Annotated in this window: 45 protein-coding genes, 1 tRNA gene and 1 other RNA gene; 31 read left to right on the top strand and 16 right to left on the bottom strand. The window is 52.2% G+C overall.

Translation table 11 applies throughout. The features are described 5' to 3' along the window. Positions 1-473: 473 nt before the first annotated feature. Both ABTW62_RS05625 and smpB read right to left on the bottom strand, forming a co-directional pair. Positions 474-1,442 carry a COX15/CtaA family protein gene (locus ABTW62_RS05625; protein WP_430903607.1) on the bottom strand — a complete coding sequence of 323 codons (969 nt, stop codon included), beginning with the start codon at positions 1,440-1,442 and terminating at the stop codon, positions 474-476. 124 nt (positions 1,443-1,566) lie between these two features. Continuing rightward, the gene (gene smpB, locus ABTW62_RS05620) at positions 1,567-2,016 is read right to left on the bottom strand and encodes an SsrA-binding protein SmpB (RefSeq protein WP_430903606.1); all 450 of its coding nucleotides are present in this window, start codon (positions 2,014-2,016) and stop codon (positions 1,567-1,569) included. 99 nt (positions 2,017-2,115) lie between these two features. Here smpB and ABTW62_RS05615 point away from each other — a divergent pair, with 99 nt between their 5' ends. Then, positions 2,116-2,556, top strand: coding sequence for a type II toxin-antitoxin system RatA family toxin (locus ABTW62_RS05615; RefSeq protein ID WP_430903605.1), 441 nt, complete (start codon positions 2,116-2,118; stop codon positions 2,554-2,556). Next, positions 2,540-2,854, top strand: coding sequence for an RnfH family protein (locus ABTW62_RS05610; RefSeq protein ID WP_430903604.1), 315 nt, complete (start codon positions 2,540-2,542; stop codon positions 2,852-2,854). The genes ABTW62_RS05615 and ABTW62_RS05610 overlap by 17 nt, the downstream gene beginning before the upstream one ends. Before the next feature lie 171 nt (positions 2,855-3,025). On the opposite strand, the gene lspA is transcribed toward ABTW62_RS05610, so the two are convergent. The 4 genes from lspA to ABTW62_RS05590 all read right to left on the bottom strand — a co-directional run bounded on the left by lspA (position 3,026) and on the right by ABTW62_RS05590 (position 7,901). Then, entirely contained in the window at positions 3,026-3,523 is a 498-nt protein-coding gene (gene lspA, locus ABTW62_RS05605) for a signal peptidase II (RefSeq protein WP_430903603.1), read from the bottom strand. A 39-nt stretch (positions 3,524-3,562) separates the two neighbouring features. Then, the gene (gene ileS / locus ABTW62_RS05600) at positions 3,563-6,385 is read right to left on the bottom strand and encodes an isoleucine--tRNA ligase (RefSeq protein ID WP_430903601.1); all 2,823 of its coding nucleotides are present in this window, start codon (positions 6,383-6,385) and stop codon (positions 3,563-3,565) included. Further along, complete coding sequence (locus ABTW62_RS05595) at positions 6,348-7,364, bottom strand: bifunctional riboflavin kinase/FAD synthetase (RefSeq protein ID WP_430903600.1); 1,017 nt, start codon at positions 7,362-7,364, stop codon at positions 6,348-6,350. Before ABTW62_RS05595 ends, ileS begins: the two co-directional genes overlap by 38 nt. A 105-nt stretch (positions 7,365-7,469) precedes the next feature. Continuing rightward, positions 7,470-7,901 (bottom strand): group III truncated hemoglobin, encoded by a 432-nt coding sequence (locus ABTW62_RS05590; RefSeq protein WP_430903599.1) that lies wholly within the window; start codon positions 7,899-7,901, stop codon positions 7,470-7,472. 231 nt (positions 7,902-8,132) lie between these two features. Here ABTW62_RS05590 and ABTW62_RS05585 point away from each other — a divergent pair, with 231 nt between their 5' ends. The 13 genes from ABTW62_RS05585 to rluB all read left to right on the top strand — a co-directional run bounded on the left by ABTW62_RS05585 (position 8,133) and on the right by rluB (position 21,473). Then, on the top strand, positions 8,133-10,319 hold the full coding sequence (locus ABTW62_RS05585; protein WP_430903609.1) for an ABC transporter substrate-binding protein: 2,187 nt from the start codon (positions 8,133-8,135) through the stop codon (positions 10,317-10,319). A 15-nt stretch (positions 10,320-10,334) separates the two neighbouring features. After that, complete coding sequence (locus ABTW62_RS05580) at positions 10,335-11,312, top strand: ABC transporter permease (RefSeq protein ID WP_430903598.1); 978 nt, start codon at positions 10,335-10,337, stop codon at positions 11,310-11,312. Between the two features lie 123 nt (positions 11,313-11,435). After that, positions 11,436-13,079 carry a sensor domain-containing diguanylate cyclase gene (locus ABTW62_RS05575; protein ID WP_430903597.1) on the top strand — a complete coding sequence of 548 codons (1,644 nt, stop codon included), beginning with the start codon at positions 11,436-11,438 and terminating at the stop codon, positions 13,077-13,079. A 170-nt stretch (positions 13,080-13,249) separates the two neighbouring features. Further along, positions 13,250-14,188 (top strand): DnaJ C-terminal domain-containing protein, encoded by a 939-nt coding sequence (locus ABTW62_RS05570; protein ID WP_430903596.1) that lies wholly within the window; start codon positions 13,250-13,252, stop codon positions 14,186-14,188. Positions 14,189-14,531: 343 nt separating this feature from the next. Then, positions 14,532-15,254 carry a DUF2914 domain-containing protein gene (locus ABTW62_RS05565; protein ID WP_430903595.1) on the top strand — a complete coding sequence of 241 codons (723 nt, stop codon included), beginning with the start codon at positions 14,532-14,534 and terminating at the stop codon, positions 15,252-15,254. A 137-nt stretch (positions 15,255-15,391) separates the two neighbouring features. Next, positions 15,392-15,931 carry an NUDIX hydrolase gene (locus tag ABTW62_RS05560; RefSeq protein WP_430903594.1) on the top strand — a complete coding sequence of 180 codons (540 nt, stop codon included), beginning with the start codon at positions 15,392-15,394 and terminating at the stop codon, positions 15,929-15,931. Positions 15,932-15,961: 30 nt separating this feature from the next. Next, a complete protein-coding gene (locus ABTW62_RS05555; protein WP_430903593.1) occupies positions 15,962-16,633 on the top strand; it encodes a hypothetical protein in 672 nt (223 codons plus the stop codon). 47 nt (positions 16,634-16,680) lie between these two features. After that, a complete protein-coding gene (locus tag ABTW62_RS05550) occupies positions 16,681-18,072 on the top strand; it encodes a hypothetical protein (RefSeq protein WP_430903592.1) in 1,392 nt (463 codons plus the stop codon). 117 nt (positions 18,073-18,189) lie between these two features. Next, positions 18,190-18,266, top strand: a tRNA-Met gene (locus ABTW62_RS05545). Positions 18,267-18,447: 181 nt separating this feature from the next. Then, positions 18,448-18,546, top strand: an RNA gene (ffs, locus tag ABTW62_RS05540) — signal recognition particle sRNA small type. 58 nt (positions 18,547-18,604) lie between these two features. Continuing rightward, on the top strand, positions 18,605-20,191 hold the full coding sequence (dnaX, locus tag ABTW62_RS05535) for a DNA polymerase III subunit gamma/tau (protein WP_430903591.1): 1,587 nt from the start codon (positions 18,605-18,607) through the stop codon (positions 20,189-20,191). Between the two features lie 16 nt (positions 20,192-20,207). Further along, positions 20,208-20,531 carry a YbaB/EbfC family nucleoid-associated protein gene (locus ABTW62_RS05530; protein ID WP_430903608.1) on the top strand — a complete coding sequence of 108 codons (324 nt, stop codon included), beginning with the start codon at positions 20,208-20,210 and terminating at the stop codon, positions 20,529-20,531. Positions 20,532-20,705: 174 nt separating this feature from the next. Continuing rightward, positions 20,706-21,473 carry a 23S rRNA pseudouridine(2605) synthase RluB gene (rluB, locus tag ABTW62_RS05525; RefSeq protein ID WP_430903590.1) on the top strand — a complete coding sequence of 256 codons (768 nt, stop codon included), beginning with the start codon at positions 20,706-20,708 and terminating at the stop codon, positions 21,471-21,473. Between the two features lie 81 nt (positions 21,474-21,554). Here the strand turns inward: rluB and prmB are convergent, their stop codons facing one another. Next, positions 21,555-22,481: a 50S ribosomal protein L3 N(5)-glutamine methyltransferase gene (prmB, locus tag ABTW62_RS05520; protein WP_430903588.1), complete on the bottom strand. Its 927-nt coding sequence runs from the start codon at positions 22,479-22,481 to the stop codon at positions 21,555-21,557. Between the two features lie 59 nt (positions 22,482-22,540). Here prmB and tadA point away from each other — a divergent pair, with 59 nt between their 5' ends. The 4 genes from tadA to ABTW62_RS05500 all read left to right on the top strand — a co-directional run bounded on the left by tadA (position 22,541) and on the right by ABTW62_RS05500 (position 28,798). Continuing rightward, positions 22,541-23,032: a tRNA adenosine(34) deaminase TadA gene (gene tadA / locus ABTW62_RS05515; protein ID WP_430903587.1), complete on the top strand. Its 492-nt coding sequence runs from the start codon at positions 22,541-22,543 to the stop codon at positions 23,030-23,032. Next, the gene (locus ABTW62_RS05510) at positions 23,029-23,508 is read left to right on the top strand and encodes a L,D-transpeptidase family protein (RefSeq protein ID WP_430903586.1); all 480 of its coding nucleotides are present in this window, start codon (positions 23,029-23,031) and stop codon (positions 23,506-23,508) included. The genes tadA and ABTW62_RS05510 overlap by 4 nt, the downstream gene beginning before the upstream one ends. Positions 23,509-23,638: 130 nt before the next feature. Continuing rightward, positions 23,639-25,249, top strand: coding sequence for an NAD-dependent malic enzyme (locus ABTW62_RS05505; protein ID WP_430903585.1), 1,611 nt, complete (start codon positions 23,639-23,641; stop codon positions 25,247-25,249). 372 nt (positions 25,250-25,621) lie between these two features. Then, positions 25,622-28,798, top strand: coding sequence for an EAL domain-containing protein (locus ABTW62_RS05500; RefSeq protein WP_430903584.1), 3,177 nt, complete (start codon positions 25,622-25,624; stop codon positions 28,796-28,798). 83 nt (positions 28,799-28,881) lie between these two features. Here the strand turns inward: ABTW62_RS05500 and serB are convergent, their stop codons facing one another. Then, positions 28,882-29,712: a phosphoserine phosphatase SerB gene (gene serB, locus ABTW62_RS05495; protein WP_430903583.1), complete on the bottom strand. Its 831-nt coding sequence runs from the start codon at positions 29,710-29,712 to the stop codon at positions 28,882-28,884. 97 nt (positions 29,713-29,809) lie between these two features. Further along, on the bottom strand, positions 29,810-31,285 hold the full coding sequence (locus ABTW62_RS05490) for a sensor domain-containing diguanylate cyclase (RefSeq protein ID WP_430903582.1): 1,476 nt from the start codon (positions 31,283-31,285) through the stop codon (positions 29,810-29,812). A gap of 267 nt (positions 31,286-31,552) precedes the next feature. Here ABTW62_RS05490 and ABTW62_RS05485 point away from each other — a divergent pair, with 267 nt between their 5' ends. The 5 genes from ABTW62_RS05485 (at position 31,553) to hemE (ending at position 38,188) form a co-directional block, all read left to right on the top strand. Then, entirely contained in the window at positions 31,553-33,046 is a 1,494-nt protein-coding gene (locus ABTW62_RS05485) for a leucyl aminopeptidase (protein ID WP_430903581.1), read from the top strand. Positions 33,047-33,064: 18 nt separating this feature from the next. Continuing rightward, positions 33,065-33,493 (top strand): DNA polymerase III subunit chi, encoded by a 429-nt coding sequence (locus tag ABTW62_RS05480; RefSeq protein WP_430903580.1) that lies wholly within the window; start codon positions 33,065-33,067, stop codon positions 33,491-33,493. Positions 33,494-33,685: 192 nt separating this feature from the next. After that, complete coding sequence (locus ABTW62_RS05475; RefSeq protein ID WP_430903579.1) at positions 33,686-34,084, top strand: hypothetical protein; 399 nt, start codon at positions 33,686-33,688, stop codon at positions 34,082-34,084. Positions 34,085-34,156: 72 nt separating this feature from the next. Next, a complete protein-coding gene (locus tag ABTW62_RS05470; RefSeq protein WP_430903578.1) occupies positions 34,157-36,913 on the top strand; it encodes a valine--tRNA ligase in 2,757 nt (918 codons plus the stop codon). A gap of 204 nt (positions 36,914-37,117) precedes the next feature. Continuing rightward, positions 37,118-38,188: a uroporphyrinogen decarboxylase gene (hemE, locus tag ABTW62_RS05465; protein ID WP_430903577.1), complete on the top strand. Its 1,071-nt coding sequence runs from the start codon at positions 37,118-37,120 to the stop codon at positions 38,186-38,188. Positions 38,189-38,294: 106 nt separating this feature from the next. Here hemE and sucD read toward each other — a convergent pair whose 3' ends face one another. From sucD to ABTW62_RS05450, 3 genes are all read right to left on the bottom strand, one after another. Beyond that, on the bottom strand, positions 38,295-39,182 hold the full coding sequence (gene sucD / locus ABTW62_RS05460; protein ID WP_430903576.1) for a succinate--CoA ligase subunit alpha: 888 nt from the start codon (positions 39,180-39,182) through the stop codon (positions 38,295-38,297). 28 nt (positions 39,183-39,210) lie between these two features. Next, positions 39,211-40,386 carry a malate--CoA ligase subunit beta gene (locus ABTW62_RS05455; RefSeq protein WP_430903575.1) on the bottom strand — a complete coding sequence of 392 codons (1,176 nt, stop codon included), beginning with the start codon at positions 40,384-40,386 and terminating at the stop codon, positions 39,211-39,213. Between the two features lie 62 nt (positions 40,387-40,448). Beyond that, positions 40,449-41,399 (bottom strand): HpcH/HpaI aldolase/citrate lyase family protein, encoded by a 951-nt coding sequence (locus ABTW62_RS05450; protein ID WP_430903574.1) that lies wholly within the window; start codon positions 41,397-41,399, stop codon positions 40,449-40,451. Between the two features lie 258 nt (positions 41,400-41,657). Between ABTW62_RS05450 and ABTW62_RS05445 the strand changes: the two genes are divergently transcribed. Then, entirely contained in the window at positions 41,658-41,882 is a 225-nt protein-coding gene (locus ABTW62_RS05445; protein ID WP_430903573.1) for a hypothetical protein, read from the top strand. A gap of 53 nt (positions 41,883-41,935) precedes the next feature. Here the strand turns inward: ABTW62_RS05445 and ABTW62_RS05440 are convergent, their stop codons facing one another. After that, entirely contained in the window at positions 41,936-44,779 is a 2,844-nt protein-coding gene (locus tag ABTW62_RS05440) for an aconitate hydratase (protein WP_430903572.1), read from the bottom strand. A 150-nt stretch (positions 44,780-44,929) separates the two neighbouring features. Here ABTW62_RS05440 and ABTW62_RS05435 point away from each other — a divergent pair, with 150 nt between their 5' ends. Further along, on the top strand, positions 44,930-45,835 hold the full coding sequence (locus tag ABTW62_RS05435; protein WP_430903571.1) for a D-hexose-6-phosphate mutarotase: 906 nt from the start codon (positions 44,930-44,932) through the stop codon (positions 45,833-45,835). Between the two features lie 101 nt (positions 45,836-45,936). On the opposite strand, the gene ABTW62_RS05430 is transcribed toward ABTW62_RS05435, so the two are convergent. The 3 genes from ABTW62_RS05430 to rpsO form a co-directional block, all read right to left on the bottom strand. After that, positions 45,937-46,278, bottom strand: coding sequence for a DUF2007 domain-containing protein (locus tag ABTW62_RS05430; protein WP_430903570.1), 342 nt, complete (start codon positions 46,276-46,278; stop codon positions 45,937-45,939). A 651-nt stretch (positions 46,279-46,929) separates the two neighbouring features. Then, the gene (gene pnp / locus ABTW62_RS05425) at positions 46,930-49,044 is read right to left on the bottom strand and encodes a polyribonucleotide nucleotidyltransferase (protein ID WP_430903569.1); all 2,115 of its coding nucleotides are present in this window, start codon (positions 49,042-49,044) and stop codon (positions 46,930-46,932) included. A 198-nt stretch (positions 49,045-49,242) separates the two neighbouring features. After that, positions 49,243-49,512 carry a 30S ribosomal protein S15 gene (gene rpsO, locus ABTW62_RS05420; RefSeq protein ID WP_430903568.1) on the bottom strand — a complete coding sequence of 90 codons (270 nt, stop codon included), beginning with the start codon at positions 49,510-49,512 and terminating at the stop codon, positions 49,243-49,245. A 601-nt stretch (positions 49,513-50,113) separates the two neighbouring features. On the opposite strand from rpsO, the gene ABTW62_RS05415 reads away from it, so the two are divergent. The 5 genes from ABTW62_RS05415 to ABTW62_RS05395 all read left to right on the top strand — a co-directional run bounded on the left by ABTW62_RS05415 (position 50,114) and on the right by ABTW62_RS05395 (position 54,583). Further along, complete coding sequence (locus ABTW62_RS05415; protein ID WP_430903567.1) at positions 50,114-51,274, top strand: cysteine desulfurase family protein; 1,161 nt, start codon at positions 50,114-50,116, stop codon at positions 51,272-51,274. A 45-nt stretch (positions 51,275-51,319) separates the two neighbouring features. Continuing rightward, positions 51,320-52,135, top strand: a complete 816-nt coding sequence (locus tag ABTW62_RS05410) for a sugar phosphate nucleotidyltransferase (RefSeq protein ID WP_430903566.1) — start codon at positions 51,320-51,322, stop codon at positions 52,133-52,135. A 24-nt stretch (positions 52,136-52,159) separates the two neighbouring features. Beyond that, positions 52,160-52,606: an HIT family protein gene (locus tag ABTW62_RS05405; RefSeq protein WP_430903565.1), complete on the top strand. Its 447-nt coding sequence runs from the start codon at positions 52,160-52,162 to the stop codon at positions 52,604-52,606. Between the two features lie 10 nt (positions 52,607-52,616). Further along, positions 52,617-53,669, top strand: coding sequence for a fatty acid desaturase family protein (locus ABTW62_RS05400; RefSeq protein ID WP_430903564.1), 1,053 nt, complete (start codon positions 52,617-52,619; stop codon positions 53,667-53,669). A gap of 173 nt (positions 53,670-53,842) precedes the next feature. Continuing rightward, positions 53,843-54,583, top strand: a complete 741-nt coding sequence (locus tag ABTW62_RS05395; protein WP_430903563.1) for a 2,3-bisphosphoglycerate-dependent phosphoglycerate mutase — start codon at positions 53,843-53,845, stop codon at positions 54,581-54,583. The last annotated feature ends 50 nt before the right edge of the window (positions 54,584-54,633 follow it).

The following is a 54,633-nucleotide window of genomic DNA, read 5'->3' as shown; positions in this document are numbered from 1 at the left end:
CAAAAACCAATAGGTATGGCTGCGATAAGTGGGTATCGTGAATTGTTGCGCAGGAAATATTTTTCCTGCACTGTTTTATTGCAAGCAGTCAATTGACGCAATTTGCTGTGTAGAGATAGGGACAGATCAATTCATTGGTGTGCAAACTAAGCTGATGAATCGTTTGATTCATTTCGACAAATTGATTTCAATCGAGATGTCGCTTATTTTATCAAGAGGGTCAGAAGCTGGGGTCCATATACTCGGCTTTTAATAATGGAGCATTGGTTCCCAGCTGTTTTATGGTAAACATATTTTATGCATCTGAACTATTTTCAGTTATGGTGTGGTGCATGAAATGTACCCTGCCGTTTTTTAGCAGCAACCATCGTGTGCCGGGTGCATTTATGATGCACCATATTACTAACGAGGGGCAATTTAGATTGCTGTCTGTTTCAGTGTACTATCTTATAAAAATATTGATGCATACATGATCATGACAATTTTCGATTAACCCAGAGTGCTGCAGTGAATAACAGCATTGCACCTGCCTGATGTGCTGCTGCGAATGTCAACGGTACCGACAATAATAAGGTTGTTATGCCTAATCCCACTTGAATCATTAAGGCGATCACCAGCAGATGTGACGCGAAGCGGGCTGTACCTGATAGTGAGACCTTTCTGGCTTTGAACCAGAAAATTGGAACTAAGAATATCAACAACCAAGCAATTAGACGATGGTCAAACTGAACCGTTGTAATATTATCGAAAAAATTCCTATACCAAGGCTCCAGTACGAACATGGCTGGTGGAATCAAATGGCCATCCATCAAGGGAAAGGTGTTATACGCCTTACCTGCGTGTATACCTGCGACCAGTCCACCGGACAGCACCATGACAAAGATCAGGCCTGTTAGCGTGAATGAAAAACGGCGCAGCCCGAGTATGGATGCTGCGACGGCTGTATCTGGTGTTTGTGCTTGCTTCGGTGCAAGCAATCCCGTGGCGACCCAGAACATGGCCGCATAGATAATGAAGGCCAATCCTAAATGTGCGGTCAACCGATATTGGCTGACATAAATATTATCAGCCAATCCGCTCATGACCATATACCACCCCATGAATCCCTGCAGGCCACCGAGTATGAAAATACCCAGAAGCTTCAGTCCCAGCTTGCGATCAACGCGTTTACGCGCAACAAAATAAACGAAAGGAATGAAATAAACCAGCCCGATCAAGCGGCCCAGCAAGCGATGGAAATATTCCCACCAGAAAATTCCTTTAAACTCGTCTAGGGTCATACCTTTGTTGACTTCCTCGTATTGTGGAATTTGACGATATTTGTCTAGTAAAATTTCCCAATCTTCTTGCGTAAAAGGGGGGATGGTGCCGATAATGGGTTGCCACTCCACTATGGACAGTCCTGAACCAGTCAGACGCGTCACACCGCCTACGATTACCATCGCGAAAACCAGAGCGCAACAGATCAATAGCCAAACAGCGATCGCTGTTTGGCTATTGGGCCGGGAAGTGGATTGTTCAGGTTTTATGGATTTGTATGAGCTTATTTGCATTGTTTTCTGTTAATCAAGTATGCTGATTACGTATCAAGCGTTGTTTGTCTCGTTCCCATTCCTTGCGCTTTTCGCTCTCACGTTTATCAAATTGTTTCTTGCCTTTGGCAAGCCCAATTTCCAGTTTGATTCTACCTGCTTTATAATGCATATCCAATGGAACCAGCGTGTACCCGGCCCGCTCAACTTTTCCAATGAGCTGGCTAATCTGTCCCGCGTGCAATAACAGTTTGCGTGTTCTTACGGGATCTGGATGGATATGCGTGGATGCCGCTGGCAATGAGCTGATATGACAACCGATAAGGAATAATTCGCCGTTGCGGATAATAATGTATGCTTCTTTCAATTGAATGCGCCCCGCGCGGATTGCTTTGACTTCCCATCCTTCCAGAACAATGCCCGCTTCGTATTTTTCCTCGATGAAATAATCGTGAAAAGCTTTTTTATTTTGCGCAATACTCATCGAAATAAAACAAGGATAATGGTATATGACTTTTGTGAAATTCTCGTTTAGTGTAACAGTTTTTAGTCTTGATTCGCCCGAAATAAGGTAATTTATCGTATGGCTGAAATAGAAAAATCGGTTTTGGTGGGTTACTCAGCAACGCAGATGTTTAATCTGGTAGATACCGTTGAAAACTACCCAGATTTTCTGCCATGGTGCTCAGGCGCCTCCATGGAATTACAAGATGATGAAACTGCGCATGCCACTGTCAATATAGATTATCACCACATCAAGCATAGTTTTACGACTAAAAATACCCGCTGTCCGCCCGAATTGATCGAAATGGAATTGCTCGAGGGTCCCTTCGAACATTTAGATGGGCATTGGCGCTTCATTCCATTATCAGAGAACGCCTGCAAGATAGAGTTCCGTCTGCATTATACTTTCTCGCATAAATTGCTGGAAAAATTGGTAGGACCCGTTTTTTATATGATTGCCAACAATTTTGTAGAAGCATTTGTCGAGCGAGCGGAAGCAATCTATGGCTCCTCAATCTGAGCAACCAACAGGCATTATGGTCGAAGTAACTTATGCCTTGCCCCACGATCAGTTTCTCAAGCGTTTTGAGGTGCCTATTGGGACTTCACTTGCGCAGGCAATTCAGCTGTCCGGTGTTCACCAGCTGTATCCGGAAATTGGTTGTGCCGGATTCAAAGCCGGAATCTTTGGCAAGATCATGAGCGCAGATACCGTGCTACAGCCGCATGATCGTATTGAAATATACCGGCCGCTTACAATTGATCCGAAAGAGAAACGTAGGTTGAGATCAAAGAATCGTGCCAGAATGGGTTGTTAAGGTGCGGTACTAGGAGGCTGTCCGAGAATAGCGACGTAGCGAGGGCGAGGCTGATTGAGTTGGATTTTTCGATCATTTGAGGCGAATAGTCGTTCTATTTAACGAAAAGGATCGTAAAATCCGGCCAGTCAGGCTCGTCCGCAGTAGATCAGCCTATTCTCGGACAGCCTCCTAGCTGTTGTTGCTTGATCCTGGTTGAGTTGAGGGGGGGCGATCGGTCTTAATACTGTCGAGGATTAATAAGCAAGCACCGACAACAATGGCAGAATCAGCGATGTTGAAGGCTGGCCAGTGATAGTCGCCGAGATAGAAATCCAGAAAATCGACAACATAGCCCAGCGTGACGCGATCCCAGAGATTCCCGAGTGCACCGCCTAGAATAAGGCTTAATGCAATGCAAAACAGTTTGTTATATGAATGTTTGTAGAGCAAATAAATGATCAATATCGAGGCAGCCAGAGCGATTGCACTGAGGAACCAGCGTTGCCAGCCGGAAGCATCGCTCAAGAAACTAAAGGCAGCACCTGGGTTATAGGCCAAGACCAGGTTAAAAAAATCTGTTACTGCAATGTGTTGTCCGTACGCTAAAGTGGATTCTACCCATCGTTTGGAAATCCAGTCCACTAACAGAACAATCGATGCAATGGCTAGGCTGAAGTGTAATTTCATAGCACCTTGGCGGCTAGTTAAGTATTGTTTATCAGCAAATCAAGCATAGCGCCGTGATTCACCAGATCCGGTAAGATTATTGATGCATCGACCGCATAATGTGGGATGATCGGGATGGGATCCTACGTCCTGCCGATAGTGCCAGCAACGTTCGCATTTTAAGTGTGGGCTCGCAGCCACCGTGATGCTTTCATCTGTGGCGCTGGCAACTTGCTGCAGATGAATCTCAGAAGTAATCAGCACAAAACGTAAATCGTCTCCGAGAGATGCGAGCAGCGCGTGATTTTCACCCGCCGCATGCATGGTGACAGTGGCCACCAATGACGATCCGATTTCTCCCCGCGCGCGCGCGTCTTCCAGCTGCTTTTGTACAAGGACCCGTAATTCACGTAGGCGATGCCAGCGATTTAAAAGTATTTGTGTATCGGCCAAGGTTGACCCTTGCTCCGGGAATGTGTGCCATGTATGCAAGAGTATGCTGTCTTGTTCCGAATTGTTGAGCTGCTGCCATACTTCTTCTGCGGTAAAACTTAGAATCGGCGCGAACAATCGCACCAGGCTGTGGGTGATATGATAGAGCGCAGTTTGTGCCGCCCGTCGCGGGATGCCCGTCGCGGCAGTCGTATAGAGCCGATCCTTGAGAATATCAAGGTAGAATCCTCCCAGATCTTCTGAGCAAAAATTATGCAATTTCGCGACTATCTGATGAAATTCAAAATTCTCATATAACCTAAGAAGATCCTGCTGGAATCTTTCTGTAAAAACCAGCATGTAGCGGTCGATTTCCATCCATTCCTCAATGGGTAGGGAATCGGTGGATGGATTGAAATCAGCTAAATTGGCCAGTAAAAAACGCAGGGTATTGCGAATGCGTCGATAAGTCTCGACAGTGCGCTTGAGAATTTCATCGGATATGAACAGTTCTCCGGAGTAATCGGTGGATGCGACCCAAAGACGCAGAATATCGGCTCCAAGCGTATCGACGATTTTTTGTGGCGCGATGACATTGCCCTTGGACTTGCTCATTTTATAGCCGTGGCCATCCACCACGAAACCATGCGTGAGCAGCGCTCGAAAAGGGGCATGGCCATCCATCGCGCAGCCAGTCAGCAAAGAAGACTGAAACCAGCCACGGTGCTGATCGGAGCCTTCGAGATAAAGATCGGCTGGATGCGCTAACTTGGAATCGTTTTTCAATACTGTTTCATGGGTCGTGCCTGAATCGAACCATACATCGAGCGTGTCAGTCAGCTTGCGATATTGCAGCGCTTCTTCGCCCAGCAGACTGGCCGCATCGAGTCTGAACCAGGCTTCTATGCCTTCCTGTTCAACAAGGTGGGCGACTTCTTCCAGCAGTTCATCGGTGCGCGGATGCAGGGCGTGCGTATCCTGATGAACAAAAAAAGTCATAGGGACGCCCCAATTGCGCTGACGCGAAACACACCAGTCGGGCCGATTCTTGATCATTGCTTCAAGCCGGGCTCTGCCCCATGCTGGGTAAAAACGAGTGGACTCGACTGCTTGCAGAGCGAGTTCGCGTAGCGAAATCTTGGTCTGTGTCGAACTGGTCTCGCTTTGACGCTGCATGCCCACGAACCATTGTGGTGTCGCGCGGAATATGATCGGAGTTTTATGACGCCAGCAATGTGGATAGCTATGCTCAATCTTCTCCACGTGGAGTAAATGGCTGCTTTGTTTGAGGGCATCAATAACAACATCGTTGGCTTTCCAGACAAATAATCCGCCTACCAGGGGCGTGTCGGCGGTAAATTTACCGTCACCACCAACGGGGCTGTCGCTGGGCAAATCGTATTGCTGTCCGATGAAATAATCGTCCAGTCCATGTGCGGGCGCAGTATGCACAAGACCTGTGCCGGCTTCCAGTGTGACATGCCGGCCACAGATTATTTTGACGGTGCGCCCCGCAAAGGGATGATGCAAGGCCATATTCTCCAGTGCTTGTCCTTTGCAAGTAGCAACGACTTCCCCTACGAGCTGGTAACGAGTGAGGCAGGTTTGTACCAAGTCTGAAGCTAGAATCAGCCAACCGCGTTGTGTTCTGACCAGGCTGTATTCGAATTCTGGATGTACGCAGACTGCCTGATTGGCAGGCAGTGTCCAGGGGGTGGTTGTCCAAATAACGGCATAGACTCTCGCATCGGGTGGTAACGGTGCAGCCAGAATGGCTGCGAGTGGGTGAGTGTCCTGCCTGTCACCGGCGATTTCGAAACCAGCGTCGATCGCGGGCGATGATTTATTCTCATACTCTACTTCGGCTTCGGCTAGAGCGGAGCCACAGTCAATACACCAGTTGACCGGCTTCTGGCCCTGGTAGAGATGACCGTTGCGATGGATCTTGCCGAGCGCACGAATAATCCCTGCTTCCGTTGCGGGGTTCATGGTGAGATAGGGATGTTCCCAATCAGCAAGTACGCCGAGTCGAATGAAATCGGCTTTCTGACGCTCGACTTGTGCGCGTGCGAATTCCCGGCAAAGCTGCCGTATCTGTTCAGCCGGCAAATGCTTGCCATGTTTTTTTTCTATCTGGTGCTCAATTGGCAATCCATGGCAATCCCAGCCGGGGATGTAAGGTGCATCGAAGCCGGCCAAGGTTTTGCTTTTGATGATGATATCCTTGAGGATCTTGTTGACAGCGTGCCCAATGTGGATGTCGCCGTTGGCATAAGGCGGGCCGTCATGCAGGATGAATTTGGGGCGGCCTTGACTGGCTGCACGGATTTTCTGATAGAGTTTTTTTTCCTGCCAGGCTTCGAGCATGACAGGCTCCCGTTTAGCCAGATTACCGCGCATTGGAAAAGGGGTATCAGGCAAGTTCAGGGTTTTTTTGTAGTCGGTAGTCATGTTGTGAATTTAGTCTAGCAGTTTCATGTGGTATCGTGCCCACGCGGGCAAAATAGGCTTTTGCATGAGCGACATCCAGTTCGATCTGTTTGGCAAGCGTTTCCAGATCGGGGTATCTTTCTTCATCTCTGAGTTTATGCAGAAAATCAATGTGCAAGTGTTGGCCATAAATATCCTGGTCAAAATCAAATAAATGCACTTCCAGTACTGGTTTGCCATGATCGAGGATAGTCGGGCGAATGCCCAGGCTGGCCACACCTTTGATGCGTTCTGCATGAAATGTATTCTTCTGCCTAGTGATTTCTACCACAAATATGCCACTCAAGGGAGGACGGTTGTGCTTCAACTGAATGTTGGCGGTCGGAAAACCAATTTTTTTTCCTAGTTTGTTGCCGTTCACGACGCGTCCGCTGATGCTATATGGGCGCCCCAGCAAACATTTGGCGAGATCCAGATTGCCACAGGCAAGCGCATCGCGGATTGCGGTGCTGGAAACTCTCAGCCCGTCAATCACAAAGCTTGGCATGACTTCAAGTTCGATGCCATCCGGTCGCGATGCGAATTGCCGTAGCAGGGCAAGATCGCCAGCACGTCTGGCACCGAACCGGAAGTCATCACCGATCAATAACCAGCGAACATTGAGTACCCGTTTTAGCGTATGCGTAATAAACATTTCCGCGCTGATGTTTGCGAATTGGCTGTCAAAACGGAAGATTTGCACTTGGTCCAATTCCAGCTCAGCCAGGTATTCGAGTTTCTCGCGCAGATTCGTCAAGCGCGTGGGCGCGCGATCAGGCGCAAAAAACTCGCGCGGGTGCGGTTCGAAAGTCATGACGCACGAAGCGATACCTAAGCGCTTGGCCGCTTGCTTCACACGGGTAAGCATTGCTTGGTGGCCTAAGTGCACACCATCAAAATTGCCGATTGTCAGAGCGACAGGCTGGCTTGCCTGTATCAAGGCTCGCCGGGTAATGCGCATGTTAATGGAAAGAGTGTAGATAGGGTCGTAACATATCCTGCGAGAACGAAGCGCTGGTTTTGCTATGGGACCGCCGTTCAATAACAGGCCAAAATCCGTCTTTTTTCAAGCGTTGTCGGCGTTGAGTGCAACGGGTTGCTGCTGGGGAAAGTGGCTCATTTGATAACCCATCCATAATCGTTCGGCGATGAATGCCGCAACCGCATCGGCATGCTGTTTGAGCATCGGATTACCTAGCTCGAGCGTCGTTTCCCGGAAGAGTTGCAGCCAGCGTTGGAACAGTGTGGCGTTGAGCTCGGGCAGTGCAATATGTTTGGGCATTGGTGCGCCACGAAAACGACTGGTACCTCGTAGTTGTGCCGACCAGAAATTAGTCATTTGTACGAAATGTGCGTCCCAATCGATGACATGCGCTTCGAAAATCGGTCCGAGAGAAGGGTCTTTTCTTGCTTTGGCATAAAAATCGTGAACCAGTTTGCTAACCTCCTCTTCGGTGTATAGATTGGGATTGGGTTCAGGAATATGTCGAGGTATCATAACTCTTGATCTGCTATATAAGTTAAAGTTTCCTAGGCGAGCTGCAAGTGATTCAGACTATGAAGCAGGCTGCTCAAGCGATTATTTTCTCACAGTTGTGGCGTGACTTCGAATCTTTGTATATTGTTGAGGTTATTTTGGGATTCAACCAGTTTGTGAAAGGGAAGATTTCGATTGCAGTCAGATTACGCGTATCGTTTTTCCATGCTCTTGCTATTCTCCTGCTTTTCCATGAGTGTTGGCAAGGGGTGCCGGTATGGCCTTTTTTTTCTGGTCATTCTGCTGACGGCCTGCGCCGATGTTTGGAACAACCCTTACCCCGAGGCAGATTCCGGTAAGAATATTCTTTACAATGCCTTTGCCGAACGTCCTAAACACTTGGATCCGGTGCAATCCTATAGTTCCAACGAAATCACATTTACGGCCCAGATTTACCAGCCACCACTGCAGTATCACTATCTAAAACGACCTTTCACGCTGATCCCGCAAACGGCGCTCAGCATGCCGTTTGTTCGTTATTACAATGCGAATGACGAACAACTGCCTGCCAATGCAGCCAGTGCGGAGATCCATTATTCAGTTTACGAAATTTCCATCAAGCCGGGCATTCTCTATCAGCCACACCCGGCTTTTGCCAGGGATATGCAAGAAAACCTGCTTTATCATGCGCTCACCGTGCAGGATACGCGCGCACTATACAAGCTGAGCGATTTCGAGCATCACGGAACCCGGGAGCTGGTTGCGGCAGATTATATTTACCAAATCAAACGGTTGGCACATCCCAGACTGCATTCACCCATTTTTGGCCTGATGGCCGATTACTTGGTTGGGCTGCGCGAGCTGGCGGATACCTTAAGAAGCATGGACAAGGAGATGCCGGCAGACGATTTTCTGGATTTGCGCGAATTTTCCCTGAGCGGCGTGGAGCTGGTGGATGATTACACCTATCGCATCCACATCAAAGGCAAGTATCCTCAATTCATGTATTGGCTTGCAATGCCTTTTTTTGCGCCTGTGCCGTGGGAGGCCGATCGTTTTTTCTCACAGCAGGGACTGGCCGAAAAGAACCTGACACTCGATTGGTATCCAGTCGGCACAGGGCCCTATATGCTGACACAAAATGATCCCAACCGGATCATGGTGCTGGAGCGTAATCCAAACTTTGCCGGTGAATTTTATCCTGATGAAGGTATGCCGGAGGACGAAGAGAGAGGATTGCTGCGCGATGCAGGGCGTCCGCTGCCGCTGATTGATAAAGTCGTGTTCAGTCGCGAAAGGGAGAGCATTCCGCGCTGGAATAAATTCTTACAGGGATACTATGATGCATCGGGTATCGGTTCGGACAGCTTCGATCAGGCGGTGCAGATAACGGGCCAGGGCGAGGCAATTGTCACTGATGACATGGCAGCTCAGGGAATACGCCTGGAAACGGCTGTGGCGCCGTCAACTTACTATATGGGTTTTAATATGCTCGATCCAGTTGTGGGTGGGCGTACCCAGCAAGAGCAGGCGTCTGCCCGCAAATTACGTCAAGCCATCTCGATCGCGGTTGACTATGAGGAATATATCTCGATATTTGCCAATGGTCGCGGGATTCCTGCCCAAGGACCCATCCCTCCAGGGATAGAGGGTTATCGTGAGGGCCGGGCAGGCATGAATCCGATCGTTTATGAGTGGCGCGAAGAAAGGCCGCAGCGCAAATCCATCAAATTGGCGCGGGCGTTGCTGGCCGAAGCGGGTTATCCCGGGGGGATCGATCGCAAAACGGGTAAACCATTGGTGTTGTATTTTGATGTGACGGCACGCAGCGCAGACGATAAATCCATTCTGGACTGGATGCGCAAACAATTCAGGAGACTCAATATTCAATTGGTCGTCCGCAGCACGGATTACAATCGATTTCAGGACAAAATACGCAAGGGAAATGCTCAAATTTTTGAGTGGGGCTGGAATGCCGATTATCCCGATCCGGAAAATTTCCTGTTTCTGCTCTACGGGCCACAACGTAAAGTGGGAAATAATGGCGAAAATGCAGCCAACTACGATAATGTTGAATACAACCAACTGTTCGAACAAATGAAGAACATGGAGCCGGGCCCGCAGCGTGTGCGCATTATCGAGCGCATGGTGACAATTTTGCGTGAGGATGCACCTTGGTTATGGGGGTTTCATCCGCTCGATTTTGCTCTGTATCATGCCTGGTATGAGAATGTGAAGCCCAACAGGTTGGGTTATAACAACATCAAATATTGGCGGATTGACCCGGTTTTGCGCGAGCAGAAGCGACGTGAATGGAACGAGCCAGTATTGTGGCCGATCGGTGCGGGTTTTGCGGTGCTTGGTGTTTTTCTGGCGCCAGCGTGGTTTGCCTATCGACGTCGCGAACTGAGGCAGAGTCTCCCCAGGCGAGTGGCCTAATTTAATCGAGTTGTTATGCTAAATTACATCATTCGCCGCATCCTTTATGCCGTTCCTATCTTGATTGGCGTCAATCTCATCACTTTTGCGCTTTTCTTCGTGGTGAACACACCTGACGATATGGCGCGCATGCACTTGGGCACAAAACATGTCACAGATGAGGCGATCCTGAAATGGAAGCAGGATCGCGGTTATGACAAGCCGCTGTTATACAACCCCGTTGCACAAGGCGGCCAGAAATTGACCGATACAATTTTCTTCGAAAAATCGCTTGCCATGTTCGCTTTCGATTTCGGGCGGGCAGACGACGGGCGTGATATCGCGCATGAAGTTAAAGCCAGGATGTGGCCCAGCCTGGCGATTGCGTTGCCGGTGTTCTTTCTCGGATTGTTGACCTATATTACTTTTGCGCTGGTGATGGTATTTTTCCGGGCAACTTATGTCGATTTCTGGGGAGTGGTGATATGTGTGGCGATGATGTCAATTTCCAGCCTGTTTTATATTATTGGCGGCCAATTCCTGATTAGTAAGTTGTGGCATCTGGTGCCGGTATCCGGTTATGGCAGCGGGCTGGATGCTGGCCGCTTTCTTGTTTTGCCAATCATCGTGGGTGTGATCAGCAGTGCTGGCGCCAATACACGCTGGTATCGCACAATTTTTCTGGAGGAAATGGATAAGGAATATGTGCGCACCGCCCGGGCAAAAGGTTTGCCGGAAAGTCTTGTCTTGTTCAGGCATGTGCTCAAGAATGCCATGATTCCCATACTGACCGGGGTGGTCGTGGTGATTCCATTGCTGTTTCTCGGTGGCCTGATCATAGAATCATTTTTTGGTATACCGGGGTTGGGCAGTTATACCATTGATGCGATTCATTCGCAGGATTTTGCTGTCGTGCGCGCAATGGTATTTCTGGGTTCGCTGCTTTATATTGTCGGTTTGGTGATGACTGATATTTCCTATACCCTGGTTGACCCAAGAGTGCGGCTGGAGTGATTTTTTTTCTTATCGCATTGCCGTCATATTTTGCAAGGAATCAATCTGATTTTCTGGAGCAGCATATAGCGTAAAAGTCGTTCATCGTTAAAACAGTTTTGTTCAACATGGAACAGTCCCGTATTGAAGAGTATTAAAAGCAAGATTGTTGTTTTTGCTGTGATTGCAACCCTGCTGCCTTCTGGGGGGCTGGGTTTGTTATCATTTTGGCAGAACGAAGCACTCATGAACGATAGTGTGACGCGTGAATTGCGTGCGCTGACGGACAACGTCAACCGGCATCTGGATGCATGGTTGAATGAAAATACGCTCGCTGTGCGAGCGTTATCGACTTCCAATCCCGTGATAGAGGGGTTGTCCACATTAAATCAGTTTGCTGACGGCGAGTCGGCCGGACAGGTCAAATCCAACTTGGCGGGCTATTTGCGTTCAGTACAAGGAAAACTTGAAACGATCCTGGAACTGGCGGTTTACGACAACAATCAGCAAATGGTAGCAAGCAGCGTCCCCACGCTGGAAGCTTATGACATTCCTGTGCGTTGGCCGCATAAATCCTTGACGGCTGGAGCCGTATCTGCTCCGCCTTATTGGAATGCGCGCTATGCCACTGCCACGCTAAGCATTATTTTTCCCGTGCTGTCTTATGATAATGTGCTGGTGGGTGCGTTTGCCGTTACGCTGGATTTGGGATCGCTCAGAAGTCAATTGCTGGACGCCAAGAAATTCTCGCGCGGCGAGATCTTTTTGCTGGACTATGAGGGGAAAGTGTTGCTGAGCAGCATTCCGGGGGCTGATCATGAGGCAGCGCTGGATTCTCAGCAGTTGGATGAATTGCAAATACGGGCCAAGGATTCCATGACTTATGATGGCCTTGCCTATTCCAGGTCGATCGGGTTGCTGTATATGTCCGAGAAAATTCCAGTGGCAGTATTGGTGGAGCGTGATTATGGCGATATACATGCCGCCTGGACGAAACTGCGTGATCGGTTTCTGGAATTTGTCGGCATTCTGATTGTGATCATAACGGCGGTAGCATTGTACATGGGGCATACTATCGTCACCCCGCTCAAGAGATTGATCGATGCGGTTAAGGGTATCGTGGAGGGAAATTTTGAAACCAGGCTGCAAGTCCGGCAGAAGGATGAAGTTGGCCAGTTGACCATCATGTTCAATCAAATGACGGATGCGTTACGCCGCAAGCATGCAGAAATTATGGTGGCCAATCAGGTCATGCAACAAAAAAACCAGCTCCTGCAGAAATTATCGGTTACGGACAGTCTGACCGGTTTGTATAACCGGAGCAAACTTGACGCCATTTTGACCGAGCAGCTGGCCAGATATCAACGTAACCAACGCATTTTTTGCTTGCTGATGATAGATGTTGACCATTTTAAGCGCATCAATGATGATCTTGGGCATATCATGGGCGATAAGATCCTGATTGCCGTGGCGACAGTGTTGCTGAAGTCGATTCGGACTATCGATCATGCTGCTCGTTACGGAGGCGATGAATTCGTGGTCGTTTTGACTGAAACCCATGCGGATGCGGCAGTAAAAACCGCAGAAAGAATCCGGTCGCAGGTTGGAAAAATTTGCCTTGCATTCAAGGAGCATCCGATCAAGATTACGCTCAGCATTGGCATTGCGCAATGCCAACCTGAAGATGTCACCCCGAGTGACCTGATTGCGCGTGTGGATGCGGCATTGTACGAAGCAAAGAAAGCGGGGCGTGACCGGATCGAATGTATTGGCGCAATCACGCAATGAACCAAACCGGTCCGGGATTTCTGGTTGAGTAGAGTGGGCCAGTTGTTCATCTCGTTTTATAACGCGCATGGGTGATGGCAAGTGGCAGTTGGCCGAGGAATCCGGGATAATTGTGTAACTGGGTGTTTGATAGGTTTCAGGTAAAGGGCTTAAGCTGGGTATAGCACGAAATGGAATTTAAGGATTATTACCAAATTATGGGTATCGCACGCGATGCCACGCAGGATGATATCAAGCGAGCCTATCGCAAATTGGCGCGCAAATATCATCCCGATGTCAGTAAGGAACCTGGCGCTGAAGCACGTTTCAAAGAAATAGGCGAGGCCTACGAGGTGCTCAAAGATCCGGAAAAACGAGCTGCCTATGACCAATTAGGCGCGCGCTGGAAAAGTGGCCAGGAATTTCAAGCGCCACCGGGATGGGATCAGGGCTTTGAATTTCATGGCGGTGATTTTAAGCAGGCAGATGCTTCCCAATTCAGTAGTTTCTTTGAAGCGTTATTCGGTCGCGGTGGACGTGCCCGGCAGCATGCCGGATCTGGCGTGCCTGGCGAGGATTCGCACGCTAAGATATTGATAGATCTCGAAGATACCTTTCGCGGCGTGGTGCGCAGCCTGACCTTGCAGCATACCCAGCTTGGGCTCGATGGGCGGCCGCAGACCAAGGAGCGCAAGCTGAATGTGCGCATCCCGAAAGGCATTCGTCAGGGTCAGCATATTCGCCTAGCGGGTCAAGGCAGTCCTGGGGTGGGAAAAGGGCAAGCTGGAGATCTCTATCTTGAAGTGATGTTCAAGCCCCATCCGCTATATAAAATCGACGGGAAGGATATTTTCCTGGATTTTCCCATTGCCCCGTGGGAGGCTGCATTGGGCGCAACAGTCAAGGCGCCGACGCCGGCAGGCGTGGTCGATCTTAAAATTCCGGCTGGCTCCCAGTCGGGGCAAAAGCTGCGACTCCGGCAACGTGGCATCCCGAGCACCCCGCCGGGAGATTTGTATATCGTGCTACAGATTGCATTGCCCCCGGCCGATAGCGAGCAAGCGCGCACAATTTACCGTGAAATGGAGCGAAAACTCGCATTCAATCCTCGTGCAAAATTGCGAGTCTAGTCGTTCATGGAGCGTTCCGTCTGGAAGGATGTGGTATCCAAACAATGGTGTTTGAGTGGCGCTGGAACTTTTGCAAGCAGTCGGCACACGCTGATCAGGATAATTGGTGAATGATATGTGGCAGCAACCAGGTGGGCTGAATGCCGGCGCGTGCCAGCCTCCGGTCTTTTCTCGATAGCAATCTCAGTATATAGTCAGTTCATCAGCAAGCATGACCCATAATACACGGCTTAAAATCCGAATTCGGCTTGATCAATCCATACCCGGGCGATCCGAGGCTGAACAGGGAGCAGATTCTCTTTCCCACCAATCAATCGCTACGGATTATGATTGGCGAAAAATAATGGTAGCGGCCCTGTCCTTGCTGACGGTCCTGTCGGCAATGGGTTGGCTAATTTCTACATGGCTGGCTGATGAGGATGGCAGCCGCCAGGGGGTGTCCAATGACAGCACGGCTTTGCCGCAGGCCCCGACGCCTTCAGTGAGCGAGTTTGCGGCATCCGCACCCTCTCCAGCAGCGGAGAAGTTGCCGGCGGAATCGTCTGGCACTATGCAGGAAGGCCATGCGCAAGGTCCTGAAAAGTCGGCTTCCAATCAGGTGGCAGCAGATACGCCAGCAAGCCGTTGGGCTGCTGTGGCGAATGCCGGCCAGATGCCCACGCCAGGAATCAAGCCGGCCGTTCCCGATAACGAGGTGGGCAGTGATGTGGCCGTTGTCAAACCGGAGGCGAATGATCATCCCGGCGTGCTGCGGGCACAGCTGACATCAGGCGTCCGGCAGCGTGAACCGGTTGACAGTATTGATCACGTGTCTTTGGCGGCGACCATAAGCCAGCCGATTTATTTCTACTTGCATTTGTCTGGACTTGAAAATGAGAGAGTGACGGTAGACTGGTTTTATCAGGAAAAACGTATAGCTAGGGTTATACTCGATACGGGTGCGAGTGATTGGCGGACGTATTCCAGTAAGATGCTTGATAAATCCAGAATAGGCGCGTGGCGGGTGGCGGCATTTGATCAATCAGGGAAGCTGTTGGCAGAGCGTAGATTTAAAGTGACGCGTTGACCAGGGTTTTAGGCTGGTGGATGGATCAAAGGTCGATCGAGGATCGCGGGGAACGGGCAATCCGGTCTTGTGCTGTTGTTCGGCTTTGCTGGTGTGATTGCAGCTAATGTATATCGGCATGTATTGTGGAAACGGAGATGAAATTTTGTAGCCAATGCGGCAGTGAGGTTGAATTGCGCATACCGGCAGGTGATACCTTGCCACGGTTTATTTGCCCTGTTTGTCATACGATACACTACCAGAATCCCAAGATGGTGGTGGGATGCATCCCGGAGTGGGAGGGCAGAATCTTATTATGCCGGCGCGCGATCGCTCCGCGGGAAGGCAAATGGACGTTGCCCGCAGGCTTCATGGAGAACAACGAGACGTTGGCGCAAGGTGCGGCAAGGGAGACGCTGGAGGAGGCCAATGCCCGGGTCGAGATTCGCGAGCTCTATGCCGTCTATAATTTGCCGCATATCAGCCAGGTCTATCTTTTATTTCAGGCAAAATTATTGGATCTCGATTTCTCGCCGGGGATCGAAAGCCTGGAAGTAAAGCTGTTCGAAGAACACGAAATTCCCTGGGATGAAATGGCCTTCCGAGTGATTCATGATCCATTGAAGCGCTATCTGGAAGAAAGACGTAAAGGGCAACCTGTCTTTCATGTCGGTATGATCAATCGTTCGTCCTCCTGAACGAGTCAATTTTTAGGGAGTGGTTTGCTGATGAAAATGCTTACCGGAAGCTTGTTCGCCCATTTGATGTTATGGCTGGCAATGATGCTATACCCGCTTCCCATGTCGGTTCTCGCCGCTGATGCCGGTCCGATGCAGTCTGACTCGGGGACGCCTGCGGCAGGCAAGGTGGTCTGGCCTGACGAGGATACTATCCTGTTGCGCTACACCCAGATCCTTGGGGGCGCAAGAAACGATCAGGCGAATCCCTCCCTGACGCTTTATCAGGATGGCGCCATACGGGTGTTTTATCCGGATTTCTTGAAGCAGGCGGGCGTTTATGCCGGTCGATTAGATCCGGACAGTCTGGACCAATTGTGGTCGATGCTGACTGACCAGGCGCTGCTGGCATTCGATGCGCGCAAGGTGCGTGACTTGATGGCGGCACATGATCAGGCCAGCGATTTGCACGCTTCGGTCATCTTCGGCATCTCGGATGCGCCGACCCTGCATATCGAGTTTTTTCCTGACCGGTATCATGCGGCTGGCAAGTCGCTGTCAGCTGCTTCGGCAATCCCAAAAACCATATCCTGGCATGCCCTGAAAAGAGATGCCAGGCAGTATACCGGGATAGCCGAGATTCAACAGCTTTACGCCGTCCAGCAACGGCTCGAGGCCATCATGTGCCAATCCGGCCTCACAAAGATTGATGCCGCTGATTGATCGACCATGTGTGCAGCCGATCAATATGTGCGATGTGGATTTCCGGTATGAACATTCTGGTGTGGCGATCATTGTTGGTCTGGCTGCCAAAAGCAGTGATAGGGATAACGGCATTGATGACAGTGACGCCAGTTTATCCAGGTGTGTTCATGCTGGCCGAGAGTCTGGCTGATAGAGTCGGTCCCAATGTGATCACGCATCCGACTGGCTATAGGGGTGCGGGCAGAGAGCTGTTCGTGACGGTGGGTATCGCATCGAGCACGTCGCCCAACGATGTGATAAAAATGTGGGTGCCTGTGTTGAACGCCATCAAGACCTGGAACGATCTAGTCCCCACGCTGGGAAACGTGCACAAAGCCGGTAGCAACGTGCCACCTGGCCAGTTTGATTTTGAATCGGTGCTGCTGCATGAACTCGGGCACTGCATAGGCCTGGATCATCCCAATCTGGCTTCCGAATCGGGCTTGCAGGGTGTGCAGCGGGACTACACCAAGACGACCCGGGGTGCGGATGGCGTGTATAACCTCGATCCCGGCATGGACGGGGTGATCGGCTCGCGCGAGGATCTGCGCGGCGATGATGTCAATCTCCACTGGTTCCGCAAGGATAACAACAATCCCTTCACGATAGCGCCCCGGGTGGACCGTACGACCTATAGCCGTGAATTGTTGGATCTACCACCGGGCCATTTGTTTGCAGCCAACGCCAACCTGGGCGTGGCCAGCCTGCTTGGTCTGGGAAATTCAGGAGCAGTCATGCAGCAGGGCATTTCCACGGGCGAGGCGCAGCGTACACTGAGTCCGGATGATGTCGCCACGCTGCGGCTCGCAATGAGCGGATTTGACGGTCAGGCAGGAACGGCCGATGACTATACCGTAGTGCTCGAGTTTGCTGGGTGGACCGATGATGCTGATATCGTAGTGCGCTTCGACAATGACGAAACGACATTTGCCGCATGTGAGATTCGGGCCGTAGAGTCAAGGCCCGGACATTTTGTGATCACTCAGGGCAATATCTTTTTTAGAGATGATGTCACCTGGTTTTTTAACCCGGAGCCGGCGGGCGACCCGCCAAGGCCGGAAATCTTCGCCAACCGCTTGTCCGGTTCTGCCACCGTCAGCCAGCGCGAGCATTTGTTGCTCGAAGTATCGTTGTTCCCCAACGCAAGCCTGAACAAGCCGGCCGATTGCTGGGTGCGTGCAGTCACGCCAATGGGTGTGTTCTGGCTCAACGAGCGTTTCGAGTTCGTCCGATCCGACCAGGCGGTACGGGTGTATGGCGGCCCATTGATCTTTATTGACCGACTGCCGATATTGAATGGTTCGGCCAGTGGACTCCCGCTGGGTGAGTATCATGTGACATTCGCGGTTGACAATAGTGAAGATGGTCTATTGGATGCCAGCTTTCAGGATAGCGTAGAGATCGTTATCGTGCCGTAAGCAAAAGATAGCCAGCAAACAAGCGACTTGCTGGGCCATGCCGCCCTGTTGTCCTGGACATGTGTGGACATGAAATTTGACTGCAGCCGGTTTTTTGTTTACAATTGCAAATCCTGTCGCGGGGTGGAGCAGTCTGGCAGCTCGTCGGGCTCATAACCCGAAGGTCGTAGGTTCAAATCCTACCCCCGCAACCATCAAATTCCCATCTATATTTGTCAAGGCGCAGTGAAGCAGGTCATATGCTGCACCCCGTAGGGTATCCATCAGCTAAGGTTGCGCTTATCTCTGGGTAATTGCTACCTGATCTGCAATGGTGGACGATTATGGATGAACATTGCTACATTCAAGTGGCAGCTTGAGGTAAAATGACACTATGGCGGGCCTCCCCGCATTGCAAGGTAGTGAACCTGGTCAGATCCGGAAGGAAGCAGCCACAGCTATTTTTTGCAAGTGCCGGGGGTTCGGCTCGCCACCCATCAATATGTAGGCCATCGTGGCCAAGTCGCGCTAATCTTTTTCTTGATAACAAATCTTGGTGGATTCACAAGTACTGGCCCGCAAGTGGCGTCCAAAGGGATTCTCCGAACTGGTCGGGCAGGAGCATGTGGTCAGGGCGCTCGCTAACTCGCTGGAGCAGAACCGCCTGCATCATGCGTATTTGTTTACCGGTACGCGCGGTGTCGGAAAAACCACGGTTGCCCGAATTCTGGCCAAAGCACTTAACTGCGAGCAAGGCGTGACCCCCACGCCTTGCGGGCAATGTGCTGTCTGCCTGGGCATCGACCAAGGAAATTTTGTCGATTTGGTCGAGCTGGATGCGGCATCCAATACACAGGTGGATGCGATGCGTGAACTGCTGGATAACGCGCAGTATGCGCCTGTCTCGGCACGCTACAAGGTTTACCTGATCGATGAAGTGCATATGCTCTCCAAATCAGCCTTCAATGCGATGCTGAAAACGCTGGAGGAGCCCCCCGGCCATGTTAAATTCATACTGGCCACGACCGATCCCCAGAAAATCCCGGTTACGGTTTTATCCCGTTGCCTGCAGTTCAATCTGAAGCAAATACCGCCTTTGTTGATCGAGAAGCGTTTGGCTGAAATTCTGGCTTCCGAAGCGGTGACGGCGGATGCGGCCGCACTCAAATTACTGGCGCATGCTGCCAAAGGGAGCCTGCGCGATGCATTGAGCCTGCTCGATCAGGCGGTCGCTTTTTGTAATGCCGTAGTGGACGAAGCTAATATCCGTGCCATGCTGGGGGGGCTGGATCAGGATTATTTATTCGCTTTATTGGAGGCGCTGGTAGAAAAGGATGGCGCTGCTATGCTCGCGATCGCGGATGAATTGGAAGCGGCCAGCGTATCATTCGATCAGGCCTTGCAGGAATTGGCGGCAGTACTGCATCGCTTGGCCCTGGTGCAGACTGTGCCGCAAGCTGTTGATGAGACGTGGCCGGAACGGAACCGACTCATGATGCTTGCCAGCCGCTTTACATCCGAGGATATTCAACTATTCTATCAAATCGCTTTGCATGGACGCAGTGATTTGAGTCTGGCACCCGATGAATATTGCGGATTCACGATGACCTTGCTGCGGATGCTGGCTTTCCTGCCAGGACTTCCACGCTTGGGCAGGCAGACAGTGAATACAGCAGATAACACGCCTAATACTGGAGAAGTGAGTAACAGAACATCGCCTGATCAGCCGGCGCCAGAGCATACAGTTGAACATAGTTCGCCCAATGATGCCTGGTTGGCGGTGGTTAACCAGCTGAAATTGAGTGGAATGACCCGCATGCTGGCGCAATATTGCGAGGCAAAATCGTTCTCGTCAGAGAAAATTGCATTCTGCATAGCGGAGATGCACAAACATTTGTTGGATAAATCTTATCAGGACAGACTTAAATCGCAGCTGGAAAACTATTTTGGCAAACCTGTCGAAGTGACTTTTTCTGTGGGAAGTATCACGGGCGTCACCTCGGCCGTCCTGCAGGATCGGGATAAGCTGGCAAAACAATCTCGCGCCGTGGATGCGATTGAAGCTGATCCTTTCGTACAGGCGTTGATCGAGCAGTTTGATGCAAAAATAAACGTTTCTTCTATTAAACCAATTGAATAATGGAGACAGTGAAGTGATGAAAGCCAATCTGGGTAATTTGATGAAGCAGGCGCAACAAATGCAGGAAAACATGAAAGCAATGCAGGAAAAGCTGGCCTCGATAGAAGTTGAAGGGCAGGCTGGAGCCGGCATGGTCAAAGTGGTCATGACCTGTCGTTATGATGTGAGACGGGTCAATATCGATGCGAGCCTGATGGGCGACGACAAGGAAATGTTGGAGGATTTGATTGCGGCTGCTGTGAACGATGCGGTGCGCCGGGTGGAAGCGACGACACAGGAAAATATGGCCAGTGTGACGAGCAGCCTGGGCCTGCCAACGGGCATGAAATTTCCTTTCTGACGCGATCCGGTTCATAAATTTTACATAGGCTGCATTTGGCGCCGGTAGGTTTCTGACCGGGCTGGGGCCCTTTTGGCGTTAACACCGAACGGGTGATCGTTAGCAATTCTGATATTCTTAATTATGCCGGTTAATCGATCACATAAACATCAGTCTCGGCGCAGGCGTGAGCCGGTGGCCACATCTTCCCAATCAAGTCCCACGGCACCGATGGTGGCCTGTCGGCTACAAAAACTGCTGGCCCAAAGCGGACTGGGATCGAGGCGCGAAATGGAGGCTATCATCGCTGCCGGCAGAGCCACTATTAATGGCGTCACCGCGCAGCTGGGTGACCGGGTCGGTCCTGATGATTTGGTACGGGTCGACGGCAAAATCATCCGCTTCAGAATGAGCGAGCGTTTGCCGCGCGTCATTATTTATCACAAGCCGGAGGGGGAAATTGTCAGTTGGCAGGATCCTCAGGGAAGACCCTCGGTCTTCGATAAGCTGCCTCGTATGAAGTCTTCGCGCTGGATTTCCATCGGGAGACTGGATTTTAATACCAGCGGCTTATTGATTTTTACGACCGATGGTGCGCTTGCCAATCGTCTGATGCATCCACGTTTCCAGATGGAGCGGGAATACGCGGTGCGCATCGTCGGGCAACTGAATGCAGAACAAGTCGCGCAGCTGACTACAGGGATCGAGCTGGAGGATGGCCTGGCGAAATTCGAGCGACTGTTTGATGAGGGGGGACTGGGCACCAATCATTGGTATCGTGTCACGCTCAAAGAAGGCAGAAACAGGGAGGTGCGCCGAATGTTCGAAGCGCTGGGCTTGACCGTCAGTCGTTTGATACGCGTCAGGTTTGGCCCCATCCAGCTATCTCCGCGACTCAAACGCGGCCAGTGGTTGGAGTTGACGGATGTCGAGATCAAGCATTTGCTTGAGTTGGTCCAATAGCTACTCGGCGATTCGCTCTGGTCTGGAAACCCCGCCTGGTGGTGGCGAATGGCAATTGATCCGCCTGCATGCGCAATGTCTTCAAGCAGGTAACTCTGCGCGCTTAACCATCAGGACAAACTGATCTCCTCCGCTGGTTTCCAGCCAAGTGCAGGGTAGCTGTGGGAACGCTTGCTCTAGCATCTCTCGGTTGTGGCCAATTTCCATAATCAGCAAGCCATTTTCGGTCAAGTGTCTGCTGGCCTCATCAAAAATTCTGCGAATGATGTCCAGTCCATCCTGGCCGCCAGCCAAGGCGATTTTAGGTTCATGGCGGTATTCCTCAGGGAGTGTGGCCATGGATGCCGCGTTGACATAAGGCGGGTTGCTGATTATGAGATCGTAGCGCTTTCCCGCCAATTCGGTGAATAGATCGGAGTGAATGAGATGGATCCTGTCGGACAAATCATAGTTGGTGACATTTTTTTGCGCAACGTCCAGGGCGTCCTTGGATAGATCGACGGCATCGATCCGGGCATTTTCAAAAGCATGCGCCAGCACAATCGCTAGGCAACCAGAACCGGTGCAAAGATCAAGTGCGGTATCCACCGCATCGGAATCCATTATCCAGGGTGACAGCCGGGTCTCTAGCAATTCAGCGATGAACGAGCGCGGTATAATGACGCGTTCATCAACATAAAAATTGAAATTCCCCAGCCAGGCCTCGTGTGTTAAGTAAGCGGCCGGAATTTTTTCCTCGACCCGCCGTTCAAGGATGCGCGTAATTTGAGCGCGTTCGTGGCGAGTCAGATTGGCATCCAGAAACATATTCAGCTGATCGGGAGCCAGCTGCAGGCTGTGCAGGATCAAGTGGGCGGCTTCGTCGTAGGCGGTCGGCAAGCCGTGTCCCAGAAAAAGATCGGTCTGGTTGAAATAGCTGATGGCAAAGCGCAACAAGTCGCGCAAGCTGCGTAATTCCTCCCTGGCTTGGTGGAGGGTTGTGTGCTGCGTTTGTTTGGTGTAAGTCATAATTCTGGATGGATGCTATTGATATGGCAATTTAGCACAAAAAATTGATGAGAGAACGAATGAACTGGCAGCCGGACTCGTCCGAAGATGAATTTTTCATGCGTGATGCGCTTAAGCTGGCTCTTCAAGCGCAGGAAAAGGGTGAGATTCCGGTCGGCGCAGTGGTGGTCAGAAATGGCGAAGTCATAGGCCGGGGGCATAATCGCCCGATTACGGCAACCGACCCAACCGCACATGCTGAAATCATGGCCTTGCGTGACGCCGCCAGACAGCTGGGCAATTACCGTTTAGTGGATTGTGCGCTCTATGTCACGCTCGAACCATGTGTCATGTGTATCGGTTCAATTTTCCATGCGCGAATCAGGCGATTGGTTTATGCGGCAGACGATCCCAAAACCGGTGTGTGTGGCAGCATACTGGATTTGCCCGCCGAAACCCGGCTCAATCATCACTTGACGGTCAGCCGGGGTATCCTGGCACAGGAGGCCAGTGCCTTGTTAAAACAATTCTTCATGGTCAAGCGTAGAGGAAAAGGATGTGTACCGGAATGAGCATTGTTGTCAGTATTTCGCTGCAGCAATTGACGTTGTTGAATGCGGCAGGGCAGATCATCCAGCGATATTCTGTTTCTTCGGCGAAGAATGGTGTCGGGCAGGAACGTGGCAGCTATAAAACTCCATTGGGGAAACATGTCATCCGCGCCAAGATTGGTGCCGACCAACCGGTTAACACCGTATTTGTCAGGCGCCGTCCGACCGGCGAAATTTATACCCCGGAATTAGCCGCGCGTCATCCAGGGCGGGACTGGATTCTCACGCGCATCCTTTGGCTTTCCGGCTGTGAACCGGGTTTCAATCGGTTGGGCTCGGTCGATACCATGCGCCGTTATATCTATATTCATGGCAGTCCTGACAGTGCGCAGATGGGCCAGCCAGGATCGATCGGCTGCATACGGATGCATAATCATGACCTGCTGGATTTATACGAGCGTGTGCCAGTGGGTACGACTGTGGCTATTCAGCCCTGATCGATAGCGATGCGATTGCTTGGCTGGCCCATTTTGAATAGAGACAGCACCATGGTGGTGCGACATTACCCGGTGTTTCAGTGATGAGCAGACAGATGCCGAAAGATCGAGATTGTGAGGAGCAAATGCGATGAAAGCGTTGCATGGGAAGGCGTTGCTGGATGATCCGGCACATAATAAATCCACTGCATTCACACGCGAGGAACGCATGCGTTGCGGACTGCAGGGCTTGCTGCCGTATAGCGTGGCGGATATCAAAAATCAACAGAAACGTGTATTGGGTAACTTGCGGGGAAAGCGCAGCGATATAGAGAAATATATATTTCTGAACAGTCTGCTCGAGCGCAATCAGCGTTTGTTTTACCGGACACTGATCGATTACATCGAGGAAATCATGCCGCTTGTATATACGCCCACGGTCGGAGAGGCATGCAGTGAGTTTGCTCATATTTTCAGAAAGCCACAGGGGCTTTATATCACGCCCGAGGATAGAGGCCATGTGACATCCTTGCTCGCAAACTGGCCTGAAACCGATGTGCGTATCATCGTGGTGACCGATGGGGAGCGTATTCTGGGTCTGGGAGACCTGGGCGCGAACGGCATGGGCATTCCGATTGGGAAAATTGCCTTGTATGTTGCCTGCGCTGGTATTCATCCCGCCCATTGTATGCCGGTGATGCTGGATGTCGGTACCAATAATCAGGAATTAAGGAATGATCCGCTTTATCTTGGCTATCCTTATGCCCGCCTGACCGGGCAGGATTATTTGTCGCTGGTCGATGAATTTGTGCAGGCGGTCCGGCATAAATTCCCGGATGCATTGATTCAGTTCGAGGATTTCAGTAGCGAACACGCCTTTGTCTTGCTGGACCGTTACCATAAACAGGTGCGCTGCTTCAATGATGATATCCAGGGCACGGCCGCGGTTACGCTGGCAGGTGTCCACGCTTCCTGCAGAATCACGCACAAGCAGTTCGCCGATCTGAAAATCATGTTGCTGGGGACCGGTTCAGCTGCGACCGGTATCGCCAGGCTGATGCTGTCGGCATTTCAGGCGGCCGGCCTCAGTGAAGCAGCGGCACGGGCTAGAATTGTTTTTGTCGATAGGGAGGGGCTGGTGGTCGCCGCACGCGCAAAGCACAAAGCACATATACAACCCTTTATCCAGGAGCAGGCGCCTGCCAGTTTTGTTGAGGCGATTGAGCGCTTGCAGCCGGATGTCCTGATTGGTGCCACAGGCGCGGCAGGGGCGTTCAGCGAGGCGGTTATCCGTCAAATGGCGCAATACCAGGAACGCCCAGTCATCATTGCGCTTTCCAATCCAACTTCGCATACGGAGTGTACGGCGGAACAGGCTTACCGCTGGAGCGACGGACGAGCCATTTACGCCAGTGGCAGTCCGTTTCCGGCCGTGACGATGGGAGAAAAAGTTTTTCATCCTGCGCAAGGCAATAATGCCTATATCTTCCCGGGTATCGGACTGGGCATGCTGGCCGGCCGCGCCACCCTCGTGACCGAGCGTATGTTTCTCATGGCGGCCGAGGTGTTGGCAGCAATGGTATCGCCCGAAGAGATCGAGCGGGGATCGATCTATCCAACACTACCCCGGGTGCGGGAGGTCTCACAGGCCATTGCAATCGCAGTCTGTCGTGTGGCGCAGCAAGAAGGATTGGCAACAGTCAATTTGCCTGACGATCTGGCAGCATATGTGCGCGCCTTGATGTACGAGCCCGATTATTGAAGACCAAGCTCAATAATCGGACAGTTATGACAATCGCAACTTCTGTGTTTAATGTCAATATGTTGGTTATATAAAACAACGGTCGGCTGATTACAGGTTGACGTTTCGATTCTGGTAGGTCAGATTTCCGCATCTGAACCTGGCTCGTCGCTGCTGGACAGGGCGAAGCCTGCTCATGCTCTATCAATAAAGCCGAGTTTATCTTCCTTTTGATTTTTATTGCCTGTGATTCAATAATCACTTGGACGAGCCGATCCATGTAAATTGAATGCGTGTCATTACCAGGAAGAGGAACAAGATTAGATGGCGGGAAAATTATTTGGAATTTTTTCAATCCTTTTCTTGGTAATATTCGGCTACCCATACAAGACGATGGCTTCGGACTCGATCCTCAGTGTTCAGCTATCCGGTAGGCATGATTTCCGGTTTGCGGGATTCTATCAGGCATTGTGGCAGGGTTATTATCGAGAAGCGGGCATAGCCATCGAGTTGCGTGGCGGTGTCGATCAAACAGGCAAGGAAATCGATGCATTGCGGACAGTGGCAAGCGGGCACGCCGATTTGGCGCCACTCGATGGATTGGCGCTGCTGACGGCGCAAGACCAGGGTGCCGAGTTGATAGCCCTGCAGCCATTGTTACAGAATGCTGCCTGGGCATTCTATAGCCTGCCGGATAATCCATTGCACGATCTGCATGATTTTATAGGCAAAAAAGTGGCCGTTTCTGCTGGTGGGATGGCGCTGTATAAACTCATGCTCAGAAAGGCTGGCATACCCTTTGATCCCGCTTTGGTGGCCGATGTCTCGCCAGGAATCGCGAGTTTGCTGGATCACAGCGTTGATATCATTGCCGATTATGCTGTAAGCATAGAGTGGGAGGCGAGGCAGCATGGCTTGAGATTGTCTGTATTCCATGTCGAAAATCATGGCCTGGATTTCTACGGCGATGTTGTTGCTGCCAATTACCGGAAATTTCAAAAGTCACCGGGCTTGATCGAGCGTTTTCTGCAAGCGACCGCGCGCGGTTGGCAGTATGCGTTCGATCATCGCGATGAGACTATCGACTGGATTATCGCTTGCTTTCCCTGCAGCGCAGACCAGACCACCCACTTGATTGGCTGGAATCATTATCTTGCCAATCGCTATCTCAGACTGGCCCTTTATCCGGAAATACCGGTGGGAGAAAACGATGCTGCGCGTTGGCAACGAGTGCATGCAGCACTTAAAACGGCTGATTTGATCGATAACGCATTCGAAGAAAAGCGACAGGTTGCTGCGCTGGCACAAATGGAGAGTACCCGTCAAGACTGGATTCTGCCAGTATTGCTGGTGTTGTACATGGCCACCACCATTTCGCTGGTGGGGTGGTTTGGCATGCGCCGCTCGTATCGCATCATTCCTTTCGCGTTGGTCATTTTGACATTGGTGATCACCTGGTTTGCCGTAGCCCTGTATCGGGATCAGGAGATGATGCGACAAAGAGAGCAAGTATTGACCCAGTTGCTGCAGTTGCGCGTGAAACTGGAGGAATCGATCAACAGCAATATTTACTTAGTCAAGGGATTGGTTGCATATATTCAGAGCCATCCAGATTTGACCCAGCAGGATTTCGAGCAGCTTGCCAGCAATCTGCTGAAAAATAATTCCACGCTGCGCAATCTGGCTGCGGCCCCGGATCTGATTATTCGCATGGTCTATCCGGTCGAGAGCAATCAGCCGGTGCAGGATCTCGATTACCGCAGCCTGCCGGATCAGATCGAGGCAGTGTTGAGAGCCAGAGATCTGGAGCAGATTGTACTGGCGGGTCCGGTTGACTTGGTGCAGCAGGGCGCGGGCGTGATTGGCAGAATGCCTGTGTATATATATGGGGATGCCGGGCGGCGTGAATTCTGGGGCATGCTGTCCACCGTCATGCATGCCGAAGCGCTTTATCGGGCAGCCGGTCTGCATGATTCGGGCAATGGTTTGCAAGTCAGTATACGCGGGAAAGATGTGAAGGGCAGCCAGGGCGAAGTGTTTTTTGGACAGGCAGATATCTTTGATCAACTGGCGGTAACAGTCAATGTGACCGTGCCAGGCGGTTACTGGCAGCTCGGGGCTGTACCTGCTGGCGGGTGGGTTGTGGCTTCGGTACCGATCTGGATGATTTGTCTGCTGGGGGGCATGAACATCGTGCTCATTGGCGCTTGCTACTACGCTCGCCGGAATCATGAAGAGCAGCAGACCCGTAACGAGCAGCATATCTTGCATCTTGCCTATCACGATAGCTTGACCGGACTGCCGAACAGAGTGCAGTTCACGCACAGGCTGCAGTGCGAACTGGCTTTTGCCCAGCAGATGCAAGGTTATGTTGCCGTTCTGCTGCTCGATCTGGATTATTTAAAACAAATCAATGATATGCTGGGCCATTCCGTGGGAGATCGTTTTCTCAGGGAAACAGCCGGACGACTCGAAGCATGCTTGCGCAAAAAGGATTTCGTCGCCCGCTTGGGCGGCGATGAATTCGCGATATTGCAGCACCATCCAGATTCAATGGAGGATATCTCGGCACTGGCCCGAAAATTGATCGATTTGCTGGCGCGTCCTTATACCATTGATCAGACCAGGATACAGAGTAGGGCGAGTCTTGGCATCGCTTGTTGGCAGCCCGGCCAGGCCTTGGATGTGGATCTGCTCGAACAAGCAGATACCGCGCTTTATGAGGCCAAGAACAAAGGGCGAGGAAATTTTATCTTTCATACCAGTGATATGACGCAGGGCATCCGCTATCGCCTGGCGCTTCGCAATGATTTGAAAGAATCGCTGCACACGGACAATCTGTTTCTTGTCTTTCAGCCCAAAATCGATACCAGAAATGATCAGCTGGTCGGCCTGGAAGTGTTGTTGCGTTGGCACCATCCTACGCTGGGCATTGTTTCTCCTGCGGAATTCATTCCTGTCGCCGAAACGCATAGTTTGATGCATGCCTTGGGCTTCAGGGTATTGCGGTTGGCTTGCGAGGCCATGAGCCGATGGCGGGCACTGGGTGTGGCGGTCGGGGTCGTATCGATCAATCTTTCTCCGCTGCAGCTGGATGAGGAAAATTTCGATCAAAAGCTGCTCGCCTTGCTGACCGAATTTTCCTTGCCGGGCAATCTTCTGGAACTCGAATTGACTGAGCGTGTCATGATCGAGCCGCGTGCAAACGTCGATCGTACTCTGCACAATCTGGCGCAAAGCGGCATGATGTTTTCCATTGATGATTTTGGGACAGGCTACTCTTCTTTACTGACACTCAAGCGCTGGCCATTTCACTGCTTGAAGATCGCCCAGGAATTCGTGCGAGATATGTTGCTTGATCCGAGCGATCAGGAAATCGTCAAGGCCACGATCATGCTCGCCCGTAACCTGGAATTGGAGGTGATTGCGGAAGGCGTGGAAACAGTCGAGCAGCTGGCATTTCTCAATCAGCATGGTTGCTATCTTGTACAGGGGCACTTGCTTGCCCGTCCGATGGCTGAAGTGGATCTGCTGGCATGGCTCAGGCAGCACCAGCGTGCCACCGAATGATCTGTCCAGTTTGCCCAGCTGACATCCAAGAGGATGGCAATTTTCGGGCCTGGCCCAAGCAGCGGTGCTGATGTCCGTCGGGATTATTCAAACAAATGAATGATGCCATCCAAGCCAACATGATTGATCGAAAAAGTGGCTTTTTCCTGCAAGATCGGTTTGGCCCGGAAAGCGATACCGACACCCGCTTCTTCCAGCATTTTCAGGTCATTGGCACCGTCCCCGATAGCGATAACCTGTGCTTTCTCTAGGCCGAGCGAGTTGCGTACTTGTTTTAATACTTCCCCCTTGCCGGATGCGCCGATAATGTTGCCGAGCACTTTCCCGGTCAGCTTCCCGTTCTGGATATCGAGCGTGTTGGCAAAAGCATAATCCAGTCCCAGCCGGGTTTTAATCCGATCGGTAAAAAAGGTAAATCCACCCGATATCACCATGGTCTTGATGCCGATGGCTTGCATTTTCTGTAGCATTGTTTCGGCCCCCGGACTTAGGCGCAAGCGCTCGTCATAAACCTGTTGCAGCGCTTCCTGTGCCAGTCCTGCGAGCAGGGCTGTGCGGCGGGTAAGGCTTTCGGCAAAATTGATTTCTCCTCGCATGGTGCTCAAGGTGATTTCTGAAACCTGCGGTTTGACATTGTGCATGGCTGCAATTTCATCGATGGATTCGATGGCCAGCAGTGTCGAATCCATATCCATCGCAACCAGGCCAAAGTCTGTCAGTTTTTTGCCAGGTTGCACAAAGGCGTAATCCAGTTCCGCTTCATTGCAATATTGCGGGATATCGGGATGCGGTTGTGCTTCAAGCAGTCTGAAGGCTTCTCCAGTAATGCGTTCTATCTGACTGGCCTGGGCGAGTTTGGCCACAGCCCGTAAATCACTGTTCTGGATATCCAGCCCTTGAATGATAAGATTCATGAAATTTATTCTGTTTGATATTGTGAGTTAATAATAGACAGGCCGCCCATCCCGGCGAGCGTGCCGGTGAGAGAATAATCGATATGCGGGGCGCGTACTAGGTTTTAGTATGTGTGCTCAGCGAGGGGTTCCACCCCATGATCTGGTTGCGGCCGCCATGTTTGGCTGCGTAGAGTGCGCAATCGGCGGCTTCCAGCATATCCCGGTGAGCGGAAAAAGTGGGCGTCTGGTCCATATTGACGGCTAAACCAATCGAAGCGGTGATATGGATTATACAACCCGAGTCAAGTTCGTAAGCAATGGCTGCGATATTGGCTTTTATTCTCTCCAGAATGGCACGGGCTGCTATGCGATGGGTGCCGGGCAGGATCAAAGCAAATTCCTCGCCGCCATAGCGGCAGAGGATATCTGTTTGACGAATCTGACTGGAAATGGATTTGACGACAGCGACCAGCACGCCGTCACCGGCGATGTGCCCATGGGTGTCATTGACAAGCTTGAAGTTATCAATGTCGATCATGGCGAGTGCCAGTGGCAAACCGTTTTGATTCGATAGCAAAAATTCGTGCTGGAAGGTGTCGTTGAAATAGGCCCGGTTGTGTGCGCCGGTCAGTCCGTCATGCTGGGCTCTGTCTTCCAGTTCGCGCACCTTGATCAAGGTGCGCATGGTTAGCAGTTCCCTGGCCGCTTCGATCATGCCATTCAATTGCGCTGGATGGATGATCGAGACTTCGAACAGTTCCTCGACATGATGCAATTCATTCTTCATGTCCTCCAACACCTCCATCAGGGCGTGGCCGTCGAGACCTAGGTAAGCTTTGACTGCATGGATGGCCGTATCGATATTCTTTTGCTCACCGGGTGCCAGAAAATAATCGGCTACACAGCCAGATGCGGCGATACATTCGTTGATGCCTGGTTGTGCGCGGTTTGATTGATCATGGCTGTTTGCGCATGCCTCGGCAATATATGCCGGCAATTTCCAGCGACCCAGCAAAGCGGCGCCCAGTTCATTATGTCCAATACCGAAAGCCTCTTTCTCGGTTTTGTAGAGCGCATCATGATCCGGAGAAGAGGAAAAGATTTGCGGGTAGGTTTCAGGCAAAATGGCATAAAACGCGAGGATGCCGATATCTTGCAACAATCCAGCCAGGAACAAATCATCCAGCAGATTGTTCATCCCAATGCGTTTGCCAAGCGCGCGGCCGGCCAGTGCCGATGCGATCGAGCGTTGCCAGAAGCTGCTGCTGTTGGCAGGATTCAGATGATTCCTGGCATGTTGCAACAGTGAATCCATGAGCGAAAAAGACAATGCGATTGTCATGACACCGTGCATGCCCAGCATGCTTACAGCCTGACTGATGTTGCTGACTTGGCGTCTGGATTTATACAGAGGAGAATTGGCCGTTTTGACAATTTTGGCGGCGAGCGCGGGATCGAGTGAGATATAATGATTGATCTGGGTAAGATTGGTATCAGCTTTGCCTGCCAAATCGATGATTTTAAGCGCAACCGAAGGAAGGCTCGGCAGATTGGTGCAGAACTGCAATTGTTCAAGCAAATTTTCCTTCATACTATCCTTCAGTTGGCGACGTAAACAGAGCATCTGTCGATTTTTTTTCTGACTTTTCCTGAATAATGATGATTCTACCCGATGTGGCCGGGTGGGAATCCAGAAAAAGAAATGGAATAACGAGGTTGTTTGACAGGAACTCAAGGCATGTTTCCCGCGAATAATTGGCCGCTTGGCTTGCTTGAACTTGGTGCGAGCAGGACAGTGCTCATCCAACTCGCTATCCATATTTAATTGAAAATTCCTACATACAAACAGGAGTAAAACGTGGACTTTGCAATCAAATCCGGCAGCCCGGATAAGTATCGTGGTGACTGTATCGTGGTGGGTGTGTTCGAATCCGGCAAATTGAGCGAAGCGGCCAAGCTATTGGATGATGCCTGTAAGGGTTACCTCGGTAAAGTGATCGGACAGGGGGATATGGATGGCAAGGCAAACTCGACCTTGTTGTTGCATGGTGTGCCGAATATCGCCAGTAAACGCGTGTTGCTGGTCGGGCTGGGAAAGGAAAAAACATTCGGAGAGAAAGCATTCCTCGGAGCCGTGCGGGCGGGATTCAAAGCGCTGCATCAAACCGGTGCCAAAGATGCCGCCATCACCCTGCTGGACGTGCCTGTCAAGCAACGAGATTTGGCCTGGGGCGTATTCCAGACTGTTGTGCTGGCAGAGGAGAGTGTTTATCGTTTTGATCGCTTGAAAAGCATACCTGAAAAACATTTGCCATCACTGGCTAAAGTGGTGATCGTCGTCAACGACAAATCCTCGCTGACAGCTGCCGAGGCAGCATTGCGGCAAGGCATGGCCACCGCTCAGGGCATGAAGGTAACCAAGGATCTGGGTAATCTTGCCCCTAACATTTGCACACCTGCCTATCTGGCCGAGCAGGCCAAGGATCTGGCCAAGGCATTCAAGCTGAAATTATCCGTGCTGGAAGAGAAAGACATGGAGAAACTGGGCATGGGTGCATTGTTGGCGGTAGCACGGGGGAGCCGTCAACCAGCCAAGCTGATCGTGTTGGAATACCGCGGCCAACAGAAAATGGAAAAACCGGTCGTGCTGGTCGGCAAGGGTGTGACTTTCGATACCGGTGGAATTTCACTTAAACCAGCCGCCGAGATGGACGAGATGAAATATGACATGAGCGGTGCAGCGAGTGTTTTAGGCACTTTGACGGCTGTTGCGGAAATGCAGTTGCCCATCAATATCGTTGGCATCATACCCGCCACTGAAAATATGCCTGGTGGCAATGCCACTAAACCGGGTGATGTGGTAACCAGTCTTTCTGGGCAAACCATCGAGATCCTGAATACCGATGCGGAAGGCCGTCTGATCCTGTGCGATGCGCTGACTTACGCCGAGCGCTATAAACCGGAGGCCGTGATCGATATCGCGACCCTGACCGGTGCTTGTGTGGTTGCACTGGGGCATGTCGTGACAGGCCTGATGGGTAATGATGAGCCGCTCGCGCAGGATTTGCTCCAAGCGGGTGAGCAGACTTCGGACCGTGCTTGGCAACTGCCGTTGTGGGAAGAGTATCAGGATCTGCTCAAGAGTAATTTCGCCGATATGGCCAATATCGGTGGCCGCTGGGGGGGCGCGATTACAGCGGCATGTTTCCTCTCCCGTTTCACTGAGAAGTTCCGGTGGGTGCACTTGGACATTGCCGGAACAGCCTGGAAATCTGGCCAGGATAAAGGGGCTACCGGACGCCCTGTGCCATTGTTGACACAGTTCCTGGTTACCCGCGCCCAGCAGCAATAAATTGGGTCTGAATGACTGGTGACACAAATCGATTTCTATACGGGTGCGACCGATAGATTGTTGATTGCATGCCGCCTGTGTGCAAAAGCCATGCAGCAAGGGTTGAGAACGCTCGTTCTGGTTTCGGATGCTTCGCTGGCCGATCGATTCGATAAATTGCTCTGGACCTTCTCGCCGACCAGCTTCGTGCCCCATTGCAGGGCAGACGATCAGTTGGCTGGTATGACGCCAGTCATTTTGGGCGACCATCGCGCCCTCGGATCTGAAGGGAATGGATTTACTGTACTGGTCAACCTGGATGAAGCGGTGCCATCGGCCTTCGAGCATTTCTCGCGGATTGTCGAGATCGTTGATGAAGCGAGTGATAAACAAATCGCACGCAAACGTTATCGGTCCTATCAGGAACAGGGTCATGCCGTGCGGCATCACCGGCTTGATCTGAGCTAGCAGATGGTGCTGCCATCGATCGGCCGATAGGGAATCATTGTTCCAGGCGGTCGGCTGCGTCAGTCCGGTTTGCGGTAAAGGGTGTTTTAATAGTTTGGCGCCATAGAGCATGTTTTAAGTCAATGGCGTGAATTTTGGGGAATGTTGCGTGGTGGCCATATGTTCAGCCCAAGATGCTAGATTTTATTATTCATGACAGATAACCAGACCGACAAATCTCTGGAAGTGGAAGACGAGATTCTGTTGGATAAACTTGATTCGATGCTGCGCAGGCATCGGCGCGAGTCATCCTCGTTGATGCGCGCCGTGGAACCGGTTGCATCCGGCCATGCCGATGCTGCCGCTTTTTTGTCTGCCCCGTCCGCTCCCTCCCGAGCTATCGACGGCTTTGCGTCGGATACCGGCAAGGTGCCTGTTTTGACGGATCGGGTCACATTGTCCATCAATGACTGGCCGGCGCAGTCCGAAATTTCCGAGCTACTCTGTTTCGCGTTCGATGCCGCCATCAGAGAAGCGCAAATCCACCTCGACCCCGCCGAGCGGCTGACCTTGCTGCAAGCGCTGGCAAAACGGTTGCCCAAGAATTTTTAAGCCGTAAACTTTTTTCTCATTCGCTATAATGGCCGGTTTTACCCCCACGGTCCATTTACTTGCCTGACTACCATGGAACTTTCAAAAAGCTTTGATCCAAAAGATATCGAAACCCGCTGGTATGCAGCCTGGGAAACGGCGGGCTATTTTCACCCGAATCAGCAAACCGATGCAGCGGCTTATTGCATTATGCTGCCGCCTCCCAATGTTACCGGCACCCTGCATATGGGGCATGCTTTCCAGCATACCTTGATGGATGCATTGATACGCTATCACCGTATGCTGGGCGACAATACGCTCTGGCAGCCTGGCACCGATCATGCCGGGATTGCTACCCAGATTGTGGTCGAGCGTCAGCTGGATCAGGAAGGCAAGGACCGCCGCCAGATCGGCCGTGAAGCTTTCCTCGAAAGGGTTTGGCAATGGAAGGCGGCCTCTGGCTCGACCATTACCCGGCAAATGCGCCGCATGGGCGCTTCTTGCGACTGGTCGCGGGAGCGATTCACCATGGATGAAACCCTTTCCGAGGCGGTTGCCGAGGTGTTCGTGCGCTTGTACCGGGAAGGGCTTATCTATCGGGGCAAGCGTCTGGTCAATTGGGATCCTGTCCTGCAAACTGCTGTATCCGATCTGGAAGTGATCTCAACCGAGGAAAATGGATCACTTTGGCATATCCGCTATCCATTCGAGCTGTCTGAGGGGGGTGGCGAGACAGGTGGCCTGATCGTGGCCACGACGCGGCCTGAAACCATGCTTGGGGATATGGCGGTTGCGGTTCATCCGGAGGACGCGCGTTACCGGCACCTGATCGGACGGCACTTGCGGCTGCCATTGTCAGAACGCACCATTCCAATCATTGCGGACACCTATGTCGATCCCGATTTCGGAACCGGTTGCGTGAAGATCACGCCTGCCCATGATTTCAACGATTATCAAGTGGGGTTGCGGCACAAACTGATGGCGCTCAATATTTTTACGCTGGACGGCAAGATCAATGACTGTGCGCCGGTTGCGTTTCAGGGGATGGATCGTTTCGAGGCCAGAAAAAAAGTGATCACTGATCTCCAGGCGCTGGGCCTGCTGGTCGAAACCCGTCCCCACAAGCTGATGGTGCCGCGCGGTGATCGCACCAATACTGTCATCGAACCGCTGCTGACCGATCAGTGGTATCTGTCGATGGAAGGACTGGCTAAACAGGGGCTTGAAGCAGTTGACCGGGGTCAGGTCCGGTTTGTACCGGAGAACTGGACGCATGTCTACAACCAGTGGCTGGAGAATATCCAGGACTGGTGCATTTCACGGCAGTTGTGGTGGGGACATCGGATTCCGGCCTGGTACGACGAAGATGGCAATGTAACGGTCGCGCACAGCCTCGAAGAAGCGCAGCAGCTTGCGGGCAAGCGTGTGCTGCGGCAGGATGAAGACGTGCTGGACACCTGGTTTTCCTCGGCGCTGTGGCCGTTCTCAACCCTGGGTTGGCCGACAGATACGCCCGAGCTTAGAACATTCCTGCCCAGTTCGGTGCTGGTGACCGGATTCGATATCATTTTCTTCTGGGTCGCGCGCATGGTCATGATGTCGTTGCACTTTACCGGCAAGGTGCCGTTCCAAGAAGTCTATATCACGGGTCTGATCCGCGATGCGGAAGGGCAGAAGATGAGTAAATCCAAGGGCAATGTCTTGGATCCACTCGATCTGATAGACGGCATCACGCTGCCGGAACTGATCAAGAAACGGACGACCGGTTTGATGAATCCCCGGCAAGCCGAGTCGATCGAGAAAACTACGCGCAGACAGTTTCCGCAAGGAATCCCTGCGTTTGGTACCGATGCCCTGCGCTTCACTTTCGCCAGCCTGGCCTCGCATGGACGTGATATCAAATTCGATTTGCAGCGCTGTGAAGGCTATCGTAATTTCTGCAACAAACTATGGAATGCCACCCGTTTCGTGCTGATGAACTGTGAAGGCCAGGATGTCGGACTGGACGAGGCCCTGCCGCTACATTATTCACAGGCCGACAAATGGATCATCGGACGCTTGCAGCAAGCAGAGCAGGCAGTGACCCAGGCATTTGGCGAATACCGTTTTGATCTGGCCGCGCGCGAGATGTATGAGTTGGTATGGGATGAATATTGCGACTGGTATGTGGAACTGGCCAAAGTGCAGTTGAATGCTACCGATGCCGCCCAGCAGCGCGCCACCCGGCGTACGCTGGTGCGTGTCCTGGAGGCGATGTTGCGCTTGGCGCACCCGATCATCCCGTTCATCACCGAGGAGCTGTGGCAGGCGGCGGCGCCACTGGCGGGCAAGTCGGGTGCAAGCATCGTGCGTCAACCGTATCCACAGGCCGATTTCGCGCGCATCGATGAACAGGCCAATGATGCCATCCAGCGGCTCAAGGCTCTCATCAATGCCTGTCGCACGCTGCGCGGGGAAATGAAGCTGTCTCCAGCCGAGCGGGTGCCGCTGCTGATAGAAGGTGAATCTACAGCCCTGGCAGGTTTTGCACCTTACATGCTGGCATTGGCGAGATTGTCTGAAGTGGATATTCTGCCAGCAGGCCTGCCAGACACCGATGCCCCGGTTGCTATTGTCGGGAAATTTAAATTAATGCTCAAAATTGAGGTGAACGTAGCTGAAGAGCGTGAGCGCCTCAGCAAGGAAATACGCCGACTGGAAGCCGAGATCAGTAAAGCGAGTGCCAAATTGGATAATCCAAGTTTTGTCGAGCGTGCACCGGAGCGGGTGGTTCAGCAAGAAAAAGATCGATTGGCTGCATTTAGCGTGACCTTGGAAAAGCTGAATCAGCAGATGCAAAAACTGCGTTGATCATGCTTGATATGCATCATTCTGGGAATCCTGGACAAGCGCACGCGACTGGATGGCTGACGCATTGCGATGAGGTGGTGCGTTTGCGAGGAGGCCGCATCCCAGGAAGTGTTGCATTCTCTCTTATTCCGACCGGGGTTTGTAGGATAATGGGCGAATCGCTGGTCCAGCAAATTATTTTCAAAACTTTATACATATTACATGATGGCAAAACCAGAAAATGACACTTTTATCCGGGCATTGTTGCGCCAACCGACTGACTATACGCCTGTTTGGATGATGCGCCAGGCCGGACGCTATCTGCCGGAATACAATCAGACCCGCGCGCGCGCGGGTGATTTTCTTTCCTTGTGCAAGAATCCGAATTTAGCGACCGAAGTCACATTGCAGCCGCTAGCGCGGTTCTCGCTGGATGCGGCAATTTTGTTCTCGGATATTCTGACCATTCCGGATGCGATGGGGTTGGGATTGTATTTTGCCGAGGGCGAAGGGCCCCGTTTCGAGCGTCCGTTACGCGAGGAATGGGAAATTCGTTCGTTGATTGCACCTGATCCTGATGCACATTTGCGTTATGTGCTGGATGCCGTCACGCAAATACGGAAGGCACTCTGCAACCAGGTGCCTTTGATCGGTTTTTCCGGCAGTCCTTTCACGCTCGCCTGTTATATGGTAGAGGGCGGTAGTAGCAGCGACTTCCGCCAGATCAAAACCATGCTTTATGCGCGGCCTGACCTGTTGCACCATATCCTTGAAGTGACCGCAAACGCAGTGACGGCCTATCTCAATGCCCAGATAGAAGCCGGTGCGCAGGCCGTCATGATTTTTGACAGCTGGGGCGGTGCATTGTCGCATGCCGCTTACCAGGAATTTTCATTGCACTACATGCAACAAATTCTGGCTGGATTGAAGCGTGAGCATGATGGGGTGCGCATCCCGAACATCGTCTTTACCAAGGGAGGTGGGTTGTGGCTGGAATCCATCGCGGAAAGCGGCTGCGATGCAGTGGGTCTGGATTGGACCATCGATATCGGAGAGGCGCGCCGGCGTGTGCAGGGCAAGGTTGCCTTGCAGGGTAATATTGACCCAGCTGTCTTATTTTCTTCACCGGACATCATCGCCGCCGAAGTTGAAAAAGTTTTGGCGAGCTATGGCCATGGTCATGGTCATGTTTTCAATCTCGGGCATGGGATTTCACAGTTCACGCCGCCAGAACATGCACTGGCGCTGGTTGAGGCTGTTCATGTCTTGAGTGCCAAATATCACACCGACCAATAGCTAGTTGATGCAGTAGCCATGGAAGAGGCAAGTGCTATCGGTTGACAGCGCTTGCCTGGTGTGGCACAGATGAAACCCCCGGCATAGCCGGGAGCGTGAGAGTTCGTCAGAGCTTGGCCAACACTTCAGCCACGGTTTGGCCCATCAATGAAGGTGTCGGGCAAATGGTAACGCCCAGTTCTTTCAGTCGCGCTACTTTTTCTGCAGCGCTTTCGCCGGCCGAGGAAATGATTGCGCCGGCATGCCCCATGCGCCGGCCTGCCGGTGCTGTCAGTCCCGCAATATAGGCGACCAGTGGCTTGCTCATGTTTTCCTTGGCGAATATACCGGCCTCCACTTCCATTGGACCGCCAATCTCACCAATCATCAAGGCGACCTTGGTTTCGGGATCCTGTTCCAGCTTTTCCAGCACATCCCGATGCGAGCTGCCGATAATGGGGTCTCCACCAATCCCGACTGAAGTCGATATGCCGATATTCAACCGTCTCATCTGGTCAGCTGCTTCATAGCCCAGCGTGCCGGAACGGCCAACCACGCCCACTGTGCCGGGCATGTAGATATGCCCAGGCATAATCCCGAGCATCGCACGCCCTGGGCTAATGGTGCCGGAACAATTGGGTCCGGTCAGCATCATTCGATTTTCTAGGGGAAAGCGGCGCAGGAAACTTTTCACGGTCATCATATCCTGGGTAGGAATGCCATCGGTAATCGATACACAATATTTGATGCCCGCATCGGCTGCTTCCATGATCGAGTCAGCCGCGAAAGCAGGCGGAACGAATACAATGCTTGCTTCGGCATCTACCTGCTCAACTGCTTCCTTGACTGTATTGAATACGGGCAGTCCCAGATGGGTTTGCCCACCTTTGCCCGGTGTGACGCCGCCCACTACATTGGAGCCATACTCAATCATTTCCTGAGCATGAAATGTACCGATTCTGCCGGTGAAACCTTGCACGATGATTCGTGTTTGCTCATTGATCAAAATTGCCACTTTTCTATTCCTTTTTGTTCGTGTTCTGTCAGCCTGCCACCACCTGATTACGTGCCTGTACGACTTTCTCGGCGGCATCCGCCAGGGTCTCGGCAGTGATAATCGGCAAGCCGCTCTCGGCGATGATACGACGGCCTTCCTCGACGTTGGTGCCGGAGAGGCGGACCACCAGAGGAACGTTCATGCCGATGTTCCGGACCGCTTGCACCACACCTTCGGCGATCCAGTCACAGCGATTGATGCCGGCAAAAATGTTGACCAGCATCGCTTTGACGCCCTGATCGGCCAATACCAGCCGGAAAGCCTTCTCTGTCCGCTCAGCTGAGGCGCCGCCGCCTACATCCAGAAAATTGGCCGGTTCCCCGCCAGCGAGTTTGATCATGTCCATGGTTGCCATGGCAAGTCCCGCCCCATTGATCATGCAGCCGATATCGCCATCCAGTCCGACATAACTCAAGCCAGCCTCACCTGCGGCAACTTCGCGAGCATCGATCTGAGTGTTGTCGCGTAATTCGGAAATGCGGTGCCGGCGGAACAAGGCATTCTCGTCAAAACTCATTTTTGCATCGAGCGCGATCAGTTCGTTGCTGCGGGTGACGACCAGCGGATTGATTTCGAGAATATTGGCATCCAAGTCACGCAAAGCGCGATAGCAGCTCTTGATGGTTTTGACGGCATGGTTGAGCAGCTCCTCGCCCAATCCCAATGCAAACGCCATTTTTCTTGCCTGGAAATCCTGCAATCCGACAGCGGGTTCAATGTAGATTTTTTTTATGGCATCGGGATCGGTGGCGGCCAGAGTCTCGATATCCATGCCTCCCTGGGCAGAGCCGACCATGATCACGCGCTCATGGCTGCGGTCGATCATAAATGCCAGGTACAATTCCCTGGCAATATCGGTGCCCGCTTCGATATACAGTCTCGAGCAGAGTTTGCCGGCCGGCCCGGTCTGGTGCGTGACCAATCGTTGACCGAGCAAGGATTCGGCCGCCACTTCGATTTCTTCATGTGTCCGGCATACTTTGATCCCGCCAGCCTTGCCGCGTGCTCCCGAATGAATCTGTGCCTTGACGACCCAGACATTGCCGTCAATTTCCCGGCTACGCTGAACCGCCTCTTCTGCGGTATGCGCCAGGCCACCTTCGGCAATCTTGACACCATACTCAGCCAAAATTTCTTTGGCCTGATATTCATGTATATCCAATCTATTTCTCCCGTTATTTCTTTAAACACCTGCAACCTGGCAGGGATTCCAAGTCAGGTTGGTTAGCGATTCTTGGCAGCGATGACTTCAGCCATTTTGACGATGTTATTGGCCATTCGCTCCGATGCGGCATCGATCAGGCGACCATCCAGCGAAGCCGCGCCTTTGCCCTGCGCGGCGGCTTCTTTCAACGCGCTGAGAATGCGCTGCGCTTTCTCAACTTCCGCTGCGGGGGGGGTGAATACTTCATTTGCCAGGGTGATCTGAGTGGGATGAATTGCCCATTTGCCTTCGCAACCCAGTGCGGCAGCGCGTTTGGCAGCCAGTTTATAGCCCTCCGGATCCTGAATGTCGCCAAAAGGACCATCGATTGGACGTAAGCCATAGGCGCGGCAGGCCACCGTCATTCTGCTGATGGCTGCATGCCATTGATCACCGGGGTAATCCGGATTGAGCCCGCCGATATTGGTGGTGCGGGCGCGGTTGCTGGCCGCATAATCGGCCACCCCGAAATGCAATGCTTCCAGGCGTCCGGTCGTTCCGTTGCGCGCAATATCTTCGACATTGGCCATGCCCAGCGCCGTTTCGATCAGTGCCTCCAGACCAATCCGGTTTTTGAGTCCTTGCTGCATTTCAAGCTGGTTGAGCATCGCTTCCACCATGTAGACATCGGCATAAACACCAACTTTAGGAATCAGAAGCGTGTCGATCTTGTGTCCGGCCTGTTCGACCAAATCGACTACATCGCGTACCATGAATTGGGTGTCCAATCCATTGATGCGCACAGAAAGCGTGACACCATGTTCTTTCCAATCGAGATCATTGATGGCCTCGATGATATTTTTTCGTGCCTGTATCTTGTCATCCGGTGCAACGGCATCTTCCAGATCCAGAAATACGAAATCTACCCCGCTCTTCAACGCTTTTTCAAACATTTCGGGGCGGGAACCGGGAACCGCGAGTTCACAGCGCTGTACACGCTGGATGCTGGTTTCATACAGTGTATGGCTCATTATTTCTCCAACAAATTAAATACATGGTCATATATAAATTCTGTGCTGCATGCAAAGTGCAAGCGAATGCCATGACTTGATCATGATCCCATGCAAAGGGTCGTCAAGTACGCAATGCAAAAACCGGAAACGATTTTATTTCATAGGGGTTTAAGCTAGAGTGCGCGGGAACAAGCGCTTTTGAATCATATGATGACGTTATCGATCAAACCGGGGCTAATTATAACATTGGCAAGGGTTATTTCAGTTAGAAGCTGATTGGCAACAGCTATTCCGAGCCAGTTGCCACGCTATAGTCCTGGTCATGGCGCTATCAATTACACACAAAATATCATGGCTGGCGGCAACCCTGCAGACCATGTCATGGAAAGTGGCCAGCCAGTTTCCAGTCGTGGCGGTATCATCAAGCGTCCAGGCATGGCATATCCATGGCAGTGGGGATATGCCTGTCCTGTTGTAAGCCGCACATTTCAATTCGTGTAACTGCGATTACCAGGCCAAAGTTGCCTGTTCATTCTTGCGACGCGTGCCGCAAGTTATTTGCAGGCACGCAGCACATAAGGCAGGATGCCGCCATGATAATAGTAGTCCACTTCAATGGCTGTATCGATCCGGCAGCGCAGCTTGGTTTCCAGTTTGTATCCATCCGGTTTGTGAACGATCAGTGTGACTTCCTGTTGCGGCTGTATGTTTTCCAGGCCAACAATATCGAACAGCTCGTCACCCTGGATGCCCAGGGATTTGGCACTCTCTCCCTCCTTGAACTGCAACGGTAGCACCCCCATGCCAACCAGGTTGCTGCGATGAATGCGTTCGAAGCTTTCGGCGATGACTGCACGCACGCCGAGTAACTGCGTTCCTTTTGCAGCCCAGTCACGGCTCGATCCGGTGCCGTATTCCTTGCCGGCCAGGACGATGGTGGGGGTGCCGTGCTCAAGATATTGCATCGCCGCATCGTAAATGCTCATTTGGGTGCCCTGGTGATCACCATTGTTCCAATAGAGCGTGACGCCGCCCTCGCTGCCTGGGATCATGAAATTCTTAATGCGCACATTGGCAAAAGTACCCCGCATCATGACGTGATGATTGCCTCTGCGTGAGCCATAGCTATTGAAGTCTGCTTTGGCGACGCCGTTGGCAAGCAAATATTGGCCTGCGGGGGAGGTTGCCTTGATGGCGCCTGCCGGGCTGATATGGTCGGTCGTCACTGAATCGCCAAACAACGCCAGGGCACGTGCGTGCCGAATCTCGCTCGGGATGTTGGCGCGGTCGATTGCCAGGCAGAAGTTCTGGAAAAATGGCGGCTCTGCGATGTAGGTCGAATCAGGCCAGTTGTACAGCTTGCCGGTCGTGGCGGTAACGTTGTTCCAGAGCGGATGATCGCGGGTGAAATCGCTGTACAGACGGCGGAAGGTTTCTGCCTGGGTGGCAAATTTCATCATTGCTTCGATTTCGGCGCTGCTTGGCCAGATATCCCGTAACCATACGGGCTGCCCTGCAGCATCCTGGCCCAATGGCTCAGTGGTCAGGTTCTTCAGCACGCTGCCGGCGATCGCATAAGCGACCACCAGTGGCGGTGAGGCCAGGAAGTTGGCCCGAATATTGGGATGGATGCGTGCTTCGAAGTTGCGATTGCCGGAAAGCACTGCGGCACAGACCAGGTCATCCTTGACCACAGTCTCCTCAATCACGGCCGGCAAAGGCCCGGAGTTGCCGATGCAAGTCGTGCAGCCGTAGCCAGCCAGATTGAAACCAAGTTGTTCCAGATAGGGCATCAGACCGGCGGCAGTTAGATACTCCGTCACGACACGCGAACCGGGTGCCAGCGAGGTTTTAATATGGCTTTTTACTGTCAATCCTTTTTCGACCGCTTTCTTGGCCAGTAATCCGGCAGCGATCAGCACCGCCGGATTGGACGTATTGGTGCAGGAAGTGATCGCCGCGATCAATATATCGCCATGATGCAATTCGATAGCTTGTGGCAGGGGGCGGCTGGCGGCAGCCGGTTGGGTGGGATGATTATTGGTCATTTCCACCACATTGCGTGCACTCCCGGCAGGTAGTGATGCTTCGTCCTGATTGCTGTCAGGGGTGAGACAAAGCTCGGCTTCCGGTTGGGCGAGATCGCGCGTGCTAAAGGCTTGTGCCAATGTATCGGCTGGCTTGCCGTAGCCATTTTCCGAAACCGGTTTGCTGAATAGCTCGGTGAAGCTGGACTTGAGGTCTTGGAGTGCAATACGGTCTTGCGGGCGCTTGGGTCCGGCCAGTGAGGGAACGATCGAATTCAGATCCAGTGCCAGTTCCTGGCTATAATCGATTTCGCCCTGACGCGGCATGCCAAACAGGCTCTGTGCCTTGAAGTAGCGCTCGAATGCATCGATCTCCACTTCCGTGCGGCCTGTTTGTCGGAAGTATTCGATGGTCGTGTCATCGACCGGGAAAAAGCCCATGGTGGCACCGTATTCCGGGGCCATGTTAGCGATGGTGGCGCGGTCCGGCAGGCTGAGCGAGGCTGCGCCTTCGCCAAAGAATTCCACGAACTTACCGACCACATTGGCCTTGCGCAGCATTTCCGTGATGGTCAGTACTAGGTCAGTGGCCGTGACGCCTTCCTGCAGCTGCCCGGTCAGATTGACACCGACGACATCCGGCGTCAGAAAGTAAACCGGCTGCCCCAGCATGCCTGCTTCCGCTTCAATGCCGCCGACGCCCCATCCGACCACGCCGATTCCGTTGATCATGGTGGTGTGCGAATCGGTGCCGACTAGTGTATCAGGGTAGACCAATCCATCTTTTTGGTGCACGCCGCGGGCCAGATATTCCAGGTTGACCTGATGCACGATGCCAATGCCAGGCGGCACAACACCGAACGTATCGAACGCTTGCATGCCCCATTTGATAAACTGATAGCGTTCCTTGTTGCGTTGGAACTCGATTTCCATATTGCGTTTCAATGCCTCGCGGTCACCGTAGTAATCGACCTGCACCGAGTGATCGACCACCAGGTCAACGGGCACCAGCGGTTCGATCAATTCCGGATCCTTGCCCAGCTTCTGGGCAGCGCTGCGCATGGCAGCGAGATCGACCAGTAGCGGTACGCCGGTGAAATCCTGTAAGACGATGCGTGCGACCACAAACGGAATTTCATGTGTGCGTTGTGCCTGGGGTTGCCAACCGGCCAGTTGCCTGACGTGCGCTTCGGTGATTTTCTTTTCATCGTAATTGCGCAGCACCGATTCGAGGACAATTCGAATGGAAACAGGCAAGCGCGCAATTGCGCCCAGTCCCGCCGCTTCAAGTGCTGATAGCGCGTAAAATTGCCGGGCCTGGCCATTGGGAAGGTTAAGTGTCTTTAATGTATCGAATAAATTATGGGTCATGGTGGTTCCTTGAACGAGAAACTTTTAGCAGTAATTTAGCTGCAAGTATTTATGCTATAACCGATTGAGTTTATCATTCAGCACGGGTCGCGACAAAATGCTTAACTGAAAACAAGCCGTCAGCAAATTTTTATTTCAAACGGGAATACAATGGATATCCAACAATTAAACAATGATCATGGCATTGCCGGGCAGGTTGTATTTATCGAAGGCGAGGGGGGGCTTCCTTTTGTCAGGGTGCAGAGCGACAAGGCTTCCGCATTGATTTCAGTCTACGCTGGCCAGGTGCTTTCTTTTCAGCCCAGGCATGCGGCGGATGATTTGCTGTTTTTAAGCAGCTTGGCATATTACCAGCCGGGTAAGGCGATCAAAGGCGGGGCGCCGGTCTGCTGGCCCTGGTTCGGTCCGGATCCCGAGGGGTCGGGACGGCCTGCCCATGGCTTTGTACGTAACCGGATGTGGGAAGTGGCTGGCACAGCGATTACGCAGGAGGGTGCTATTCGCGTCACGTTAGCACTGACGGATACGCCGGAGACGCACGCCATCTGGCCGCGTGCTTTTGTTGTTCGGTTGGAAATCACGATCGGCGACAGCCTCAATTTAGAACTGGTCACGCGTAATCCTGGTCCCCAGGCATTCTCGATCACACAGGCGTTTCATACCTATTTCAAGGTGGGAGATATCGCTCAAACCAGCGTATCAGGCCTGGAGAATACCCAATATATCGACAAGGTGGACGATAATCAGGAAAAGCATCAGGAGGGTGCGGTGACTGTTGCGGGAGAGGTCGACCGAATTTATCTGGCTGTCGGCAATAACCTCATTATCCATGATGCCGCCTTGCAGCGCCGTATCCGGATTACCTCCAAAGGTAACCGAACCGCCGTGGTCTGGAATCCCTGGGCAAAAATCTCGGCGGACATGGCAGATCTGCAGGATGATGACTACCTGCGTTTTATCTGTGTCGAAACCACCAATGCAGCCACCGATCGCGTCAGCATCCAGCCTGGCAGCGAATTCAGACTGGCCGCCAATTACCAAATCGAACAGGATTGATGGACACGGTTGAAAAGTAGTTACGCCGCCGTGCACAAGCCACATCGGCTGCCAGTGCCGTGACACTTGGTATCCGGCTGTTCATGATTATCGAGCCCGGGTCAAAGTTTAGGATCCTGAGAATTCTCCTTCACGAGCTCCAGCCCGGCGCCGCACTGCCAGCATAGCTGGAAGTTGTATGGATTGTCCTCGCCGCATGCCGGGCAGGTGAGCGTGCCAGATACTTGGGGCGTCTGCTCGTAGGCAATGATGACAGCCCGGCCGCGTTCAAAATCATAGTCACGGATAATCCATACTTCCGGATAAGCGTGTGTAAACGGGATATCGCCCACGCCCCCCTGTGCATAGACATTAAATAACTTGGCCGGGATATAGGCACTCTCCAGTAGATCCAGGATGATATACGCCTCGAGCAAGTGGTTGGCGGTGTAGAGTTTTCGCATTTGATGCTACAGAAAAATGGTCCAGCGGTTAGTTTGCCGATTCGACCGGCTGCTCGAGTTCGGCCACTAGGAGGCTGTCCGAGAATAGACTGATCTACTGCGGACGATTCTGGCTGGCGGGATTCTCCGATCCTTTTCGTTGAATAGAACGACTATTCGCCTCAAATGATCGAAAAATCCCGCTCAACCAGCCCCGCCCTCGCTACGATCGCTATTCTCGGACAGCCTCCTAGCATATCGACGCGAATCGGCAGATAGTTGATGATTTCGAGTGAACAATCCTCAGAAATATCCTGTTGTGGATTTTGTCTCAAGGCCTCTGTCAGATGCGTTCATCTCTTCTGCGTAACAGGGCCTCGGTATGCGCAATATTTCCCCGACGATATTGAGCCCGGCCTTGTTGAGCACGCGGTAACATTCGAAGATTTCTGTTCCTGCCCAGTGCATGGTTGTCCATTGATGTACAGGTAACGAAGAGAGGTCTGGTGCTGGAATAATATGCTATGCATTGCTGTCGGTCATGCCTGGCCGCTGATGGCCACGTGAGCGGAATTTCGAAGTGGCTGCGCGGACCCGGCCGCTATAAACAAAAAGAGGCATTCCCGCCAGGGAATGCCTCACACTGTTAGTTACGGCTGAATGTAGCTGCTATCAGGAAACTTCACTGTCGGTTGTTTCCGTGACAATAGCTGCCGCTTTCATGCTGAGCCGGAGCCTGCCTTTGTCGTCAGCCTCGAGTACTTTGACGCGGACTGCCTGACCCTCTTTGAGATGGTCGGACACATTCTCCACGCGCTCGTTGGCGATTTGGGAAATGTGCAGCAAGCCATCTTTTCCGGGCATGATGCTGACAATGGCACCGAAATCAAGCAGCTTGAGCACCAAGCCATCGTATATCTTGCCGACTTCAACATCAGCGGTGATGTCCTCGATGCGTTTTCTTGCTTGTTCACCGCCTTCGCTGTTGACGCAGGCGATTGTCACGACGCCGTCATCGGTAATGTCGATAGTGGTGCCGGTTTCTTCGGTCAGCGCGCGAATGACTGCGCCACCCTTGCCAATGACGTCACGAATCTTCTCGGGGTTGATTTTAAATTTAATGATGCGTGGTGCATGTACCGAGATATCTTCCCGTGTGGCGGGCAATGACTGTTTCATGATGTCCAGGATATGCAGACGTCCTTCTTTGGCCTGCAGCAAGGCGACTTGCATGATCTCTTTAGTAATGCCCTGGATTTTTATATCCATTTGCAGCGCGGTGATGCCATTCTCGGTGCCGGCCACTTTGAAATCCATGTCGCCCAGATGATCTTCATCGCCAAGAATGTCCGTGAGCACAGCAAAGCGATTGCCCTCCTTGATCAGTCCCATGGCGATTCCGGCAACATGCGCTTTCAGGGGAACGCCGGCATCCATGAGAGCCAGACAACCTCCGCACACAGAAGCCATGGAGCTCGAGCCATTCGATTCAGTCACTTCCGAAACGACGCGCATGGAATAGCCAAATTCTTCCACAGGCGGCAGCACTGCCACCAAGGCGCGTTTGGCCAGCCGGCCATGGCCGATTTCACGTCGTTTGGGTGTGCCCACGCGACCGGTCTCACCGGTCGCAAAAGGCGGCATATTGTAATGAAGCATGAAACGCTCGGTGTAATCCCCCTGCAAAGCATCGATTCTTTGCTCGTCCCGGGTTGTGCCCAGCGTGGCGACTACCAAGGCTTGCGTTTCGCCGCGTGTAAACAGCGCCGAACCATGCGTGCGTGGCAGCACGCCATGACGAATGGTGATCGGTCTGACTGTACGGGTGCCGCGGCCGTCAATGCGGGATTCACCGTCCAGAATGCTGTTGCGAACAATTTTCGATTCGAGCTCGAAGCCGATTTCGCGGACCGCTTGTTCACTTGGTCCTTCTTCGGTTCCAACACCCAGTTCCGCAAACACGCGTTGCCAGGTTTCACTGATCGCCTCCGTTCTGGCGGTTTTTTGTTTCAGCTCGAACGCGTTGCGCAGATCGGCTTCCGCCAGTTGCGAGATTTTTTCGGCGAGTGCGTGATCTTTTTCTGCTGGTTGCCAATCCCAGGCAGTGACACCGGCTTCATCCGCCAATTCGTTGATTGCCTGAATGACTTGCTGCATTTGCTCATGACCGAACATGACAGCACCCAGCATGACTTCTTCGGTCAGTTCGCTGGCTTCCGATTCAACCATCAGAACCGCTTGCTCTGTGCCGGCCACAACAAGATTGAGCTGGGTTTCCTTGAGCTGACTGGTGGTCGGATTGAGGATATATTCATTATTGATGTAACCCACTCGCGCGGCGCCGATAGGGCCGTCGAAAGGGACGCCGGAGAGCACCAGTGCGGCAGAGGTGCCAATCATGGCGGGAATGTCGGCATCTATTTCGGTATCGGAGGACAATACCATCGCGACAACCTGGACTTCATTGTAAAAGCCATCAGGAAAAAGAGGGCGTATGGGCCGATCAATCAAACGGGAAGTCAGTGTTTCCTTTTCAGAAGGGCGCCCCTCGCGTTTGAAAAAACTACCAGGGATACGGCCTGCAGAATAAAATTTTTCCTGATAATCAACGGTAAGTGGTAGAAAATCCTGTCCGGGTCTGGTTTTCTTGTCTCCCACTACGGTAACCAGCACAACCGTATCATCCATGGAAACCATGACCGCGCCATGTGCCTGCTTGGCAATTTCTCCAGTTTCAAGCGTAAGGGTATGATGTCCGTAGGTTATGCTTTTTTTTATCGGTTTCAATTAACAATCCTTCTCTTTGTGATCAAATCATGCCTAGTATTCACTGCAAACAGTCGCATTTAGCCGTGGAAACAGGAGTGATTTCAAACTCATGCTGAATGAAGGTGAAGGATATGCCATGTTTCCGGGGTAATTGCTTCTATTGTGCTTGCGGTTATTTACGGTTTGAAGTTTGGTAAATCCCCGCACTTTTGTTTGTTATTTTCTCAAACCGAGACGTTCGATCAACGCCTGATAGCTGTCACTGTTTTTTGATTTCAAATAATCCAGTAGCTTGCGTCGCCGACTGACCATGCGAAGCAGACCCCGACGGGAGTGGTGGTCCTTAACATGCGCCTTGAAATGACTGATCAAGTCGTTGATGCGAGTTGTCAGAAGTGCCACTTGCACTTCGGGAGAACCGGTGTCACCAGCGGTTCTCTGGTAGTCGTGCACAACTTGTGCTTTTTGATCGGTGGTTACCGCCATATGCTTTCTCCTGCTGAGTAATTAATTTACATGCGTCACAAAACAGTGATTTTACTCTTTAATAAAAGACTTGTCCAAGTCAAATCAAGGCATTGGCGCCAATGTACCGTGGTGATCATTTCTTGAAAATGAAGAACAAAAAACGGTCTTTTCAATCGTTTTTGTAATGGGCTGGTTATTTCTCTATTCGGATTAACCTGGTGCTGCAATCCCGGTATGACTATATAATTGAATAGCTTTGCGTACAGGGGAACAAAAGTGGCACTCATAATGCCGAATGGCTATTCTTTTTTCGCGAATTGGCTAGGAGGCTGTCCGAGAATAGCGACTGATCTACTGCGGACGAGCCTGATTGGCCGGATTTTACGATCCTTTTTGTTAAATAGAACGACTATTCGCCTCAAATGATCGAAAAATCCAACTCAATCAGCCTCGCCCTCGCTACGATCGCTATTCTCGGACAGCCTCCTAGCGGGGGTAACAGAAAAGAGATGTCGCCGCTTCCTTGCAAATAACGCTGCAGACATGCTGTCAACCTTGTTGACAGTTCACCGGAGCGCTAGAATGCTAGCTTCGGATTATACCGCCTAGGGAATTTTGCATGACCCAAGTTTATTTTGACCACAATGCCACGACTGCTGTGGATGACGCCGTGCTGGAGGCGATGCTGCCCTATTTCAGGGAAAGTTATGGGAATGCTTCCAGTGGGCACTCGCTAGGCATTGCGGCCCGTCGGGCGGTGAATTATGCGCGTGAGCAAGTGGCCCAGGCAGTGGGGGTCAAGCCCGCACAGGTCATCTTCACCAGTGGCGGGTCGGAGGCCAACAATCTATTTATCCGGGGGGTAGCAGAGAGTCTGAAGTCGGCCGCAGTGGCCATCAGTGCGATTGAACACCCTTGTATTCGCCGTCCCGCCCAGGAACTGACCAGAAGTGGAAGTAAAAAATGGCAATTGCATCAATTGGCAGTAGAAGTATCGGGCAAAATCAATGTGGCAGAAGTGGCGACTTTGCTGGCCGGCGTGCAGCCAGCCATGGTGTCGGTCATGCTGGCCAACAATGAGACGGGCGTAATTCAGGAGGTTGCGCCAATTGCTGATATTGCCCGGACTCAAGGTGCCTGGATGCATACGGACGCTGTGCAGGCGTTTGGCAAGATACCGGTGGATTTCAGGGAACTGGGCGTGCATGCGATGACTTTGTCAGCGCACAAAATTTACGGACCCAAGGGGGCGGCAGCACTTATTATTGATCCGCGCTTGCCGATCAAGCCGCTCATTTATGGGGGAGGGCAAGAGGACGGGTTGCGCTCGGGCACCGAGAATGTACCGGCGATAGTTGGCTTTGGTGCCGCTTGCGAATTGGCCGTGTCCCGGGTGGGGACGATGGTAGCACATACCGGCGCGTTGCGGGAACACCTGGAGCAAGGGCTGCTGGCGATGGGGGCGACGGTATTCGGGCAGGGCGCGGCACGTTTATCGAATACCAGCTATTTCGCGTTGCCCGGTATCGAAGGAGATACCCTGGTGGTTCGCCTGGATAAAGCCGGTTTTGCGGTGGCGAGTGGTGCGGCCTGCTCCAGTGCCACGCCTGGTAAAAGTCATGTGCTGGAAGCCATGCATGTGACGCCTATATTGGCCCGCTGTGCGGTACGCGTGAGCTTCGGAGCGGGCAATACCATTGCCGAAGTCGATGCTTTTCTGGCGACAATCCGACGTGTAGCCGATCAACTGAAAAGCATGAGCGTAGTATTGGGCGCATGAGTGCTTGGTAGAATCCGAGCGATAAAACGATAACCGGGCATATCCATGATCAAGCAAGGCAATCAATTTCCCAGTAAAGCCATTATTCTCAGTGCGGGGCAAGGCAGGCGATTGTTGCCACTTACTGAAAATACCCCTAAATGTTTGTTGCCGGTAGCGGGCAGGCCTGTCATCGCCTGGCAGATCGATGCGTTACTGGCTGCCGGTATCAGGGAAATTGTCGTGGTCGCCGGCTTTCAGAGTCGTCAGGTCGAAGCGCTGTTAACCGAGCGTTATCATGAGCAAGCCTGTATCAGGGTGCTGTTCAATCCTTTTTATGAGGTGGCGGACAATTTGGCGAGTTGCTGGATTGCACGCCAGGAAATGGATGCCGATTTTTTATTGCTCAATGGCGATACACTGTTGACCGAAGATCTGCTGGCAAGCGTATTGCAGACGCGGACTGCACCAATTATGCTGTGTGTCGATTTCAAGACAGTTTATGATGAAGATGATATGAAAGTGCAGCTCAATGCACAGGGACGGATCAGGCAGATCAGCAAAAAATTGTCAGCCGATGAAACAGATGCTGAATCGATTGGCCTGATCTGCTTTCGTGGACAGGGTGTTCAGCTTTTTCGCCATGCTGTGGAACAGGCATTACGCGATGTCCGCAATCTTGGATCATGGTATCTGGCGATCATCGATGCGCTGGCAAAAGAGGTTGGCGCGGTCTACAGTCATTCGGTAGCCGGTTTTGGCTGGTGCGAAATCGATTATATCCACGATTTACACAAGGCGGAAAAGCACTTTGGGTTGCTTGCCGGGGCGTCACCGGCAGAAAACGTGGTCGATGAGCACCTGTCTGGTCAAGTTGTGTGAATGCCTAATCGATTGAGGCCCCGTATGAATCCGCAGATTTTTAATGACACCATGCGCAAATTTGGCGCGCCTGAGACCATCATTCAACAGTACGAGTACTGGAGTGTGCAATTGCGACCCGCTCAGCTTACCCTGGGCGCGCTGGTGCTGGTTGCTCATGAGCCGGTGCACGCCTTTTCCGCATTAAGTCCAGCGAGTTTTGCAGAGTTGCAGAAAATAACTGGGCAAATCGAATCAGCTTTGATCAAGGCATTCCAGAACGACAAGGTGAATTATCTGATGCTGATGATGGTCGATCCGGACGTTCATTTCCACGTAATCCCTCGTTATGCGCAGCCTCGGCTGTTTGATGGTGAGACTTTTGTCGATGCAGGGTGGCCGGGTGTGCCGGATTTCGGTAAAACCAATGCGACTGATTCGGCTGCGAATCAGCGAATCATCGAGCATCTGGCCGTACACTGGTGCAGTTAGGAGTAAGTTCATGGCAGACCACTCGGATGCAGTTGAAAGTTTCCCATTGTATGAAGCGCGCGCACTGGTGCGTGACTTGATGACCCCGAAACCCTGGATTTATTGGGCGGATTTCCTCTTCCATATCTCGCTTGGCTGGAGCGCCCTGGTCATCATGTTGCACACGTCCTGGTGGTCGATTTGGCAGGTTTGCGCCTACTTTATAGCAGTGATTGCTTTTTACCGGGCTGCGATTTTTATTCATGAGCTCGCGCATCTTGCACGTGGCACGTTCAGGTTATTCCGCATCGTCTGGAATGTGACTTGTGGCATCCCGTTCATGATCCCTTCGTTTACTTACGATGGTGTGCATCATGATCATCACAAACCAGGGGTATACGGAACAGCTGAGGATGGGGAGTATCTCCCATTCGCCAGGCAACGGCCGGCGGCGATGGTGGGGTACGTGCTGCTATCAGTGATCCTGCCGCTGTTGCTGGTGATGCGTTTTTTAGTGCTGACACCGTTGTCTTATCTGATTCCGGCGCTGAGAAAAGTGGTATGGGAACGCGCTTCTTCGTTGACCATCAATCCGGCGTATATCCGTAGCCGTGATGCCATTCGCAATGATCATGATTGGCGCATACAGGAGTTTGTGACTTTTTTGTTTGTCTCGGTGGTCATCGCCAGCGTGATATTCGGTATTCTGCCCTATCAGCTGCTGCTGGTCTGGTATTCCATTGCTGTGACGGTCTTTATCCTTAATTCCTTGCGAACATTGGCAGCACATGCTTATCGCCATTCAGGCGCGCGCAGTTTGACACTGGCCGAACAATATCTTGATTCCGTCAATATTCCCGGAAACTGGTTCACTTCCCTGTGGGCGCCGGTGGGATTGCGTTACCATGCCACACATCATCTTTTCATGAGTTTGCCTTATCACAATCTGGGTGAGGCGCAAAGGCGTCTTTCGCAGAAGCTGGGTGACCACTGCTTGATCTTGCAGACCAGTCGAAAGGGGTTGTGGGACGCGCTGAAACGTATCTGGCGAGAGGCCGCAGCCGCTAAGCCGGCTAAAGAATAATTCAAATGCCATGGCCGGGTTGCCGTGACCAGAATTTCAACCATCCACTTCCCAATTTCGCCAAGCTGCCCGGGTGATTTGCCTGAAAACAAACGGCGCTATGCGCTTGCTTTGCCGGGCATGTGCAGTGCCAACTATCCTATCATGTATCCAGCCGAATCCAGGGAGTATTTGTGAATGAAAAACAGAAGCTGACGCGATTGGTATTGTTGCGTCATGGGGAGAGTATCTGGAATCGTGATAGGCATTTCACTGGCTGGAGCAATGTTGCGCTCAGCCCGGCTGGCGAGGAGGAAGCGAGGGCCGCTGGACGGTTGCTCAAGCAGGCGGGGTTCACTTTTGATGCCTGTTTTACCTCGGGGTTGAGGCGTGCCCAGGATACCCTTACGCTCGCATTATCCGCCATGGGTCAGCAAAATCTGCCCGTGTATCGAAGCTGGCGTTTGAATGAGCGCCATTATGGCGCGCTGGAGGGTATGCAGCGTTGGGCGGCTATACGCAGGTTCGGTCTCTGGTCGATCGTGAGTTGCCAGATTCGTTTCAATGCCAGCCCGCCTTGTTTGGCAGTGGATGATCTGCGGGCACCGGTAAACCAGCCGTGCTATGCCTCGGTCGACCACGCTCAATTGCCCCTGGGAGAGAGCATGCAGCATGCCCTGGAGCGAGTATTGCCTTTATGGCGGGACATGATTGTTCCGGAGATACGGGCTGGTAGGCGTCTGCTAATCGTTTCGCATAAAAATCTTCTAAAAACGCTGGTGATGCAATTGGAGGGGCTGACGGGTTTGCAGGTCATGCGCCTGTCGATAGCGACAGGCCGACCGCTTTGCTACGAGCTTGATACTTCGTTAAGGCCGGTAAAGCGTTACTATCTGCCGGCCCTGGATGGCGAGGTCCGGAAAGCCGTGGTCTAGGGCGTGTCATCAGTTAGCGCAGTGATAATTTCCCGGATTCACAGGAAGAT

This window comes from Nitrosomonas sp. ANs5 (assembly GCF_050584665.1).
GTDB lineage: Bacteria > Pseudomonadota > Gammaproteobacteria > Burkholderiales > Nitrosomonadaceae > Nitrosomonas.
This window is presented reverse-complemented; position numbering and strand designations above follow the sequence as displayed.

What these genes read in the sequence shown, in the direction of transcription:
- ABTW62_RS05400 (WP_430903564.1), top strand. Translation starts at nt 52,617, where the DNA reads ATGGCAGACCACTCGGATGCAGTTGAAAGTTTCCCATTGTATGAAGCG.
- tadA (WP_430903587.1), top strand. Translation starts at nt 22,541, where the DNA reads ATGAACTGGCAGCCGGACTCGTCCGAAGATGAATTTTTCATGCGTGAT.
- ABTW62_RS05505 (WP_430903585.1), top strand. Translation starts at nt 23,639, where the DNA reads ATGAAAGCGTTGCATGGGAAGGCGTTGCTGGATGATCCGGCACATAAT.
- ABTW62_RS05430 (WP_430903570.1), bottom strand. Translation starts at nt 46,278, where the DNA reads ATGCGAAAACTCTACACCGCCAACCACTTGCTCGAGGCGTATATCATC.
- ileS (WP_430903601.1), bottom strand. Translation starts at nt 6,385, where the DNA reads ATGACTACCGACTACAAAAAAACCCTGAACTTGCCTGATACCCCTTTT.
- rpsO (WP_430903568.1), bottom strand. Translation starts at nt 49,512, where the DNA reads ATGGCGGTAACCACCGATCAAAAAGCACAAGTTGTGCACGACTACCAG.
- ABTW62_RS05490 (WP_430903582.1), bottom strand. Translation starts at nt 31,285, where the DNA reads ATGAAGGAAAATTTGCTTGAACAATTGCAGTTCTGCACCAATCTGCCG.
- prmB (WP_430903588.1), bottom strand. Translation starts at nt 22,481, where the DNA reads ATGACTTACACCAAACAAACGCAGCACACAACCCTCCACCAAGCCAGG.
- ABTW62_RS05565 (WP_430903595.1), top strand. Translation starts at nt 14,532, where the DNA reads ATGGTAGCGGCCCTGTCCTTGCTGACGGTCCTGTCGGCAATGGGTTGG.
- lspA (WP_430903603.1), bottom strand. Translation starts at nt 3,523, where the DNA reads ATGAAATTACACTTCAGCCTAGCCATTGCATCGATTGTTCTGTTAGTG.
- ABTW62_RS05450 (WP_430903574.1), bottom strand. Translation starts at nt 41,399, where the DNA reads ATGAGCCATACACTGTATGAAACCAGCATCCAGCGTGTACAGCGCTGT.
- ABTW62_RS05415 (WP_430903567.1), top strand. Translation starts at nt 50,114, where the DNA reads ATGACCCAAGTTTATTTTGACCACAATGCCACGACTGCTGTGGATGAC.
- ABTW62_RS05530 (WP_430903608.1), top strand. Translation starts at nt 20,208, where the DNA reads ATGAAAGCCAATCTGGGTAATTTGATGAAGCAGGCGCAACAAATGCAG.
- ABTW62_RS05570 (WP_430903596.1), top strand. Translation starts at nt 13,250, where the DNA reads ATGGAATTTAAGGATTATTACCAAATTATGGGTATCGCACGCGATGCC.
- ABTW62_RS05550 (WP_430903592.1), top strand. Translation starts at nt 16,681, where the DNA reads ATGAACATTCTGGTGTGGCGATCATTGTTGGTCTGGCTGCCAAAAGCA.
- ABTW62_RS05625 (WP_430903607.1), bottom strand. Translation starts at nt 1,442, where the DNA reads ATGGTAATCGTAGGCGGTGTGACGCGTCTGACTGGTTCAGGACTGTCC.
- ABTW62_RS05405 (WP_430903565.1), top strand. Translation starts at nt 52,160, where the DNA reads ATGAATCCGCAGATTTTTAATGACACCATGCGCAAATTTGGCGCGCCT.
- ABTW62_RS05595 (WP_430903600.1), bottom strand. Translation starts at nt 7,364, where the DNA reads ATGCGCATTACCCGGCGAGCCTTGATACAGGCAAGCCAGCCTGTCGCT.
- ABTW62_RS05440 (WP_430903572.1), bottom strand. Translation starts at nt 44,779, where the DNA reads ATGACCCATAATTTATTCGATACATTAAAGACACTTAACCTTCCCAAT.
- serB (WP_430903583.1), bottom strand. Translation starts at nt 29,712, where the DNA reads ATGAATCTTATCATTCAAGGGCTGGATATCCAGAACAGTGATTTACGG.
- smpB (WP_430903606.1), bottom strand. Translation starts at nt 2,016, where the DNA reads ATGAGTATTGCGCAAAATAAAAAAGCTTTTCACGATTATTTCATCGAG.
- ABTW62_RS05475 (WP_430903579.1), top strand. Translation starts at nt 33,686, where the DNA reads ATGACAGATAACCAGACCGACAAATCTCTGGAAGTGGAAGACGAGATT.
- ABTW62_RS05410 (WP_430903566.1), top strand. Translation starts at nt 51,320, where the DNA reads ATGATCAAGCAAGGCAATCAATTTCCCAGTAAAGCCATTATTCTCAGT.
- hemE (WP_430903577.1), top strand. Translation starts at nt 37,118, where the DNA reads ATGGCAAAACCAGAAAATGACACTTTTATCCGGGCATTGTTGCGCCAA.
- ABTW62_RS05580 (WP_430903598.1), top strand. Translation starts at nt 10,335, where the DNA reads ATGCTAAATTACATCATTCGCCGCATCCTTTATGCCGTTCCTATCTTG.
- ABTW62_RS05500 (WP_430903584.1), top strand. Translation starts at nt 25,622, where the DNA reads ATGGCTTCGGACTCGATCCTCAGTGTTCAGCTATCCGGTAGGCATGAT.
- ABTW62_RS05555 (WP_430903593.1), top strand. Translation starts at nt 15,962, where the DNA reads ATGAAAATGCTTACCGGAAGCTTGTTCGCCCATTTGATGTTATGGCTG.
- ABTW62_RS05615 (WP_430903605.1), top strand. Translation starts at nt 2,116, where the DNA reads ATGGCTGAAATAGAAAAATCGGTTTTGGTGGGTTACTCAGCAACGCAG.
- ABTW62_RS05590 (WP_430903599.1), bottom strand. Translation starts at nt 7,901, where the DNA reads ATGATACCTCGACATATTCCTGAACCCAATCCCAATCTATACACCGAA.
- ABTW62_RS05510 (WP_430903586.1), top strand. Translation starts at nt 23,029, where the DNA reads ATGAGCATTGTTGTCAGTATTTCGCTGCAGCAATTGACGTTGTTGAAT.
- ABTW62_RS05610 (WP_430903604.1), top strand. Translation starts at nt 2,540, where the DNA reads ATGGCTCCTCAATCTGAGCAACCAACAGGCATTATGGTCGAAGTAACT.
- ABTW62_RS05470 (WP_430903578.1), top strand. Translation starts at nt 34,157, where the DNA reads ATGGAACTTTCAAAAAGCTTTGATCCAAAAGATATCGAAACCCGCTGG.
- ABTW62_RS05560 (WP_430903594.1), top strand. Translation starts at nt 15,392, where the DNA reads ATGAAATTTTGTAGCCAATGCGGCAGTGAGGTTGAATTGCGCATACCG.
- ABTW62_RS05435 (WP_430903571.1), top strand. Translation starts at nt 44,930, where the DNA reads ATGGATATCCAACAATTAAACAATGATCATGGCATTGCCGGGCAGGTT.
- ABTW62_RS05585 (WP_430903609.1), top strand. Translation starts at nt 8,133, where the DNA reads ATGAGTGTTGGCAAGGGGTGCCGGTATGGCCTTTTTTTTCTGGTCATT.